Annotated in this window: 33 protein-coding genes; 19 read left to right on the forward strand and 14 right to left on the reverse strand. The window is 68.4% G+C overall.

The annotated features are described in order from the left end of the window. Window positions 1–285: 285 nt before the first annotated feature. Window positions 286–963 carry a hypothetical protein gene (locus CFP71_RS05940; RefSeq protein WP_093932824.1) on the reverse strand — a complete coding sequence of 226 codons (678 nt, stop codon included), beginning with the start codon at window positions 961–963 and terminating at the stop codon, window positions 286–288. 168 nt (window positions 964–1,131) lie between these two features. Between CFP71_RS05940 and CFP71_RS05945 the strand changes: the two genes are divergently transcribed. Then, window positions 1,132–2,739, forward strand: a complete 1,608-nt coding sequence (locus CFP71_RS05945; RefSeq protein ID WP_093932825.1) for a GMC oxidoreductase — start codon at window positions 1,132–1,134, stop codon at window positions 2,737–2,739. Between the two features lies 1 nt (window position 2,740). Here the strand turns inward: CFP71_RS05945 and CFP71_RS05950 are convergent, their stop codons facing one another. Next, entirely contained in the window at window positions 2,741–3,346 is a 606-nt protein-coding gene (locus CFP71_RS05950) for a dTDP-4-dehydrorhamnose 3,5-epimerase family protein (protein ID WP_093932826.1), read from the reverse strand. Window positions 3,347–3,732: 386 nt separating this feature from the next. Here CFP71_RS05950 and CFP71_RS05955 point away from each other — a divergent pair, with 386 nt between their 5' ends. Beyond that, a complete protein-coding gene (locus tag CFP71_RS05955) occupies window positions 3,733–4,908 on the forward strand; it encodes an NAD(P)-dependent malic enzyme (protein WP_093932827.1) in 1,176 nt (391 codons plus the stop codon). A 608-nt stretch (window positions 4,909–5,516) separates the two neighbouring features. Here CFP71_RS05955 and CFP71_RS05960 read toward each other — a convergent pair. Beyond that, the gene (locus CFP71_RS05960; RefSeq protein WP_093932828.1) at window positions 5,517–6,920 is read right to left on the reverse strand and encodes a bis-aminopropyl spermidine synthase family protein; all 1,404 of its coding nucleotides are present in this window, start codon (window positions 6,918–6,920) and stop codon (window positions 5,517–5,519) included. A 91-nt stretch (window positions 6,921–7,011) separates the two neighbouring features. Between CFP71_RS05960 and CFP71_RS05965 the strand changes: the two genes are divergently transcribed. The 4 genes from CFP71_RS05965 to CFP71_RS05980 are packed head-to-tail and all read left to right on the forward strand — an operon-like array spanning window position 7,012 to window position 10,365. Further along, window positions 7,012–8,100 (forward strand): ABC transporter ATP-binding protein, encoded by a 1,089-nt coding sequence (locus tag CFP71_RS05965; protein ID WP_093932829.1) that lies wholly within the window; start codon window positions 7,012–7,014, stop codon window positions 8,098–8,100. Then, the gene (locus CFP71_RS05970) at window positions 8,100–8,783 is read left to right on the forward strand and encodes an ABC transporter permease (protein WP_093932830.1); all 684 of its coding nucleotides are present in this window, start codon (window positions 8,100–8,102) and stop codon (window positions 8,781–8,783) included. The genes CFP71_RS05965 and CFP71_RS05970 overlap by 1 nt, the downstream gene beginning before the upstream one ends. Further along, window positions 8,780–9,469: an ABC transporter permease gene (locus CFP71_RS05975; RefSeq protein WP_093932831.1), complete on the forward strand. Its 690-nt coding sequence runs from the start codon at window positions 8,780–8,782 to the stop codon at window positions 9,467–9,469. Before CFP71_RS05970 ends, CFP71_RS05975 begins: the two co-directional genes overlap by 4 nt. Further along, on the forward strand, window positions 9,466–10,365 hold the full coding sequence (locus CFP71_RS05980; RefSeq protein WP_093932832.1) for an ABC transporter substrate-binding protein: 900 nt from the start codon (window positions 9,466–9,468) through the stop codon (window positions 10,363–10,365). Before CFP71_RS05975 ends, CFP71_RS05980 begins: the two co-directional genes overlap by 4 nt. Before the next feature lie 74 nt (window positions 10,366–10,439). On the opposite strand, the gene CFP71_RS05985 is transcribed toward CFP71_RS05980, so the two are convergent. Beyond that, window positions 10,440–10,955 (reverse strand): GNAT family N-acetyltransferase, encoded by a 516-nt coding sequence (locus CFP71_RS05985; protein WP_093932833.1) that lies wholly within the window; start codon window positions 10,953–10,955, stop codon window positions 10,440–10,442. Between the two features lie 392 nt (window positions 10,956–11,347). On the opposite strand from CFP71_RS05985, the gene CFP71_RS05990 reads away from it, so the two are divergent. Then, window positions 11,348–12,913: a S8 family peptidase gene (locus CFP71_RS05990; protein WP_093932834.1), complete on the forward strand. Its 1,566-nt coding sequence runs from the start codon at window positions 11,348–11,350 to the stop codon at window positions 12,911–12,913. 133 nt (window positions 12,914–13,046) lie between these two features. Beyond that, entirely contained in the window at window positions 13,047–13,775 is a 729-nt protein-coding gene (locus CFP71_RS05995; RefSeq protein WP_093932835.1) for a hypothetical protein, read from the forward strand. Here CFP71_RS05995 and CFP71_RS06000 read toward each other — a convergent pair. Together CFP71_RS06000 and CFP71_RS06005 are read right to left on the reverse strand one after the other, a co-directional pair. Further along, window positions 13,772–14,560: an SMP-30/gluconolactonase/LRE family protein gene (locus CFP71_RS06000; protein ID WP_093932836.1), complete on the reverse strand. Its 789-nt coding sequence runs from the start codon at window positions 14,558–14,560 to the stop codon at window positions 13,772–13,774. The genes CFP71_RS05995 and CFP71_RS06000 overlap by 4 nt on opposite strands. Before the next feature lie 127 nt (window positions 14,561–14,687). Then, window positions 14,688–18,404, reverse strand: a complete 3,717-nt coding sequence (locus tag CFP71_RS06005; protein ID WP_093932837.1) for a multifunctional oxoglutarate decarboxylase/oxoglutarate dehydrogenase thiamine pyrophosphate-binding subunit/dihydrolipoyllysine-residue succinyltransferase subunit — start codon at window positions 18,402–18,404, stop codon at window positions 14,688–14,690. A gap of 372 nt (window positions 18,405–18,776) precedes the next feature. Between CFP71_RS06005 and CFP71_RS06010 the strand changes: the two genes are divergently transcribed. Next, entirely contained in the window at window positions 18,777–19,043 is a 267-nt protein-coding gene (locus tag CFP71_RS06010; protein WP_093932838.1) for a hypothetical protein, read from the forward strand. Here the strand turns inward: CFP71_RS06010 and CFP71_RS06015 are convergent. After that, window positions 19,040–19,609 carry a DUF4291 domain-containing protein gene (locus CFP71_RS06015; RefSeq protein ID WP_093932839.1) on the reverse strand — a complete coding sequence of 190 codons (570 nt, stop codon included), beginning with the start codon at window positions 19,607–19,609 and terminating at the stop codon, window positions 19,040–19,042. The two genes, CFP71_RS06010 and CFP71_RS06015, sit on opposite strands and share 4 nt — an antisense overlap. Before the next feature lie 74 nt (window positions 19,610–19,683). Here CFP71_RS06015 and CFP71_RS06020 point away from each other — a divergent pair, with 74 nt between their 5' ends. After that, the gene (locus tag CFP71_RS06020) at window positions 19,684–20,001 is read left to right on the forward strand and encodes a hypothetical protein (protein ID WP_093932840.1); all 318 of its coding nucleotides are present in this window, start codon (window positions 19,684–19,686) and stop codon (window positions 19,999–20,001) included. 442 nt (window positions 20,002–20,443) lie between these two features. Here the strand turns inward: CFP71_RS06020 and CFP71_RS06025 are convergent, their stop codons facing one another. The 4 genes from CFP71_RS06025 to ald form a co-directional block, all read right to left on the reverse strand. Then, window positions 20,444–24,166: an ABC transporter ATP-binding protein gene (locus tag CFP71_RS06025; protein ID WP_425266601.1), complete on the reverse strand. Its 3,723-nt coding sequence runs from the start codon at window positions 24,164–24,166 to the stop codon at window positions 20,444–20,446. Between the two features lie 404 nt (window positions 24,167–24,570). Next, window positions 24,571–25,455: an ABC-2 transporter permease gene (locus CFP71_RS06030; RefSeq protein ID WP_093932841.1), complete on the reverse strand. Its 885-nt coding sequence runs from the start codon at window positions 25,453–25,455 to the stop codon at window positions 24,571–24,573. Further along, on the reverse strand, window positions 25,455–26,648 hold the full coding sequence (locus CFP71_RS06035; protein ID WP_093932842.1) for an ABC transporter ATP-binding protein: 1,194 nt from the start codon (window positions 26,646–26,648) through the stop codon (window positions 25,455–25,457). The genes CFP71_RS06030 and CFP71_RS06035 overlap by 1 nt, the downstream gene beginning before the upstream one ends. 703 nt (window positions 26,649–27,351) lie before the next feature. Then, entirely contained in the window at window positions 27,352–28,467 is a 1,116-nt protein-coding gene (ald, locus tag CFP71_RS06040; protein WP_093932843.1) for an alanine dehydrogenase, read from the reverse strand. A gap of 163 nt (window positions 28,468–28,630) precedes the next feature. Here ald and CFP71_RS06045 point away from each other — a divergent pair, with 163 nt between their 5' ends. The 3 genes from CFP71_RS06045 to CFP71_RS06055 all read left to right on the forward strand — a co-directional run bounded on the left by CFP71_RS06045 (window position 28,631) and on the right by CFP71_RS06055 (window position 30,336). Next, window positions 28,631–29,572 carry a zinc-binding dehydrogenase gene (locus CFP71_RS06045; protein WP_093932844.1) on the forward strand — a complete coding sequence of 314 codons (942 nt, stop codon included), beginning with the start codon at window positions 28,631–28,633 and terminating at the stop codon, window positions 29,570–29,572. Then, on the forward strand, window positions 29,572–29,991 hold the full coding sequence (locus CFP71_RS06050; RefSeq protein WP_093932845.1) for a pyridoxamine 5'-phosphate oxidase family protein: 420 nt from the start codon (window positions 29,572–29,574) through the stop codon (window positions 29,989–29,991). Before CFP71_RS06045 ends, CFP71_RS06050 begins: the two co-directional genes overlap by 1 nt. Before the next feature lie 117 nt (window positions 29,992–30,108). Beyond that, a complete protein-coding gene (locus CFP71_RS06055; protein ID WP_005150660.1) occupies window positions 30,109–30,336 on the forward strand; it encodes a hypothetical protein in 228 nt (75 codons plus the stop codon). 128 nt (window positions 30,337–30,464) lie between these two features. Here the strand turns inward: CFP71_RS06055 and CFP71_RS06060 are convergent, their stop codons facing one another. Beyond that, window positions 30,465–32,018, reverse strand: coding sequence for a PucR family transcriptional regulator (locus tag CFP71_RS06060; RefSeq protein ID WP_093932846.1), 1,554 nt, complete (start codon window positions 32,016–32,018; stop codon window positions 30,465–30,467). A gap of 313 nt (window positions 32,019–32,331) precedes the next feature. Between CFP71_RS06060 and CFP71_RS06065 the strand changes: the two genes are divergently transcribed. Continuing rightward, the gene (locus CFP71_RS06065) at window positions 32,332–33,633 is read left to right on the forward strand and encodes a bifunctional o-acetylhomoserine/o-acetylserine sulfhydrylase (protein ID WP_093932847.1); all 1,302 of its coding nucleotides are present in this window, start codon (window positions 32,332–32,334) and stop codon (window positions 33,631–33,633) included. Beyond that, window positions 33,630–34,751, forward strand: a complete 1,122-nt coding sequence (gene metX, locus CFP71_RS06070) for a homoserine O-acetyltransferase MetX (RefSeq protein WP_093932848.1) — start codon at window positions 33,630–33,632, stop codon at window positions 34,749–34,751. The genes CFP71_RS06065 and metX overlap by 4 nt, the downstream gene beginning before the upstream one ends. A gap of 98 nt (window positions 34,752–34,849) precedes the next feature. Here metX and CFP71_RS06075 read toward each other — a convergent pair whose 3' ends face one another. Together CFP71_RS06075 and CFP71_RS06080 are read right to left on the reverse strand one after the other, a co-directional pair. Beyond that, entirely contained in the window at window positions 34,850–35,347 is a 498-nt protein-coding gene (locus tag CFP71_RS06075) for a hypothetical protein (protein WP_005150645.1), read from the reverse strand. A gap of 57 nt (window positions 35,348–35,404) precedes the next feature. After that, window positions 35,405–35,995: an SACE_7040 family transcriptional regulator gene (locus tag CFP71_RS06080; RefSeq protein WP_167406015.1), complete on the reverse strand. Its 591-nt coding sequence runs from the start codon at window positions 35,993–35,995 to the stop codon at window positions 35,405–35,407. 151 nt (window positions 35,996–36,146) lie between these two features. On the opposite strand from CFP71_RS06080, the gene CFP71_RS06085 reads away from it, so the two are divergent. The 4 genes from CFP71_RS06085 to CFP71_RS06100 all read left to right on the forward strand — a co-directional run bounded on the left by CFP71_RS06085 (window position 36,147) and on the right by CFP71_RS06100 (window position 41,862). Next, complete coding sequence (locus CFP71_RS06085) at window positions 36,147–36,956, forward strand: SGNH/GDSL hydrolase family protein (RefSeq protein WP_093932854.1); 810 nt, start codon at window positions 36,147–36,149, stop codon at window positions 36,954–36,956. A gap of 153 nt (window positions 36,957–37,109) precedes the next feature. Then, entirely contained in the window at window positions 37,110–38,723 is a 1,614-nt protein-coding gene (locus CFP71_RS06090; protein WP_093932849.1) for a carboxyl transferase domain-containing protein, read from the forward strand. Window positions 38,724–38,725: 2 nt separating this feature from the next. Continuing rightward, on the forward strand, window positions 38,726–40,711 hold the full coding sequence (locus CFP71_RS06095) for an ATP-binding protein (protein WP_093932850.1): 1,986 nt from the start codon (window positions 38,726–38,728) through the stop codon (window positions 40,709–40,711). Continuing rightward, window positions 40,708–41,862, forward strand: coding sequence for an acyl-CoA dehydrogenase family protein (locus tag CFP71_RS06100; protein WP_093932851.1), 1,155 nt, complete (start codon window positions 40,708–40,710; stop codon window positions 41,860–41,862). The genes CFP71_RS06095 and CFP71_RS06100 overlap by 4 nt, the downstream gene beginning before the upstream one ends. Window positions 41,863–41,916: the final 54 nt, after the last annotated feature.

Here is a 41,916-nt window from a genome sequence, read left to right on the forward strand (position 1 = left end):
CCCGCAAGGCACGAGGTGAAGGGGACTTTCCTCTCATGTGATGAGGGGAAAGTCCCCTTCACCACACTCATGTCTCCCGAGCGCAAAGTCCGTGAAGGCCTCCTTGAGGGACCCAGGGTCCCTCAAGGAGGCCTTCACGGACATCACCTCCACCAAGGCACCTTTGCCTTACCCCTCAATAGAACGACACTGAGCACTCACGACCACCTCGAACGACCGCGTTTCGTCCTCTGAATGCGGTCCTTGCGCGTGCAACTACCGCATCCAGAGGACGAAATGCGAGGGTCAGAGGGGCTTGAACTGCACGTAGGTCAGCTGCTTGAACGTGTTCTTCCCGCTCGCCGACGGTAGTCCGAGCAGGTGGTCGGCCACTGGCGACAGCGGTCCGCAGCCGGTCGTGCGCGGCAGGGCGAGCTGTGTGTCGACGACGCCGAACTTCACCGTCTTCAGGTTCTGCGAGATCACCTCGAAGGGCACCGCGGGATCGTCCTTGACCACCGAATGAAGTGGCGCGTCCAGCGTGCCGACAGTGCATTCCTTGGGCAGCAGGGGGTGTCGCAGAACGGCGTAGAGGTCCAGTTCCCCGCGGCGTTCGTCGTTGGACAGGAAGTCCGAGTAGCCGCCGTACTTCAGCTGCATGGTCGCGCCGAAAGCGCCGCGGACCGGGGCGGGGGTGTGCCGCAGTTCGCCGAACACCTGCGCGAATTTCCCGTCGACCTCGCCCTCGGAGAACGTCAGCCGCATCTCGCCGAGCTGGATCTCGCGGTCGCCGATGGTCAGGACTCCTTGGGAGACAAAGGCTTCGCAACGCCAGGTGCCGGGGTCGGCGTTGGCGGGCGGGGCGGGGCAGGCGGAGAAGTCGAACTCGGGCACGGGGGACGACGCCGCGGAGGCGTGGCCGGGGAGGGCGACGAGGGCTGCGGCGGAGAGTGCGGCCGCGGCCGCTGCGAGAAGGCGTCTCATGACTCGAAAGAGTGGTCTGTGCCGGTTTGGGGCACATCGGGGAAGACCCCCAAGGGGGCCCGGAGATTGCCACGTTCGAGTGAAACTAAACGGTGTTTACCCAGCTGACGCGAATCCATTTCGGATTCGGTCTTGAAGGTGGCTCGAACGGCGGGCGATCATCGGCCCATGTCCCCACTGTCGCGCCGCAAGTTCCTCGGGTTCACCGCGCTCAACTCCGCCGCCGCTCTCGGGCTCACCACGATTTCCACCGCGCGGGCCGAAGAACCGGCCCCGGGCTTCTCGACGGCGGTGGTCGTCGGCACCGGTTACGGCGCCGCGGTCACCGCGCTCCGCCTCGGTGAGGCCGGGATTCCCACCGTCATGCTCGAAATGGGCAGGCTGTGGACCGACCCCGGCCCCGACGGCAAGGTCTTCTGCGACATGCTCCGTCCGGACCGGCGCGCCGCGTGGTTCAAGAACCGCACGCAGGCGCCGCTCGCGTCGTTCCTCTGGCTGGACGTGGCCAACCGGGACATCAAGCGGTACCCCGGAGTCCTCGACAGGGTGAACCACGGCGACATGTCCGTCTACGTCGGCCGGGGCGTCGGCGGCGGTTCCCTGGTCAACGGCGCGATGGCCGTGACGCCGAGGCGGTCGTACTTCGAGGAGATCCTGCCGGACGTCGACGCCGACGAGATGTACGGGAAGTATTTTCCCCGGGCCAACCAGGCGCTCGGTGTGAACGACATCGACCCGGAGTGGTTCGAAAGCTGCCGCTCCTACCGCTATGCGCGGGTTTCCCGGAAGGCGGCGGCGCGGGCGGGGCTCAAGACCGTTTTCGTGCCCAGTGTCTACGACTTCGACCACATGAAGCGGGAAGAGGCGGGCACGGCGCCGCGGTCGGCGCTCGCGTCCGAGGTCATCTACGGCAACAACCACGGCAAGCGTTCCCTCGACAAGAGCTACCTCGCGGCCGCGCTGGGCACCGGGAACGTGACCATCAAGACGCTGCACGAAGTCCGCGGGATCACCCGCCAGACCGACGGCACCTACGTCCTCACGGTGCACGAAACCGCCGAGGACGGCTCGGTCGTGGCGAGGAGACAGCTCGGCGCGAAGTACCTGTTCCTCGGCGCCGGCAGCCTCGGTTCGACGGAACTGCTCGTGCGGGCAAGGGAAACCGGGACGCTGCCCGAACTCGGCGACGAGGTCGGCCGCGGCTGGGGCACCAACGGCAACGTGATGCTGGGCCGCGCCAACCACGCGTGGGATCTCTGCGGATCACTGCAATCGGGGATGCCCGCGCTCGGCATCGACGCGTGGGACGACCCGGTGAACCCGGTCTTCGCCGAGGTCGCGCCGGTGCCCGCCGGGATCGAGACGTGGCTGAGCCTGTACCTGGCGATCACGAAGAACCCCGAACGCGGCCACTTCACCTACGACGCCGCGACCGACTCCGCGCGGCTCCAGTGGCGCGCTTCGCAGGGACAGCCGTCGATCGACGCGGCGAAGTCGTTGTTCGACAAGGTCAACCGGGCGAATCGCACGATCTACCGGAGTGACCTGTTCGGGGACACAAGGTCGTTCGAGAACCGGTTCACCTATCACCCGCTGGGCGGGCTGGTGCTGGGCAAGGCCACCGATCAATACGGCCGGGTGAAGGGCTACCGGAACCTCTACGTGACCGACGGTTCGCTGATCCCGGGCAGTACCGGGGTGAACCCGTTCGTGACGATCACCGCGCTGGCGGAGCGGAACGTGGAACGGGTGCTGGCCGAGGACGTGTCGCGCTGATTCAGCCCGCGGCCCGCAACTTCCCGTAGTACTCGACGCATTCGTCGTACCGCGGCAGCAATCCCTGCTCCAAGGCCTCTTTCAGGTAAGGCGCCTCAGTGTCCTTTTCGGACACCGCGGGTTCGATGTCCTGCGGCCACGGCAGCGCGAGATCGGCGTCAAGCGGGTTGACGCCGTGTTCGGCGGCCGGGTTGTACGGCTCGGAGCAGAGATACGCCATGACCGTGTTGTCTTCGAGTGCCATGAAAGCGTGGCCGAGGCCCTCGGCGATGTAGACCGCCTTGTATTCGGCGCTGTCGAGCAGCACGGACGTCCATTCGCCGAAAGTGGGCGAGCCGACCCGGATGTCGACGATCACGTCCAGCAGCGAACCGCTCGGGCAGTACACGTATTTCGCCTGCCCGGGCGGGGTGTCCGCGAAATGCACGCCGCGGATGGAGCCGCGCCGGGAAACGCTGGTGTTGGTCTGCGCCAGGCGAAGCCGGTGCCCGACTGCTTCGACGAAGGCCTCTTCCTGAAACGGCGCCACGAACAGGCCTCGGTGATCGGGGAAAACGCGCGGGGTGAACTCGAAACAGTCGGGGATGCTGAGGCGCCTGGCTTGCATACCTCTCATGCTAACCAGGGCCGAAGCGGTGTTCCCAAACCGGACGGACGTCTTGCGAAACCTCTCCTGAGCTGCGGATATCCGGGCGCGTTTGTGACATGAACCGCACCAGAGGGGCACACTGGTCCGCATGCCTGTCACAATGATCTGACCGCTGCGTCCGCGGCCGTCGCCACACCCACGGCATCGATGGCCGATTGGACGCTTCGCCGACAGGCCGGCGCTACCGCGCTGGGCTGCCGTGTCGGAGGACGAGTTACCCCAGGTGGCCGGGCCACGCCCAGTTTGGCCTGCTCACCGGCCAGTTCCCCCGCTCGCAGTCCCAGGAGAATCACATGACCTTCGCTCGAATCGAGACTTCGCCGTCCTTAGACACGGCGGAAGCAATGACGGGAACCACGATGACCACGCCAGTGACCGACACCGAGATCTTCGAAGGACACGAGGGCGGCAAGCTCTCCGTGGCCGCGACGCGCCCGATCTCCTCGCCCCGTGACCTCTCGGTCGCGTACACGCCTGGGGTGGCGAAGGTGAGCCGGGCGATCGCCGAGGACGCGGCCAAGGCGAAGCGGTACACGTGGGCGGACAGGCTGGTCGTGGTGGTCAGCGACGGTACGGCGGTGCTCGGCCTCGGTGACATCGGCGCGAGTGCCTCGCTGCCGGTCATGGAGGGCAAGTCGGTCCTGTTCAAGACCTTCGGCGGGCTCGACTCCATCCCGCTGGTGCTCGACACCACCGACGTCGACGAGATCATCGAGACCTTGGTCCGGCTGCGCCCGTCGTTCGGCGCGGTGAACCTGGAGGACATCTCGGCGCCGCGCTGCTTCGAGCTGGAGGACCGCCTCAAGGAGGCCCTCGACTGCCCGGTCATGCACGACGACCAGCACGGCACGGCGATCGTCACGCTGGCCGCGCTGCGCGGGGCGAACCAGGTCCTCGGCAAGGACATCTCCGGCCAGCGCGTGGTCGTCTCGGGAGCGGGCGCGGCGGGTGTGGCCTGCGCCAGGATCCTGCAGAACGCCGGCGTCGCGGACGTCACCGTGCTCGACTCGCGCGGCATCATCCACTCCGGGCGCGACGGGCTGAACCCGATCAAGCGGAAGCTCGCCGAGACCACCAACACGGCCGGTCTGCGCGGCGGCCTCGGTGAAGCGCTCAAGGGTGCCGACGTCTTCCTCGGCCTGTCGGGGGCGACCATCGACGAGTCCCTGCTGGCCGGGATGGCCGATGACGCGATCGTGTTCGCGCTGTCGAACCCGGACCCGGAGGTTCACCCGGGCGTGGCGGCTCAGTACGCCAAGATCGTCGCGACCGGGCGCAGCGACTTCCCGAACCAGATCAACAACGTGCTGGCGTTCCCCGGCGTCTTCCGCGGCGCGCTGGACTCCGGCGCGCGGGCGATCACGGAGAACATGAAGCTGGCCGCGGCCGAAGCGATCTTCGCGGTCGCGCAGGACGACCTGGGGCCGGACCGCATCGTCCCCAGCCCGCTGGACCCGCGGGTCGCGCCCGAGGTGGCCGCCGCGGTCGCGAAGGCCGCCGAGGCGGACGGCGTCGTCTGACGGTTCCTTTCACGCTCGCTCAAGCGCTATGAAAGGTCCTTTCCTTGCAAAATTTGCAAGGAAAGGACCTTTCATAGCGTGTGGGGGTTGCGACGGGCGAGTGCCTTCCGGGGTGTCATGAGGGGTCCCCATGGGACGAAAAACGTCCCATGGGGACCCCTCATGACACTCCAGGGGCAATCCAGCTGGGCAGGGTCGCCGCACACCTCAGCCGAGCTTCTTTTCCGAAGCAGGGGAGGGCCTCCGCCCGATGACGGGGCTTGACGGCTGAGGTTGGTGCGGTGGGCCGAAGCAGTCCTGGAAGACGCGTTGCGAAAGCCACTTTCGCAACCTTCAACGTTGCGAAAGTGGCTTTCGCAACGCCATCTTTCCGTCAGGCCGCACCAGGCCGAAGGCATCGAGTCAGGTGCCGAGTCCGTGAAGGCCTCCTTCACTACCTTCAGGGTAGGGAAGGAGGCCTCCACGGCCAGATGACGGCAGGCGCGGGTGGCCGTTGCCCACTGGACAACCGGCCTCGCCGGAAAGTGTCGCGAAAGCCACTTTCGGGACACTGAACGTCGCGAAAGTGGCTTTCGCGACACCTGCGAAGCAGCGCGCGAACACGCACCTCAGCCGAGCAGTTCCGCGAGGCGGTGCCGAGGCAGGTCGATCAACCGCGCGTCCGTCAGGTCCGAGGGGACGTCCAGCGAGACGTTCGCCAGCCGTGCGTGCGCCCGCGTCAGCAGTTCTTCCTGGTGCTCGACGGCGTCCGCGACGACGACGGCGTGCCGGTTGTCCGGGGTGCTCCGCAGCAGCCGCAGCTTGTACTTCGCCCCGACCAGCCGGTTGAGCGCGCCCTGCGCCTCGGCGTTCGTCAGGTCGGGGTGCGAATTCGGCACCAGCAGCGCCAGCCGCCGCGCGTTGGTGCCGAGCAGGGTCCGAAGCAGCCATGGGCCGGGGTCGGCCGAAAGGTCCATCGCGACCGCGTCGCCTTCCGGTCCGGAAACGGACCAGTCGACCGGCCGCGACTCCAGCGCCAGCCCGCCCTCGGTGGCGATCTCGTGCAGCTTGTCCAGCAGAGAGGGTTTGGCCCCGCCGGTGGACTCCACCGACTGCGGTCCGTGCGTGTAGATCGCGGCCTTCCCTTTGCCGCCGCGGTTCTTCTTCGACTTCGCGGTCGGCTGGCAGACGTAGAGGTCCGCCGCGCTCCCGATCGCCTGCGCGCCGAAGTACCGGTTGAAGTCCGGCAGGATCGCTTCGAAGGTCAGCCCGAGCGTCGCGAGCGCCCGCTGCACCTGTGCGCCCAAAGCGGGATGCCGGGGGCTGTAGCCGTAAGCGAGCAGCAGCCGCCCGTCCGAGGGTTCGGCGAGCGCCTGGACCCCGCGCGCGGCGAACAGGCCCATTCCTTCCGGGGTGTAAGGCGGATCACTGAACACGAGGTCCATCCGCCCGGCCACGGTGGGTGGCAGCCCGACCCGCAGGTCCGTGTGCAGGGTGCGGATGGACCGCTCGCTGAGTTCGTCGATGTAGGCCAGCACACGATCGTCGAGATCGACGACGGTGAGGTCCGCGTCGGGCCGCAACGCGCGCACGGCCAGCGATGTGAGGTCGTGGTCGCCGAGGAACAGCAGCTTCGCCGTGTCGAGGTCGTAGCGCTCGTCCAGCCACAGCGCCCGGTCGAGCACGGTCCGCGGCGTCGCCTGCACGTGGTCGAGCGCGGCCAGCGGCGCGGGCACGTTCTCGACGTAGCTGGTGATGGTCTTCAGCAGGTCGGGGTCGGTTTTCCGGTCCCGTGGCCCGAAGCGCGCGTACTTCTCCCGGGCGGCGGGGGCCAGCCGCAAGCGGGACTCGTTCCGCTCGAGGTCGCCGCCGAGGGCGTTCAGGACGTCTTCGACACTCCGGCGCGGCGCGGTGCTGATCCGGACCAGCTCGCCGAGGTCACGCCAATCCGTCCGGAGCAGGGAAATCACCTGATGGAGCGGTCGCACGTGGACACCGTGCGCCGCGAGGACGTCATCGACGGAGGAACTCACAGCCCGCAGCCTAGTGACTCGATCCCTGGGACACCGTGCCAACAGGGCCGATGTGGGCTACGGTTTTTCGACCAGACATGGGGAGAGACACGTGACTATCGAGTTCCGTGGCGTGACCAAGCGGTATCCGGACGGGACGGTCGCGGTCGACGACCTGAACCTCACCGTCGAGGACGGCACCATCACCGTCTTCGTCGGGCCGTCCGGCTGCGGCAAGACCACGTCGCTGCGGATGATCAACCGCATGGTCGAGCCGACGTCGGGCGCCGTGCTGCTCGACGGCAAGGACGTCAGCGACGGCGACCCGGCGCTGCTGCGCCGTGGCATCGGCTACGTCATCCAGCACGCCGGCCTCTTTCCACACAGGACAGTCCTGGACAACGTCGCCACCGTTCCGCTGCTGTCCGGCTGGGACAAGGGCAAGGCACGCAAGCGCGCGGCCGAACTGCTCGAAACCGTCGGCCTGCCCGCGGAACTCGGCAAGCGGTACCCCGCCCAGCTTTCCGGCGGACAGCAGCAGCGCGTCGGCGTCGCCAGGGCGCTCGCGGCGGATTCGCCGGTGCTGCTGATGGACGAGCCGTTCTCCGCCGTCGACCCGATCGTCCGCGAGGAATTGCAGGACGAACTGCTGCGTTTGCAGTCGCAGCTGGGGAAGACGATCGTGTTCGTCACCCACGACATCGACGAAGCCGTGCGGCTCGGCGACAAGATCGCCGTGCTCCGCGTGGGCGGTGTGCTCGCGCAGTACGGCACGCCGTCGGAGGTGCTGCGCCATCCCGTCGACGACTTCGTCGCGTCGTTCGTGGGCAAGGACCGCGGCTACCGCGGCCTCTCCTTCCTTTCCGCGGAAGGGATCGTCGTCGAAGAGGTCAAGCGGGTCGAGGTCGGAAAGCCCGTTGCCGGGCCGTCCGACGAATGGCTGGTCGCGGTCAACGCCGAAGGTCAGCCGCGCGGCTGGCTCCGGCCAGGGTCCACTGTGGACGGAGAGCTCGCCGAGACCGATCTCGTCGCGGGCGGCTCGCTGTACGTCCAGGGATCCCCGATCCGCGGCGCGCTCGACGCGGCGCTGTCTTCGCCCGCGAGCCTCGGCGTGGTGGTCGACGCCGACCAGAAGGTCCTCGGGGTGGTCAGAGCCCAGCAAGTCCTCGAGGTGATCGAAGCGCCGTCGTTGAGCTCCTGATGGGGGACTTCTTCGCGGAGCTCGGCCGCTACCTGAGCAGCGCCAACAACCGATCGCAGTTCTTCGGCGACCTGCTCGACCACATCTATCTGTCGCTGGTCCCACTGGTGCTGGGCCTGGTGATCGCGGTGCTGGCCGGCTGGCTCGGCCACCGGTTCGGCCCGGCGCGGTCCGTGCTGCTGGTGGTGTCGAACCTGCTGTACACGATCCCGTCGCTCGCCTTGTTCGTGGTGATCCCGGGCATCATCGGCTCGAAGATCCTCGACAGTGTCAACGTCATCGTCGCGCTCACCGTCTACACGGCCGCCCTGCTGGTGCGCCCGGTGCTGGACGCGCTCGACGCCGTCCCGCCGCACGTCGTCGCCGCGGCCACGGCGGTCGGCTACAAACCCGCCCGCCGCTTCCTCAGCGTGGAGCTGCCGCTTTCGGTGCCGGTGCTCGCGGCGGGCGTCCGGGTGGCCTCGGTCAGCAACATCAGCCTGGTCAGCGTCGGCGCGCTGATCGGCACCGGCGGGCTCGGCGTGCTGTTCACCGACGGCTTCCAGCGCGAGTACTTCTCGCCGATCGTCGTCGGGATCGTCGCGACCCTGCTGCTCGCGCTGATCGTCGACCTGGTGCTGGTCCAGCTCCGCAATCTCCTCACACCCTGGGACCGGGTGGCGACCACGGCGGGGGCGAAATGATCGGCGACGTCCTGAACTGGTTCGGCGACCCGGCGCACTGGCAGGGCACGGACGGCATCCCGGCCCGGCTGCTCCAGCATCTCGGCTACACCGCGCTGGCGCTGCTCTTCGCGCTGATCATCGCGATCCCGCTCGGGCTCTACGTCGGGCACACCGGCCGCGGCGCGGTGCTGCTGGTGAGCGGGGGCAACGCGATCCGCGCGCTGCCGACGCTCGGCCTGGTGACCTTCCTGTTCCTGCTCTTCACCGAAAGCGAGATCTCGACGATCATCGGTCTCGTGGTGCTCGCGATCCCGCCGATCCTCGCCGGGACGTACGCGGGTCTGCAGGCGACCGATCACGGCGTGGTCGACGCGGCGCAGGGCATCGGAATGACCGGCTGGCAACGATTGTGGAAGGTCGAGGTGCCCATTTCGCTGCCGCTGGTGCTCGGCGGGGTGCGGAACTCGGTGCTGCAACTGGTGGCGACGGCGGCCGTGGCCGCGTACGTCGGGCTCGGCGGACTCGGCCGGTTCCTGCTCGACGGACTGGCCATTTTGGACTATCCCCAGGTGGTCGCGGGCGCGCTCCTGACGACGTTGCTCGCCGTCGTGCTGGATCTGGCGCTGGCGGGCGTCCAGCGGCTGCTGGTGCCCAAGGGGGTTCGGCTGGCGCAGGTCGCGAGCGGGAAGAAGGCGAAGGTATGAAGCGGACGGTGACGGCGCTGCTCGCCGGGATCGCTTTGCTGGCGACGGCCTGTGGCAACCCGCTCGCCGGCGGTGCCGAAGGCGGCGCGACCGGCGACATCATCATCGGCGCGTCCGACGTCGGGGAAAGCCTGCTGCTGGCCCAGATCTACGCGGGCGCGCTGCGCAACGCGGGCGCGGAGAACGTGACCGTGCGCCCGCCGGTCGGCAGCCGCGAGGTCGTCGTCAAGGCGTTGCAGGACAAGTCGCTTTCGGTGGTGCCGGACTACAGCGGCAACCTGTTGCGCTACTTCGACAAGGACACCCAGGCCACCACACCGCAGGACGTCTACGCGCAGCTGAAGCAGAAGTTGCCCTCCGGATTCGAGGTGCTCGAACAGGCGCCCGCGGAGGACAAGGATCTTCTGGTGGTGCGCAAGGAACTCGCCGATTCCGGGATCCGGACCTTCTCCGATCTCGGCAAGCGGTGCAAGGAGTTCGTGTTCGGCGGTCCGGGTCAGTGGAGCAGCCGCTGGAAGGACAAGATCAAGACGCTGTACGGCTGCGAGTTCGCCGAGATCCGCACGACCGACACCGGCGGTCCGGTCACGGTCGCCGCGCTGAAGTCCGGCGACGTCCAGGTCGCCGACCTGTTCAGCACGTCGTCCTCGATCGCGGCGAACGGGTTCGTGCCGCTGGTGGACGACAAGAACATGTTCCCCGCGCAGAACATCGTCCCCCTCGTCGCGAAGGGGACGCTGTCGCCGAAGGAGGCCGACGCGCTGAACCGGGTCTCGGCGGCGCTCACGACCGATCAGCTGACCGAATTGAACGTCCAGTTCAGCGAGGAGAAGCGGAACCCGCTCGACGTCGCCGAGGAGTTCCTGCGGAAGAACAATCTCCTCGCGCCGGCTTGACCCCACGCGTTCAGTCCTCTGGATGCGGTGGTTGCACGCGCAAGTACCGCATCCAGAGGACGAAATGCGGAAGATCAGAGGCGGTCGAAGGCGGGGGAGTAGCGGAACTCGCCCCGGAGTTCGGGGCGATACGCGTTCAGGGTGCGGACCTGGAAATGCGGCGCCCATTCCGCGACCGGCGGCGTGATCCCGTGCCGTCCGGCGAGCACGAAGCCGAAGCGGGAGTAGTACTTCGGGTCGCCCAGCAGGATCACCGCGCCGTAGCCGAGCGCGTCGGCCGCGCCGAGCACGGCGTGCACGAGCGCGGAGCCGATGCCGGACGCGTGATACTCGGGCAAGACGCCAAGCGGGCCGAGGCCGACCGTCGACTTCTCGTCGGCGCCGAGCCGGGACGGGCTGCAGCAGACGTGGCCGACGACCTTCCCGTCGCGTTCGGCCACGATGGACAGTGTGCCGATCAGGTCGCCGTCCTCCCGGAGTGCGTCGACGAGTTTCGCCTCGACCACCGGGACACTGTGTTTCGCGAACGCGGCCAGATGTACGGCGTGAATCGCCTCGCGGTCGGCCGGGGTTTCCTGTCGGAGCAACATGCGCCCGAGTGTGCTCCATCCGAAGGTAGGATGGAAATCGTTTTCCGCGCCTGCCGGTCGCGACTTTAGTAGGCGGCCATCCGTGTGTAGTTCCACGCCACTGAAACGATCGGTGGTCCGGGAAACGACCACCAGATGTGCGGATTCCCAATTCTTCGTGGGCCGTACGGGCGCAAAACGCGACTAAAGGCGGGGGCTGAACGGTGCCCGAGCTGCGTCGATGTGACGCCCATTACTACCCGGATGTCCGTAATGCAAGGTCTTCCTTGGGGTGAAAACGGGACTTAGTCTCAGCCTGCGTTCAGCAAGTGAACGCGCTTCACCTCTGATTCACCCCAACGATCCGGCGGGCAATTCATGCCCGTGGGTCGACCCTGCCTGGGAGGAATATCTTGAACAATTCCCTGGGATCCTTGAAGAGACGACTGCCGGTGTTCGGTGTCACGGCGGCCGTCGCCGTGCTGACCGCGCTCGGCGGTGCCACCGTCGCGTCGGCGGCGGAGGGTTCGATCGTCAACGCGGGTAGCGCGAAGGCGATCAAGGACAGCTACATCGTCGTGCTGAAGGACGGCTCGTCGGTCGAGGCCACCGCGAAGAGCGTCACGAACCGCCACGGCGGGAAGGTCGAAAAGACCTTCGCCTCGTCGGTCCGCGGCTTTTCCGGCGTGCTGACCGAAAAGCAGGCGAAGCGCGTCGCCGCCGACCCGGCCGTCGCCTACGTGGAGCAGAACCAGACCGTCTCGGCCTCGACGGATCAGCTGAACCCGCCGTCGTGGGGCCAGGACCGGGTCGACCAGCAGAGCCTCCCGCTGGACCAGAAGTACAGCTACAGCACCACGGCGTCGAACGTCACCGCGTACGTCGTCGACACCGGCATCCTCACCACGCACCCCGACTTCGGCGGGCGCGCGACCCACGGCCGGGACACCGTCGACAACGACAACGACGCCACGGACTGCAACGGCCACGGCACCCACGTCGCCGGCACCATCGGCGGTACCGCCCACGGTCTGGCCAAGGGCGTCAAGCTCGTCGCCGTCCGCGTGCTGAACTGCTCCGGTTCCGGGACGACCGCCGGTGTCATCGCCGGTATCGACTGGGTGACCGCGAACGCCGTCAAGCCCGCCGTCGCGAACATGAGCCTCGGTGGCGGCGCTTCGGCGACCCTCGACCAGGCCGTCCAGCGGTCGATCGCGTCGGGCGTCACCTACGGTGTCGCGGCCGGTAACGACTACGGCGCCAACGCGTGCAACACCTCCCCGGCCCGCACACCCGAGGCGATCACCGTCGGCTCGACCACCAACACCGACGCCAAGTCCGACTTCTCCAACATCGGCACCTGCCTCGACATCTTCGCGCCGGGCAGCGGCATCACCTCGACGTGGCTGAACAACGGCACCAACACCATCAGCGGCACCTCGATGGCGACCCCGCACGTCGTCGGCGCGGCGGCTCTCTACGTCTCCGCCAACCCGTCGGCCACCCCGGCCCAGGTCCGTGACGCGCTGGTCAACGCCGGCGTCAAGGGCAAGGTGACCAGCCCGGGCACCGGTTCGCCGAACGTGCTGCTCAACACCGGTTCCGGCGGTGGCCCCGGCCCCGAGCCGACGCCCTGCGGCACGCAGACCAACAGCGGCGTCGTCGCCATCCCCGACGCCGGTGCCGCCGTGACGAGCACGATCACCGTCGCGAACTGCGCCCGCAACGCTTCGGGTACCACCAAGGTCGCCGTGAACATCACGCACACCTACGTCGGTGACCTGGTCATTGACCTGGTCGCGCCGGACGGCACCTCGTACCGCCTGAAGGGTTCGAGCAACGACTCGTCCGACAACATCAACACCACCTACACCGTCAACGCCGCGGCCGAGGCCGCGAACGGCGCCTGGAAGCTCAAGGTGCAGGACGTGTACCGGGTCGACACCGGCTCGCTCAACAGCTGGTCGCTGACCGTCTGATCCACCCCTGGAGTACGTGAAGGCCCCCTTCCTCCTGCTGGGAAGGGGGCCTTCCGGTGTCCGGAGAGTGATTCGCCCGGCAATTGCCGCGTTCGTCCTATCTGGACGGTCGGAAAGCCTTACCCTCTTCCGCATGCAGCCCGGACCGCCCTATCAGCAGGGACCTCAGCAGCCGTACCCACCGCAGGGATATCCGGGATATCCGGGGTATCCGCCGCCCGGCTACGGTCCGCCGCCCAAGAAATCGAACACCGGGCTCATCATCGGGCTCGTCCTCGGCGCGGTGGTGGTGCTCGGCGGTGGTGGCGTCGCGGCCTTCCTGCTGCTCTCCGACGGTTCCGGTTCGTCTTCGTCCGCGGCGCCGACCTCGTCCAAGAAGACCGGGCCGCCGGACAAGTACACGTCGATGCCGGGATGCGAGAAGATCGGCAGCGGGGTGCGGAACCTGCCGCCGCTCGAAACGCCGAAGGGCGAGGAACCGGCGAGCACCTCGAACAACGACATCGTCTACACGTCCTCGTCGTGTTCCTGGCGTGAGTACGGCGCTCCCTCGGCGTTGGTGACCATGTACCTGGCGAAGTCGAAGGAACCGGGCACGGGCTCCGGTGAGGACTGGGCGAAGGCGGGCTACGACAACGCCATGAGTGACGGCGGTGAAGTGATCCCTACGCTCGCGAAGGCGACAAAGGCCGGCTACAACAACATCCGATCCGAAGGGCAGTGCTCGATCAAGCTCTACCAGGGCAACGTCGAAGCGCAGATCATCGTGAGCGGTGCCGAGCCCACCAAACCCATCGACCAGAAGCTGTGCAAGGAGAACGCCCTGAAGGTCGCCAAGGCGACCTCCGAGGCGATCGGTTAGGCGAGCTTCTCGACCTGGACCTGCCCGGTCGGCCCGTCGCCGAACGGGTTCTCCCAGCTGTGCCATTCGGCGGCGAGGACGTAGAGCTCACGCCCGTCCTCGCCACCGATCGTGCAGGAGAAGCAGCCTCGGTCGGCCTCGACCTTCTTCAGCACTTCGCCTCCTTCGCGGACGCGGACGCAGTGCTTGGCCGCCACGTCCGCGTACCAGACGGCGCCCTCGGCATCGAGGGAGATGCCGTCGGGGTGATCGCCGCCGAGGTCCGCCCACACGCGCCTGCCGGACAGCGAACCGTCCTCGCCGATGTCGAACGCGGTGAGGCGGTTTCCGTACGACTCGGCGACGATCAGCGTCTTGTCGTCCGGGGTGACGGCCATGCCGTTGCCGAAGAGGATGCCGTCGGCGACTTCGCGCACTTCACCGTCCGGGGTGACGAGGGCGAGGACGCCGGGTGCCTGGAGGTCGTGCGAGCCGTTGACGAAGGCGTTCCCGCGGCCGTCTGTCACCACCTCGTTGCAGAAGGCGGCGACGGGGGCGATGTCCGCGTAGACGCTCAGGTCGGCGTTGAGCAGGTTGGCGTTCGGGCCGTCGACGATGATCAGGCGGCCGTCGGGAAGCCAGTCGAACGTGAGTGGCATCGCGTTCGGCACGGTCGCGATGACTTCACTCTCGCCACCGGGGGTGACGGCGAGGATCTCGCCGCCGCCCCAGTTCGCCAGCCAGAGCCTGCCGTCGTGCCAGCGGGCGGATTCGGGGAGCTTGAGGCCGTCGAGCAGGGTCTTCATGGTGTCTCCTTCGGTCGTTTGCCCCCTATACGAACGGGCCTCACCGTTTTCGACACCCCAAGTACGTGAAGGCCCCCTTCACCGCGTCTAGCGCAATGAAGGGGGCCTTCACGTACTTGTCAGGCGATCAGTCGAAGGCCCGCGCGATCAGCGCCTTCTGCTCGACCTCGTGCACCTTGGACGAACCGGCGGACGGCGCGGCCATCGGACGGCGCGAAACGACGTCCAGGCTGGAGAACACCTCCGGCAGCTTCCGCGGCAGGTTCAGGCCGAAGAACGGCCACGCACCCTGGTTCTCCGGCTCCTCCTGGACCCAGACCGCGGGCGCGCCGTTGTAGCGCTCGAGCGCCGCCAGCAGCTTCTTCTTCGGCAGCGGGTAGTACTGCTCGACCCGCACGATCGCGACGTCGTTCGCTTCGCGCTTGGTGCGCTCGGCCACCAGCTCCCAGTAGAGCTTGCCCGAGGTCAGCAGGACCTTGCGCACCTTCGACGGGTCGACGTCGGCGTCGTCGATGACCGACATGAACTTCGTCTGGCCGGTGAAGTCCTCGACCGCCGAGGTCGCGGCCTTGTTGCGCAGCATCGACTTGGGGGTGAAGACCACCAGCGGGCGGTTGACTCCGTCGAGCGCGTGGCGGCGGAGCAGGTGGAAGTAGTTCGCCGGGGTCGACGGGACCGAGACGGTCATGGAGCCTTCGGCGCACAGCGAGAGGAAGCGCTCGATGCGGCCGGAGGTGTGGTCCGGGCCCTGGCCTTCGTGGCCGTGCGGCAGCAGCAGCACGACGTCGGAGAGCTGGCCCCACTTGGCCTCGCCGGAGGAGATGTACTCGTCGATGACGGTCTGCGCGCCGTTGACGAAGTCACCGAACTGCGCTTCCCACATGACCAGCGCTTCGGAGTTGGCCACGGAGTAGCCGTATTCGAAGCCGACCGCCGCGTACTCGGACAGCGCCGAGTCGTAGATCATCACGCGGCCCTGGTTCTCGGCCAGGCTGGCCAGCGGCGAGTACTCCTGGCCGGTCTTGCGGTCGATCAGCACCGAGTGGCGCTGGGTGAAGGTGCCGCGGCGGGAGTCCTGACCGGACAGCCGCACCAGGCGGCCTTCCATGGCCAGCGAACCGAAGGCGAGCAGCTCGCCGTACGCCCAGTCGATGCCGCCTTCGCGGGACATCTTGTGGCGGCGTTCCATGACCGGCTTGACCCGCGGGTGCGGGGTGAAGCCCTCGGGGACGTTGAGGAACGCGTCGCCGATGTGCTCGATGACCTCGGCGGTGGTCGCGGTGGGCACCTTGGCGGGGACCTGCTGCTCCTCTTCGACCGAGGGGCTGGCCTTCGCCGGGTGCTTCTCCAGCTCGCGGACCTCGTTGAACACGTGCTCCAGCTGGCTGGAGAAGTCGCGCAACGCGGCCTCGGCCTCTTCGACGGAGATGTCGCCGCGGCCGATCAGCGATTCGGTGTAGGTCTTCCGGACCGAACGCTTCGTGTCGATGATGTCGTACATCGCCGGCTGCGTCATCGAGGGGTCGTCGCCCTCGTTGTGGCCGCGGCGGCGGTAGCAGATCAGGTCGATCACGACGTCCTTGTGGAACGCCTGGCGGTAGTCGACGGCCAGCTTGGCCACCCAGTGCGCGGCCTCGGGGTCGTCACCGTTCACGTGGAAGATCGGCGAGCCGATCATCTTCGCGACGTCGGTGGCGTACTGGCTCGAACGCGAGTGCTCGGGCGCGGTGGTGAAGCCGACCTGGTTGTTGACGATGACGTGCACGGTGCCGCCGGTGCGGTAGCCGCGCAGCAGCGCGAGGTTCAGGGTCTCGGCCACGACGCCCTGGCCCGCGAAGGCCGCGTCGCCGTGCATGAGGACCGGGAGGACGGTGAAGCCCTCGCCACCCTTGTCGAGGATGTCCTGCTTCGCGCGGACGATGCCCTCGAGGACGGGGTCGACGGTCTCCAGGTGCGACGGGTTCGCGGTCAGCGACACCTTGGTCTCGCCGTCGCCGAACATGCGGAAGTACTTGCCCTCGGCGCCGAGGTGGTACTTCACGTCACCGGAACCGTGCGCCTGGCCCGGGTCGAGGTTGCCCTCGAACTCCTGGAAGATCTGCGCGATCGGCTTGCCGACGATGTTCGCGAGCACGTTCAGGCGGCCGCGGTGCGGCATGCCGATGACGACCTCGTCGAGCTCGTGTTCGGCGGCCTTGTCCAGCAGCGTGTCCAGCAGCGGGATCGCGGTCTCGCCGCCTTCGAGGGAGAACCGCTTCTGGCCGACGTACTTGGTCTGCAGGAAGGTCTCGAACGCCTCGGCGGCGTTGAGCTTCGAGAGCACGTACTTCTGGACGGCGGGGTCCGGCTTCTCGTGCGGGATCTCGACGCGGTCCTGGATCCAGCGGCGCTCCTCGGGGTCGAGGATGTGCGTGTACTCGATGCCGACGGTGCGGCAGTAGGAGTTGCGCAGCACGCCGAGGATGTCACGCAGCTTCATCCGCTCCTGGCCGGCGAAGCCGCCGACCGGGAACTCGCGGTCCAGGTCCCACAGGGTCAGGCCGTGGGAGAGGACGTCGAGGTCGGCGTGGCTGCGCTGCCGGTAGTTCAGCGGGTCGGTGTCGGCCATCAGGTGACCGCGCATGCGGAAGGCGTCGATCAGCTCGATCACGCGCGCGGTCTTGTCGACCGGGCCGTCCGGGATGTCGGCGACCCAGCGGATCGGCTCGTAGGGCAGGCGCAGGCTGGTGAAGACGTCGTCGTAGAAGCCGTCCTCGCCCAGCAGCAGCTCGTGGATGCGCTTGAGGAACTCGCCCGACTCCGCGCCCTGGATGATGCGGTGGTCGTACGTCGAGGTCAGCGTCATGATCTTCGACACGCCGAGGTCGACCAGCGCCTTCTCGCTGGTGCCCTCGAAGTGCGCCGGGTACTGCATGGCGCCGACGCCGATGATCGCGCCCTGACCGGCCTGCAGGCGCGGCACCGAGTGGTTGGTGCCGATGCCGCCGGGGTTGGTCAGCGAGATCGTGGTGCCGGCGAAGTCGTCGGCGGTCAGCTTGCCGTTGCGGGCCTTCTTGACGATCTCCTCGTAGGCCTGCCAGAACTGCATGAAGGTCATGTTCTCGGTGGCCTTGATGGAGGCCACGACGAGCGTGCGGGAGCCTTCCTTGCCCTTCATGTCGATCGCGAGACCGAAGTTCACGTGCTCCGGCGTGATCGCGAACGGCTTCCCGTCGATCAGCTGGTAGTGCCGGTTCATGTTCGGGAAGTTCTTCAGCGCCCGGACCATCGCGTAGCCGATGAGGTGCGTGAAGGAGATCTTGCCGCCGCGCGTGCGCTTGAGGTGGTTGTTGATGACGATGCGGTTGTCGGCCATCAGCTTCGCCGGGACGGCGCGCACACTCGTCGCGGTCGGCACGGACAGCGAGGCGTCCATGTTCTTCGCGATCGCCGCCGCGGCGCCGCGGAGCTGCTTCGACTCCGGCTCGGCGTCCTTCTCGGCGGGCTTGGCGGGAGCCTTCTCCGCGGCCTTGGGCGCCGCCGCCTTCGGAGCGGGCTTCGCTTCGGTCTTCGGGGCGGGCTTCGCCGGGGCTGTCTGCTTCGCGGTGGACTCGGCCTTGCGGACGGTCTGCGGCGACGGCTTGGTGGCCTGGCCGTTGGCGCCCGCTGCCTCCTTGGTGGTCTCCGAGGAGGTCTGACGTGCGTCGTCAGCCTTGGTCTTCGCGTCCTGCGTTGGCTTGAAGTCCGCGAAGAAGTCGTGCCAGGCGGCATCGACTGAGCTGGGGTCGGCGAGGAACTGGTCGTACATTTCCTCGACCAGCCACTCGTTGGGGCCGAATTGTGACGCAGGGCTGCTGCTGGACACGGCTTGGACTCGCCTCTATCCGTCTCGAGATCTTGAACACCGCTGATGCGCCTACCAGGCTAACCCCCTCGGTGGCGGCCGTGTGATGGAACTGGCCTGTGTGAGGCGTGGCGCACTAGGCGATGGGTCACTGTCTCGATCAAGAGATCGAAACCGGACCGCTCCGCCGACCGGGCCGCGACCGTTCGGGGGAGCAGGGGACCTTTGCTGTCGTTTCACCGTCTGCGCAGGTCAGGTCACGGATTGGTCGGTAAAGGTTGGCTGGGTGGTCGTGCCCGGACAGCCTGGAGTTCACGTCGGCGGGTTTTGCTGGGTGGAGGATGCGGCCGGTGTCGTGCCGGCCGCCGATCGCCCGCGAGGTGGTGGCAGCCGATGTGGCTGGACGAGTGCCCGTCGTTCTGGGACGAGGGGCGCGTGCGCCCGCTGGTCACCGAATCCGGCAAGGTCGTCCTGATGTGCGACTCGTGCTCGGCGGTCTGGCCGACGCTCGCCGACTTCAAGGAGATGGAGCACGTCGAGCCCGACGAGCCGGACTGGGCGGTGACGGCCGGGGTGCACGTCCGGCCCGGGACCTTCCGGTGGGCTTCGGAGCGGGATGTCGAGGTCGCCGGGATGAGCGGCCTCAAGTGGCGGCCCTAGGCGCTGTACGGGCGCTCCGCCGGTAGCAGTGCTTCGGCGTCCTCGATGCGGTTCGCCGCGACCAAGGCACCGATCTCGCGCATGACCGGGGTGACGTCGGTGACCGCGGTGATCCATTTGTCGACATAGCGATCGACGGCCTCGCCGCTCAGTCCCATCTGGAGCGAACGATGCTTCAGGGGGCCGAGCCGGACACTGCGTTCCGGATCCCACTGGATGCGGACCGGGCTGGTCTTGACCTCGTTCCGCCACGCCTTCTGGTCGGGGTGGACGTCCCGGTCGTAGTGGCTGAGCGCCGCGTGGTCGAGTGCCCAGGCGAAGCCCTCGCGAGTGATGTCGAGGGCGAGCACGCGCTCTTGGCCGGGCTTCGCGGCCCAGCCGCAGCGGTACGCCATCCAGAGGAAGGACGGCTTGATCCAGGTCATGCGTTCGCGTTTGAACGGCGGCACGAACGTGCCCGCCTTCAGGGCGGCGTCGGCGATGGCCGGCGAGTACGCCTGATAGACGCGGATCGTGGTTTCGGTGTGGACGGCGCGGATCTGCCGCGCCGGGATCTCTTCTTTCATTTGCCGCTCAGCGTGACAGGCGCGATGTTCGTATGCGACCGAAATTCCCTTGCCCGCCGGGGCATGCTGACGTCATGGCATTGCTGCGCAAGGGTTCGCGACGGATCGTGGTCGACGACACCGCTTACCGGTGGATCGTCCGGCGTAAGCCGACCTACTCGCAGGAGGACGGATGTCCCCTGTCCTACGCGGTGGAACTCGAGGACGCGCGGGGTGCGGTGCTGGTGGTCCAGACGGACCACGCGCATCCGTTGAACTATCGGGGATTCCCGTCGAAAGCGGTGCTGCCTTCCGATGTGGAGGGGGCGATCCGGCTGGCGCTGGAGCGCGGGTGGGAGCCGACGGCTCCGGGGGCGCAGTTCCCGCTGGATCTCGCGGCCGCGGGCTCGTGAGTGAGACCGAGGCCCTGTCCGTGAAGGCCTCCTTGAGGGACCCAGGGTCCCTCAAGGAGGCCTTCACGGACTTCAGGTGGCCGAAGCGGCGGTGACGTGTCCGTGTCCGGGTGGATCAGTGGCCCTGGGACATCCGCACCAGGACGCGGCCGGGGGCGTGGGTCTCGGCGGCGATGTAGCCGCTCACGACCGTGCGACCCGGTGCTGTCCGGCGCCCAGTGTCGCGAAAGTGGCTTTCACAACGTTGAAGGTTGCGAAAGTGGCTTTCGCAACGCTCTCCTGCTGGAGGTCATGCCCGGCGGAAGGTGATGGCCTGCACCGGGCCGTGAAGGCCTCCTTTCCTACCCTGAAAGTAGGGAAGGAGGCCTTCACGGACTTCGCCATCCGACCTGACGCTCCTTGGCTTTCGGCCCGGTAACCCGAATGGCAACCGCGACCGACGTCAGCCCAAGGACCACAGGCGCGCGTAGTGGCCCCCGGCGGCCACCAGGTCTTCGTGGGTGCCCTGCTCGATGATCCGGCCGTGGTCCAGCACCACGATCCGGTCCGCCTTGGCGGCGGTGGCGAGCCGGTGCGCGACCACGAAAGTCGTGCGGCGCCGCGCGAGTTGTTCCGTCGCGCGCAGGACGGCGGCTTCGGTGGACGGGTCCAGTGCCGCTGTCGCCTCGTCGAGCAGGAGGACGTCCGGGTCCACGAGTTCGGCGCGGGCGAGGGCGACGAGTTGCCGCTGCCCGGCCGAAAGCGACCGTCCGCGTTCACCGACAGGCTGATGGAAACCGGCGGGGAGCGCGGCGACACCGTCGAGCGCGCCGACGGACCGGACCGCCTCTTCGACTTCCGCGTCCGTCGCGGAAGGCCTGCCATAGCGCACATTGTCCGCGACGGTCCCCGAGAACAGATGCGCTTCCTGTGGTACCACGCCCATCCGTGTGCGCAGGGCGGCCAGGTCGTATTCGCGGATGTCGGTTCCGTCGATCCGGACCACACCGCCCGTCGCGTCGTAGAAACGCGCGACGAGCTTCACCGCCGTCGATTTCCCGGCGCCCGTCGCGCCGACCAGCGCGACGGTCTCCCCGGGCGCGACGTCCAGGGAAAGCTGGGTCAGGGCGGGCTCGTCCGTTGCGGTGTAAGCGAAATCGACGTCCTTGAAGGAGACTTCGCCTCGCAGTCGCTCCGGGACCGCGACCGGTTTCTCCGCCTCCGGAACGGAAGTCGGCGTGCGCAGGAGGTCGCCGATCCGCGTCAGGCCGACCCGCGCCTGCTGATATCCGTCGAACACCGAGGACAGTTGCTGGATCGGCGAGAAGAACTGACCCAGGTACAACAGGAACGCCACCAGCACACCGGCGGACAGGGTGCCCGCCGCGACGCGGTTCGCGCCGACGATCAGCACGACGACCTCGGCGAGTCCGGAAAGCATCGCGGCGAAAGGGAAGTACGTCGCGACCAGACGCTGGGCGCGAAGCCGTGAACGCCGGTATTCATCGCTGCGGGACGCGAACTTCTCCGCCGTGCGCTCTTCGCGCGTATACGCCTGCGCGACCCGCAGCCCGTTCACGTTCTCCTGCATGTCCGCGTTGACGACGCTGACCCGTTCCCGGGCTTCGGTGTACGCCTTGGACGAAGCCCGGCGGAAGATCACCGTCGCCACGACGAGGATCGGCAGCACCGCGAGCGCGTACGCCGCCAGCCCGATATCGGTGATCATCAAGGCCGCCGCGATCCCAACCAAGGTCAGCGCGCTCACCACAGCCTGTGCGACACCGGTCTGCAGGAACGTCGAGAGCGCGTCGACGTCGGTCGTCATCCGGGTCATGATCTTCCCGGACAGTTCGCGTTCGTAGAAGTCGAGCCCGAGCCGTTGCAGATGCGCGTAACTGCGTACGCGCAGCGAATACAGCACCGTCTCGCCGACCCGCGCCGTCATCTTGGTCTGGAGGTACACCACCAGCCAGTCCGCGAGGATCACCAGCGCGCCGATCCCGGCGGCCAGCCAGATGACCGCCTCCGCGCCGGCGCGCACGCCGTTGTCGATGCCGTGCTGATACAGCGCGGGCATCGCGATGGTGGCCAGCGCGTCCGCCGCGACCAGGCCGATCACCACGGCGAGCGGGCCACGCACCGGCTTCAGCAGGCGGCCGAGGCGGAACTTCGGTTCGGGCGCGGTGACGTCGGTGCCCGGCAGGCGCGGGACGTCCGTGGCGGGCGGCAGTTTCCGGACGCCATCGATGAGTTCCTCGCTCGGCGGCAGGTTGACGTCCCACTCGCCGCCGGTGCCCTTTCGCTCGCCCGCCAGTTCGTCGGCCTTGTCCTGCTCCGGCCACAGGGCGGGCGTGATGCCCGCGGGACCACAATCGAGGCCCTCACAGCGATGCGGTTCCTCGACGTCGTCACCCGGTCCCGCGACGAGTTCGCGGAACAGCGCGCAGCGCGCCAGCAGTTCCTCTTCGGTGCCGACGTCGACGACGCGGCCCTTGTCCAACACGGCGATCCGGTCGGCGAGGGCGAGGGTGGAGCGCCGGTGCGCGATCAGCAGGGTCGTCCGGCTCGCGGTGACCGAGCGCAGCGTGTCGTGGATCGCGGCCTCGGTGACCGTGTCGATGGCGGACGTCGCGTCGTCCAGGACCAGCACGCGAGGATCCGTCATCAATGCCCTGGCCAGGCCGAGCCGCTGACGCTGCCCGCCCGACAACGTGAGGCCGCGCTCGCCGACGAGCGTGTCGTAGCCCTCGGGGAGCCGCTGGATGAACTCGTCCGCCTCCGCCGCCCGCGCGGCCGCGCGGATCTCCTCGTCGCTCGCGTCCGGCCTACCGTAGGCGATGTTGTCGCGCACCGACGAGGAGAAGAGGAACGCCTCCTCGAAGACCACGCCGATCGCGCCGCGCAGGTCGTGCTGCCGGACGTCGCGGACGTCGAGTTCGCCGACCTGGACCGAACCGTCGTGGACGTCGTAGAACCGGGGCAGCAGCAAGGAGATCGTCGACTTGCCCGAACCGGCCGTGCCGACCAGCGCGAGCGTTTCGCCTGGCCTGGCCTCCAGGGTGAGACCGTCGAGCACCGGATCCGACCGCGTGTAGCCGAAGGAGACGTCCTCCAGCCGGACGCCGAGCGGTCCTTCGGGCAGCGATCGCGCGTCCGGGCTGTCGACGACGTCCGGCTGCGCGTCGATCAGCTCGTTGACCCGTTCCGCGCCCGCCCTGGTCAGCTGCGCCTGGACGACGAGGCTCGAGATCATCCTCGCCGGGCCGATCAGGATGGAGAGATAGGTCGCGAAGGCCAGGAAGGTGCCGAGGCTGACTTCCCCCTTCAGCGCCAGGACACCGCCGACCGCCAGCACCGCGACCTGACCGGCCGCGGGCAGCGCCGCCGTCGTGGCCGTGGGCAAAGCGGACAGCCTCGCCGCGCGCATGCGTTCGGCGAAAAGCTTCTTCGCCGTCTTCTCCAGCTTCGCGACTTCGCGCGCCTCCTGGCCGAAGCCCTTCACGACGCGTACGCCGGTGACGGTCTCCTCGACCTGCTGCGCGACGTCGGCCGCGCGCTGCTGCGCGGCCCATGTCGCGGGGAAGAGCCGCTTCCGGCTCACCGCCATGATGATCGCGATCGCCGGGGCCACCACCATCGCGATCAGGGTCAGCGTCGGCGACATCCACAGCATCGCGCCGAGTGACAGCAGCGCGAAGATCACCGAACCGGCCGAGAGCGGCACCTGCATCAGGACCGAGGTGACCAGCTGGAGGTCCGAGATCGCGCGGGAGGCGACCTGCCCGGTGCGCAGCGCGTCCTGCTTTCCGCCGTCGAGCCGGGAGACCGCGTTGAACACCTGGCGGCGCAGATCGTGCTGGACGTCGAGGGCCAGCCGCCCGCCGACGTACCGGCGGGCGAAGGCGTTGCCGAAGGTCAGCACTTGCAGCACCGCCATCACGGCGGCGAGCAGGCCGAGGTTCGAGGTGTCGCCCGCGACCGCGCTGTCGAGCGCTTCCCGGATCAGCAGCGGACCGGCGGCCTGCAACCCGACGCCGATGATCGCCGCGCCCAGCGACAGCACGACCAGCCACGGGTGTTTCCAGCACGAAGCGGCCAGGCGGCGGATCCAGCCTCCGGCGGGTGCGGGGGTGGTCTCACGAGCCGGACTGGCTTGACGCGGACGAGGTGGAGCAGTAGTCACCCCGCCAGCCTAGGCCGCTCCACCGACATGATCGGCCGGTTCGCGCAGGGCCGAACGCCATGAAAGGTCCTTTCCCTGCAAATTTCGCAAGGAAAGGACCTTTCATGGCGTGTGTGAGAGGTGACCCACGTCGGATGGGAAGGTGACCCACGTCCGGCCGGGGCAAGGTTCGCCTTCGCCGAACTCGTCGTGCCACACGTCGCCGCCACCGAACGGTCTCCCCAAGGGCGCCCCGCGCCCGACGGAGACTTCACCCGTCGCGCGCCCTCTTTCGGGCCGAAGGCCCACGGAAACGTGATGAAGGGGCGCCTCCACGCCCAACCTGCAGGTTGAAGCGGGTCGACGCCCCTTCGGCACGTTTACGTCAGCGCGCGATCAAACAACCACAGTCAGCGCGCGATCAATTAAGTAATGTCCTTCTTCTGGTTCACGGCCCAGCCGGCGAGGAAGAAGATCATCGTCCAGCCGAAGAAGATGAGCGCCGAGGCCCACCACGAGAACGCGCCGGGCGCACCCGCCGCGTACTGCAGCGCCCACGCCGTCTCGTCCTGGAGAGCGGGCACCTTCACGCCGGCGGCGCCGAACGCCTCCGCGCCGATGGCGCCCACGATGCCGTTGACCGTGCCGTTCGGCAGGACCCCGCCCAGCCACGTGATGTCCGCGGCGCCGAACATGACGAACACCAGGACGTTCTCGACGACGAGCATCCAGATGGTCAGCGTGATGATGCTGCCGACCACGCTGCGCCAGACCGCGCCGACGCCGATGCCGAACAAGGTCGCCAGGATCGTCGCGAGAACACCCGCGCCCAGCACGCCCAGCCACTGGCCCGCCGACGGCAGCCGCTGGCTGTCGACCGTGATCACGGTGCCGAGGCTCGCCGCGGCCACGATGATCACACCGTAGATCGCGCCCCACGCGATGTAGGTGATCATCTTCGCGCTCAACGCCGAAACCCGGTTCGGGGCGGTGAGGAACGTCGTGGTGATCGTCTTCTTCGTGTACTCGCCGGCGAGGGCGAAGACGCCGAAGATGATCGGGATCATCGTGCCGATGTTGATGCCGTGCCCCAGCGCGAGCAGGCCGACGGGCAGTTCACCGGTCGAGATGCCCAGCGCCTCGGTCAGCTCACGCGTGTCCGAGCGGCCGAGGAAGTCACTGAAGTCGTTCGTGACCATGCCCCAGAACAGGGCGAACGCGAACGCGAAGACCACCGCGGGGATCATCAGCGCCCACCATGCTTTGAGGGTGAGCGTCTTGCGGAACTCCGCCTTGATCAGGTTGCCCATCAGCCCTGGCCTCCCCAGCCCTCGTTCTGGCCCTGCTGCGGCGCCTGCTGCTGAGGCGGCGCCTGCTGGTACTGCTGCTGTTGCTGCGGGGGCTGGCCCTGCTGCTGGTACTGCTGCGGCGGCGCGAAACCGGGCGGCGGGGTGTTCGGCGGCGCGAATCCGGGCGGCGTCTGCGGCGCGTAGCCGGGAGGCGGCGCCTGATATCCGGGCGGCGGGCCCTGATGACCCGGGGGCGGACCCTGGTAGCCCGGCGGCGGGCCCTGCTGCTGGAAACCGGGCTGCGGCGCGGAGTACTGACCCTGCGTCAGCTGGAAGAACATCCGCTCCAGATCCGCGGTCTCCTCCTGCATGCCGTAGACCGCGATGCTCGCCTTCGCCGAGATGTCACCGATCTGCTGCACCGTCGCACCGGCGACCGCGACCCGGCCGTCCGGCATCGGCGAGACCTGCGTGATGCCCGCTTCCTGCAACGCGGAGACGAGACCGCTCGCGTCCGCCGACTGCACCAGCACCCGCGACTGGTTGCTCTTGCGCAACTGATCCAGCGAGCCGTTGTACCGCGTCATGCCCTGGCTGATGATCACGACCTGGTCGATCGTCTGCTCCACCTCGTTCAGAAGGTGGCTCGAGACCAGCACCGTGCGCCCCTCACGCGCGTACGCGCGCAGGAAGTTCCGAAGCCACAGGATGCCTTCGGGGTCGAGCCCGTTCGTCGGCTCGTCCAGCACCAGCACCTGCGGATTCCCCAGCAACGCCGTCGCCAGCGCCAGCCGCTGCCGCATACCGAGCGAGAACCCGCCCGCCTTGCGGTCCGCCGCCGACGAAAGGCCCACCAGGCCCAGCACCTCGTCCACCCGCTGATCCGGCATCCCGATCGCCGCCGAGTACACGCGCAGGTGATTCCGCGCCGTCCGCCCCGGGTGGAAGCCCTCGTTCTCCAGCACCGAACCGACGACCCGGGCCGGATTCCCCAGCTGGTCGTGCGGGCGCCCGTTGATGGTCGCCGTGCCGTTCGTGGGCGTCACCAGCCCGAGCAGCATCCGGAGCGTCGTGGTCTTCCCGGCCCCGTTGGGCCCCAGGAAGCCGGTCACCGAACCAGGCTCCACCGTGAAGCTCAGATTCTGGACCGCGTTGACCGCACCGAACTGCTTGCTCAGATTCTGCACCGCGATGCGGCCACTGCCGTCGTGCATACCGTCCCCTTTTGTTGACGAAGGCCGATCACGCGACATCCTGCCTCACCGGGTGAGTCCGCACCCGCGGAAGGGGTCAATCCGCCGAAAGCGACCTTCGTCACGTTCGATGCTGTGACGATGCCATCCCTCAGCGCACCCGACACTGGACCGAATGGCCTCTGACTACCGGATATGCGTCGTAAAGCGCGGAAAATCACCGACTGTGGAGAGGGTCTGTGAAGAAGTAATTCGGAAGACATGGCAACCCCATGCAGCGCGGCGGCGACTTATTACCTACGATGTAGGAGGCGGCCCGCTCCCAATGACCCCCAGGTTGGTTGAGCGGGCCGCCCTCAGCCCCGTAGCCCCGCCTTGGTTGATGCTGACGCATCTGCCCCGAGGCGGGGCTTCGTCGTATCACCCGGGGGGCCGAGCCCCCCGGACCCCCACGGTGCGTGAAGCTGCGGTTCGCGAGTGGTTCCGGCCTCGGGCGCGGGGCGCCCTCGCCTGGAGAGGATCCGGCTCAGCGGGAGTAAAGGTCCCTGGCTTCGGTTGAGTACATGAAGGCCCCCTTCCTGTGGCTAGGCGCAAGGAAGGGGGCCTTCATGTACTTGGGAGCGAGGGACCTTTGCTCACTGGGGCGGCAAAGGTCCCTCGCGTAGGAAAGTGGCTTGCGGGGTGGAGCGGGCGAAGCGGGTGTGTAAGGAGAGTGGCGTGGGGGTCAGGCGAGGACGGAGGCCAGGTCGGTGGCGGGCAGGCCGTGCGCCGCGGCGACGGGGGCGTTGGTCAGGGCACCCGCGTGGGTGTTGAGGCCCTTCGCCAGCGAAGCGTCCGCCTGCAGCGCCTTCTGCCAGCCGTGGTCCGCCAGCTGGACGGCGTACGGCAGCGTCACGTTGGTCAGCCCGTAGGTCGACGTCCGCGGCACCGCGCCCGGCATGTTCGCGACGCAGTAGAACACCGACTCGTGAACCTGGTAGGTCGGCTCGTCGTGCGTGGTCGGCCGCGAGTCCGCGAAGCAACCGCCCTGGTCGATCGCGATGTCCACCAGCACGCTGCCCGGACGCATCCGCGAGACGAGGTCGTTCGAGACCAGCTTCGGCGCCTTCGCACCGGGCACGAGCACCGCGCCGATGACCATGTCGGCCTCCAGCACGGACTGCTCGACCGACAGCGCGTTCGAGGTCACCGTGCGGATGCGGCCGCCGAAGTCGTTGTCGATCTGACGGAGCCTGTCGACGTTGGTGTCGAGGATCTCGACATCCGAGCCGAGGCCCAGCGCGACCCGCGCCGCGTTGAGGCCGGCCACACCGCCGCCGATCACGACCACGCGCGCCGGGTGGACACCGGGGATTCCGCCGGGCAGCACGCCGCGGCCACCGCTCGGCTTCATCAGGGAGTACGCGCCCACCTGCGGCGCCAGCCGCCCGGCGACCTCGGACATCGGCGCCAGCAGCGGCAGCGCGCGGTTCGGGGTCTGCACCGTCTCGTACGCGATCGCGGTGGTGCCCGCGGCCAGCAGCGCGTCGGTCAGCGGGCGGTCCGCGGCGATGTGCAGGTAGGTGAACAGCACCTGGTCGGCGCGCAGCCGCGGGTACTCCTCGGCGATCGGCTCCTTGACCTTCAGCACGAGCTCGCCCTCGGACCAGGTCTCCTCGGCGGTCGCCAGGATCTTCGCGCCCGCGGCGACGTACTCGTCGTCGGTGATGGACGAGCCGAGGCCGGCGCCGGTCTCGACGAAGACGTCGTGGCCGCGCCCGGTCAGTTCGTGCACGCCCGCCGGGGTGAGCGCCACGCGGTACTCGTGCCTCTTGATTTCACGGGGGACGGCGATACGCACGGAATGCCTCCTGGCGGCGGGTCTACGACAAGTGCTGCCACTCACGGTGATGTACCCGGACGGCGGTGTCATCGTGTGCCGGGGACAAGATTGAGAGCCGATCATGGTTTTCTCGGCACAATCGCTTGACCTCCAGTCGACTGGAGCTTGCACCTTGGGTGACATGAGAGCGGTGTGGTTGAAAGAGTTCGGCGGACCCGAAGTGCTCGTCGCGGGCGAGGCGCCCGATCCGGTGCCCGGGCCGGGGCAGGTCCTGGTCGAGGTGGCGTTCGCCAACATCACGTTCGTCGAGACGCAGTTCCGCGCCGGCGGGGGCGGGCCGTTCCGTGCCGAACCGCCGCTGATCCCCGGCAACGGCGTCGGTGGCGTGATCAGCGCGGTCGGCGAGGGGACCGACCTCGGCCTGGTCGGGAAGCGAGTCGTGACCTCGACCGGCGGCTCCGGGGCATACGCGGAACGGGTCGCTGTCGCCGCGGAGGCCGTCTTCGAGGTGCCGGACGGCCTGGCGCTCGACGCGGCGGTGGCGATCCTCGCCGACGGCCGCACGGCGACGGCGCTGGTGACGGCGGCGGGTATCCGGCCGGGGGAACGCGTGCTGGTCGAGGCCGCGGCCGGCGGGGTCGGCGGGCTGATCGTCCAGCTCGCCAAGGCCGCGGGCGCCGAGGTCGTCGGCGCGGCGGGTGGTCCGGCGAAGGTCGAGCACGTCCGGGAGCGCGGCGCCGATCTGGCGGTCGACTACCGCGAGCCGGACTGGGCGGCGAAGGCAGGCGAGGTCGACGTCGTGTTCGACGGGGTCGGCGGCGAAATCGGCACGACGTCCTTCGGGCTACTCAGGCTCGGCGGCCGGATGCTGATCTACGGCCTGTCGAGTGGTTCGTGGACGGAGGTGTCCGAAGAGGACGCCGCCGCGCGCGGGGTCACGGTGATCCGGGACCTCGGCGGTCCGGCCGAGATGCGCGCGTTCACCGAGTCCGCGCTCGCCGAAGCCGCCGCCGGACGGCTGGAACCCGTGATCGGCCAACGGTTCCCGCTCGCCAGGGCGGCGGACGCGCACGCGGTCATGCAGTCGCGCGGCGCGATCGGCAAGACGGTGCTCGAGATCTGATGTTCGACGTCGACGAATTCCTCGCCGGTCCGCTCACGGCCAGGGTCGCCACGACCGGGCCGACCGTGCGCCCGACCTGGTACCTCTGGGAGGACCGGGCCTTCTGGATCCTCACCGGACCGTGGGCGAAGCTGGCCGGTCTCGTCCGTGAGTCACCGGCGATCGCGGTGACGGTCGACGTCTGCGACGTCGGCACCGGGACGGTGCGGCAGGTGCTCGCGCGCGGCGAGGCGGAGGTGCTGCCGTTCGACGTCCCACGTGGACGGCGGCTGCTGAGCCGCTATCTCGGGTCCGACGAGGACAAATGGGATGCGCGTTTTCTTTCTTACCTGCACGATGATCCCGAGGTCGCGGGAACGGTCTGGCTCCGGATGGTGCCGAAGCGATTCGTCGCCGAAGACCTCGGTTATCGGGTATGACGCACGGCCGCGTTCGCGGGGGGTGGGCGCGGCCGTGCAACCTGCGGATCGGTAAATGCAGCACGATCGAGTCAAGATGTTGATCTTACTGGCCGGTAAGCTGCCATTCTGTTCCGCATGACAAATCAGGACTGGCGGCGGGAGCGGCGTGTCCGCACCGTCGACACCGAAGGCAATCCGGCCGATGTCGTCGTTGGCCTGGTCGAAACCCCCGGGCACGGCTACGAAGCCGCGTTGCGGGTCGACGGTGGCCCCGGTGTGCTTTTGCCGCTTTACCCCGGTGCCGATCTGCTCGCCGCGGTACGGCAGACCATTGAGGACGGATATCGCGCCAGCGCGCACTAATCTGTCGGATGTCAGGAAAGGGTCTTTCAAGACGTTTTTCGTCCTGAAAGACCCTTTCCTGACGTCTGCGCGCAGTTTCATCGCACTACAAAGTGTTCGTCTTTGAACAGTTTCTCGTGGAATGCCGGTCAGCTCCAGCGCAGGGAAACGAGTTGCGTGATCAAAGCCAGCCGGACGTCGGGATCGTCGAGATCGAGCGGGACGAGGTCGAGCAGCCGCCGCATGCGATATCTCAAGGTGTTGGGATGGATGCGAAGTTCTTTCGCGGCCGCGCGCGGGTCGCCGGGATGCCTCAGCCACTGGTAGAGCGTGTCGACGTAGCCGCTCTCGTGGGCTTCGTCGTGCGCGCGCAGCAAGCCGAGCGGACCCAGCTCGGCCACCTTCGCCGTGCTGGCCGCCGCCGCTCCGCGGTGCAGCGAAAGCGCCGTCCACGCCTCGTCGAAGACCACGACGCGGCCCGGCACGAGCTTCGCGCGTAGCAGGCTCAGTGCCTCGTCGGCTTGGGCGCGCGACGTCGCGAGCTCGCCGATCTCGCAGGCGGAACCCGCGGCCGCCCGCGGTGTCCCGCCCTTCCTCGACGACGGCAGGGCTTCGAGCGCGGCGCGGAGTTCGCCCCAGCCGTCGCCGTCCGGGACGACGGCGTAGAGCACGCCGCCGAGTTCGGTGGCCACCGGTCGCCTGCCGACGCCCTGCGAGATCCTTTCGAGGAGAGCGAGCCGCAGCCCCTCGTCGTCGCGGCCGTCACCGCCGGAGACCTCGATGACGACGACGCGGTGCGGCTCCTCGGACAGGTCCAGTTCCGCGATCGCCTTGCGCGGGCTGGCTTTCCCTTCGAGCACGGCGCGCAGGAGCTCGGCCGAGACCCGGCGCTGGGAATCGGTGTGCGCGCGGCGGCGCAGCAGATGCAGCGCGACGACGGGCGCCGCGTCGGCGAACGCGGCCGCGCGTTCGTCGGAGACCGGGCCCGCGACGACCGCCCACATCGACCCCAGCAGCTCACCGCCCATCCGGATCGGCACGATGAGCCGGGGCAGCGTGCCGTCGCGTTGCGCGGGCACGAAGATCGTTTGCCGCCCACGGGAAAGCTCGCGGAACACCCCTCGCGACCGGAACCGCGCGAGGACGTCGTCGGGAATCCGGCGGCCCATGATCGTGGACACGCGGGCCGAGTCGGTCAGGTCCTGCCGGGCCGAGTAGGCGAGCACCCGCGAGTTGGTGTCCTCGATGGTGACCGGCGCGTCGACCACCGAAGCGACCGCGTCCGCGAGCCGGAACAGGTCGCCGGAACCGGGGCCGCCGCCGTCCTCCAGCGCGTCCGACTCGTCGGCCAGCGCGTCGAGGACCGTCCTGAGCAGCCAGACCAGCTGGGCCCACGACGTCGCCGAGCGCACCTCGATCAACGCGATGTCCGCCGATTTCGCCGCCCGTTTCACCGACGGTTTCGCCGCGAGCGGCGGCTTCAGCAGGACGGCGGCGGCGCCTTTGGCCGCACTGTGCTTCACGAGCTCCGCGGCTTCGGGCGTTTCGGTGATCGCGACGCCGAGGACGAGGTCGCCCGCGGCGAGCGTGTTGCCGGGTTCGGCGATGACGACGTCACCGACGGCGGGGGACTCCTCGGGGACCTGGAGGGCGTGCAGCAGCGTCGGGCCGACCCTGTCGACGACGCTGCGTACGGAGACCATGGTGCGATTGTCCAGCAGGTGGGAGCCGGGCACACGTCAGACCTGGTTCACGCCGACCCTGCCCGTGAGCCGCGGGTTGCCGTCGGCCATCCGGGGAGCGGACACTCCGATCCCACCCTGTCCATGACAGATACAAAGGGAGCCGGTGGGTCGAGGTCGCTTCCCCCGATCGTGTGACGGGCACGCCCGGAGAGGCAGCCGTTCGCCCTTTCGGAACGGAATCCCACGTCCTGAGAGCGGTTGGGTGCTCCGTTCGGCGGAGCTAGCTTCGGTGGCAACAGCCGAAACCCCTTGAACCGCTAGGAGAATCGCGATGAGCGCGGACGGATGGTCGTTCGAGACCAAGCAGATCCACGCGGGTGCGGCGCCCGACACCGCCACCGGCGCGCGGGCGACCCCGATCTACCAGACCACCTCGTACGTGTTCCGCGACAGCCAGCACGGCGCCGACCTCTTCAGCCTCGCCGAGCCGGGCAACATCTACACGCGGATCAACAACCCCACGCAGGACGTGCTGGAGCAGCGGCTCGCCGCGCTCGAGGGCGGTGTCGCGGCGCTGGCGTTCGCCTCCGGGACCGCGGCGACGACGGCCGCCATCCTCAACATCGCGAACTCGGGTGACCACTTCGTCTCCAGCCCGTCGCTCTACGGCGGCACCTACAACCTTTTCCACTACACGCTGCCGAAACTCGGCATCGAGGTCTCGTTCGTCGACGACCAGGACGACATCGAGCAGTGGAAGGCCGCGGTCCGGCCCAACACCAAGCTGTTCTTCGCCGAGACGCTGGCCAACCCGGGCAGCAACGTCCTCGACATCCGCAAGGTCGCCGACGCCGCGCACGAGGCCGGTGTCCCGCTGATCGTGGACAACACCGTGCCGACCCCGTACCTCGTCCGGCCGATCGAGCACGGCGCCGACGTCGTGGTCCATTCGGCGACCAAGTACCTCGGCGGGCACGGCACCACGGTCGCCGGGGTGCTGGTCGACGGCGGCACGTTCGACTTCGGCAAGGACCCCGCGCGGTTCCCGGGCTTCAACGAGGCCGACCCGAGCTATCACGGTCTCAAGTACTGGGAGGCGCTCGGGCCGGGCGCGTACGCGGCCAAGGCCCGCGTCCAGATCCTGCGCGACACCGGCGCCGCGATCGCGCCACTGAACAGTTTCCTGATCTTGCAAGGGATCGAGACGCTGTCGCTGCGCCTGGAGCGGCACGTGTCCAACGCGCAGGCACTGGCCGAATGGCTGGAGCAGCGTGACGAGGTCGAGAAGGTGTACTACGCCGGTCTGCCGTCGAGCCCGTACCACGAGGCCGCGAAGAAGTACCTGCCGAAGGGCGCCGGCGCGGTGCTGTCGTTCGACCTGCGGGGCGGTGTCGAAGCCGGACGGGCCTTTGTGGACGGTACGGAACTGCACAGTCAGCTGGTCAACATCGGCGACGTGCGCAGCCTGATCGTGCACCCCGCCTCCACGACGCACAGCCAGCTGACCCCGGAGGAGCAGGCCTCCAGCGGCGTCACGCCGGGTCTCGTACGGCTCGCCGTCGGGCTGGAAGGGATCGAGGACCTCAAGGCCGACCTCGAGGCCGGATTCCGGGCGGCCAAGGCGGCTTTGTGACCCAGGCTCCCGATCTCCCTCCCGCCACCGGTGCGTGGCGGGAGGGAGATCCGCCCGGCAGGCGCCGGTTCGTCACCGGCGTCCAGCCGCTCGAAACCGGGCGCGAGATCCCGTTCACGCTCGCCTACGAGACCTGGGGGACGCTGAATCCCGGCGCCTCCAACGCGATTCTGGTCGAGCACGCCCTCACCGGGGACAGCCATGCCGTCGGGCAGGCGGAGGAGGGACACGTCAGCCCCGGCTGGTGGGACGGTCTGATCGGGCCGGGCAAGGCGATCGACACGGACGCCTTCTTCGTCGTGGTCCCGAATGTGCTCGGCGGCTGCCAGGGTTCGACCGGGCCGTCTTCTCCGCATCCGGACGGAAGTCCTTGGGGCAGCAGGTTTCCCGCCGTGACCGTGCGGGACCAGGTGGCCACCGAGGCCGCCCTCGCGGACGCGCTGGGCATCGGCCGGTGGGCCGCGGTGCTCGGCGGTTCCATGGGCGGGATGCGCGCGCTGGAATGGGCGGTGAGCGAGCCCGACCGGGTCGGCGCACTGCTCGTGCTGGCGTCGACGGCGCAGGCGTCGGCCGACCAGATCGCCTGGGCCGCGCCGCAACTGCACGCCATCCGCTCCGATCCCGGCTGGCACGGCGGCGACTACCACGACGTCCCCGGCGGTGGTCCTCACGCCGGTCTCGGCGTCGCCCGCCGGATCGCGCACGCGACCTATCGCAGCGAAGCCGAGCTGGCACAACGCTTCGGCCGCCGCTACCAGGACGGCGAAGATCCGTTGCACGGTGGCCGGTTCGCCGTCGAGTCCTATTTGGACCATCACGCCGGGAAGCTGTCCCGCCGATTCGACGCCGGCAGCTACGTGGTGCTCACCGAATCGATGAACACCCACGACGTCGGCCGCGGCCGGGGCGGCGTCGCGAACGCGCTCGGCCGGATCACCGCGCGCACGGTCGCCGCCGGGGTGGACAGTGACCGGCTTTACCCGCTGTACCAGTCGCAGGCGATCGCGGACGGGGTCGCGGGGGCCGAGTTCGCCGTCATCGGCTCGCCGTACGGGCACGACTCGTTCCTGATCGAGACCGAGCAGATCGCGCGGCTGGTGAAGCCACTGCTCGCCTAGCTGACTGGAGATCTGACGCGTTTCGTCCTCTGGATGCGGTACTTGCACACGCAACTACCGCATCCAGAGGACGAAACGCGTGGGCCTGCTCGCGACCGTCAGTCCGCCACGGCGTCCGAGATCCAGGGCGCCACGGGCAGGTCCCGGTCCAGGCATTCCGCCGACAGCCGGATCGTCCAGCGCAGCGCCTGCAGCACCAGGCTGTCGACCTCGTCCGGCGCGGCGTTGGCGAGCGCGATCTCGACCTGTTCCTGCGCGGCCTCGCTGTTGCCGTGCACCTCGGCCAGCAGCGTGCGCACGGCCGTCCGCACCGGCGGATCCGCCTGGTCGATCGAGACCTCTTCACCGTCCTCGTCGAACACCTGCACCTTGACCGGCGCACTACCGCCGTCGCCGAGGGTCGACACCATGGCGCTGCATTCGCCGAAGAGCATCATCACGAGCTCTTTGGTCTCTTCGGAGCGGGCCCGGGGCTCGACAGCGGTCGGCGTGAGCTCGTCGAGCGCCTCGGCGTCCTCCCCGAGGCTGATCGCCACGAGCGCACGCTGCGCCTTTTCGACGAGCCTCCGCTCGTACTCGCTCCTGTCCGGCTCCACGTGCCTATCAAACACCAGAGGACCGAAAAGTGGGGATAGGCCGAAACCCGGACGTGGTCACTTCGCGGCGTGCAGTGCACCCAGCGCGAGACGACAGAGCATTTCGGCTAGTTCGCTGTCACCGAGATGGCGGTTGTACGGAGTCGAGTTGATCAACCCGAAGACCGCGTGCGCCGCCGAGCGCGCCTGCCGCTCGCCGATCCCGGGGACGGCGTCGCTGATCGCGCGCACCCAGACCTCGACGTACTGACGCTGCATGGCGCGGACCTGTTTGCGGTCACTGTCGGTGAGGTTGGCGAGGTTGCGCTCTTGGACGGTGATCAACGCGGGATGCGCGAGCGCGAAGTCCACGTGAAAATTCACCAGTGCTTCGAGAACCTCGCCCGGCTCGTCCCGCTGACTCGCCCTGGCCGTCCCGCCGTCGAGCAGATAGCGGCTGATCGAGTTCAGCATCTCGCCGAGAATGGCGTCCTTGCTGCGGAAATGCCGGTACAGCGCCGGGCCGGAGATGCCGACCGCCGCGCCGATGTCGTCGATGCCGACGCCGTGGAAACCATGGTGGGCGAAGAGCTCCGCGGCGGCGGCCATGATCTGTTCGCGCCTGTTCGCCTTCTCGCCGTTCACGAGTGGGGTGGGGTTCGCCGGCATCTGGCCATATTAAGGCCGTGTGTTAGCGAGCGCTAACACACGGCCGTACTTCCAGCCTGAGCCAAGCGGGTTACCTGGGAAAATGACCCTTTTGCGTTGGGCTACCACCTGGTAATGCTGTGACTCGTTAACTTGTCACAAAGGAGTGACCATGTCCGTCCCTGCTCGGATCAAAGCACTTTCCTTCACTCGTTTAGGTGCGGCGCTGGGGGTCGCCGTCCTCGCCACCCTCGGTCTCGCGGGCACCGCCCAGGCGGCGACCAACTACGTGGCGCTCGGTGACTCGTACTCGTCCGGCGTCGGTGCCGGCAGCTACGGGAACTCGGGCGATTGCATGCGCAGTGCCAACTCCTATCCCCAGCTGTGGGCCAACGCCCATGCCGGGACCACCTTCAAGTTCGTCGCGTGCTCGGGGGCGCGCACCGGCGACGTCCTCAACCAGATCGCGAACGTCACCTCCAGCGCCACGCTGGTGACGGTCTCGGTCGGCGGCAACGACGCCGGGTTCGCCGACGTCATGACCACCTGCACCACCGGCAGCGACCAGACCTGCGTCAACCGGGTCAACACCGCGAAGACCTACGTGAACAACACGCTTCCCGGGCTGCTGAACAACGTCTACGCCAAGATCAAGGCGAAGGCGCCCGGCGCGAAGCTGGTTGTCCTCGGGTACCCGCGCTTCTACACGGTGCCGGGTTCGTGCTCGGTCGGGCTGAGCGACACCAAGCGCTCGGCGATCAACTCGGGTTCCGACGCGCTGGCGTCGGTGCTCTCGGCCCGCGCGTCCGCGAACGGCGCGAAGTTCGTCGACGTGCGGAGTGCCTTCACCGGGCACAACATCTGCTCGTCGGCCGACGACTACCTGCACAGTCTCACCTGGCCGATCGTGAACTCGTACCACCCGACGGCCGCAGGCCAGCGCGGTGGCTACTACAACCCGCTGGTCTCCGCGATCGGCTGAGTCCCGCTCCCAAGTACATGAAGGCCCCCTTCCTTGCGCCTAGGTACAGGAAGGGGGCCTTCATGTACTTCCGGGGCGCGGTGGACAAGCGAGGTTAGTGGGCGTTAACCTGACGGCACGAGTTAACGACGGCTAACTTGGCGACGAGGAGCCATGGACACACCCGTACTGAGTACTTCCGCCGACCCCGGCAGCGACGAGTACACCCGCAGCGTCACCTCCCACGCGGAGCTGGTCGAGGACCTGCGCAAGCGCCTCGCCGCCGCCCGGCTCGGGGGCCCGGAGAAGTCCCGGACCCGGCACGTCGAGCGGGGAAAGCTCCTGCCGCGCGACCGGGTCGACACCCTCCTCGACCCGGGTTCGCCCTTTTTGGAGCTGTCCCCGCTGGCCGCCACCGGACTGTACGACGACGAAGCGCCGTCGGCCGGGATCATCACCGGAATCGGGCGGGTCTCGGGCCGCGAATGCGTGATCGTCGCCAACGACGCGACGGTCAAGGGCGGCACGTACTACCCGATGACGGTCAAGAAGCACCTGCGCGCGCAAGAGGTCGCGCTGCACAACAACCTGCCGTGCGTCTACCTGGTGGACTCCGGCGGCGCGTTCCTGCCGAGGCAGGACGAGGTCTTCCCGGATCGTGAACACTTCGGCCGGATCTTCTACAACCAGGCCACGATGTCCGCGCGCGGCATCCCGCAGATCGCCGCGGTGCTCGGCTCCTGCACGGCGGGCGGCGCGTACGTCCCCGCGATGAGCGACGAAGCGGTCATCGTGCGCAATCAGGGCACGATCTTCCTCGGCGGCCCACCACTGGTGAAGGCCGCGACGGGCGAGGTCGTCACGGCCGAGGAGCTGGGCGGCGGCGACGTCCACTCGCGCCAGTCCGGCGTCACCGACCATCTGGCCGAAGACGACGCGGACGCGCTGCGCATCGTTCGCTCGATCGTGTCTACTTTGGGTCCGCGCACGCCGCGCCCGTGGGACGTCCTCCCGACGGAGGCGCCCGTCGCCGATCCGAACGAGCTGTACGGCGTCGTCCCGACCGATCCGCGCGTGCCCTACGACGTCCGCGAGGTCATCGCGCGGATCGTCGACGGCAGCCGGTTCGGCGAGTTCAAGAAGGAGTACGGCTCGACGCTGGTCACCGGGTTCGCCCGGATCCACGGCCACCCCGTCGGCATCGTCGCGAACAACGGCGTGCTGTTCGCCGAGTCCGCGATGAAGGGCGCGCACTTCATCGAGCTGTGCGACAAACGCTCGATCCCGCTGCTGTTCCTGCAGAACATCACCGGCTTCATGGTCGGCCGCGCCTACGAGGCCGGCGGCATCGCCAAGCACGGCGCGAAGATGGTCACCGCGGTGGCCTGCGCCCGCGTGCCGAAGCTGACCGTCGTCATCGGCGGCTCGTTCGGCGCGGGCAACTATTCGATGTGCGGCCGCGCGTACTCGCCGCGCTTCCTGTGGATGTGGCCGAACGCGCGGATTTCGGTGATGGGCGGCGAGCAGGCGGCTTCGGTGCTCTCCACCGTCCGGCGCGACGCCATCGAGGCTCGCGGCGGCGAATGGTCCGCGGAGGACGAAGAGGCCTTCAAGGATCCGATCCGCGATCAGTACGAGGCGCAGGGCAGCCCGTACTACTCGACGGCGCGGCTCTGGGACGACGGCGTGATCGACCCGGCGGACACCCGCACGGTGCTCGGCCTCGCGCTGTCCGCGGCGGCCAACGCGCCTTTGTCCGATGTCAACTACGGCGTCTTCAGGATGTGAGCATGTTCGACACGGTTCTGGTCGCCAACCGCGGTGAGATCGCCGTCCGCGTGATCCGTTCGCTGCGAGGGCTCGGCGTCCGCTCGGTCGCGGTGTACAGCGACGCGGACGCCGACGCGCGGCACGTCCGCGAGGCGCATACGGCTGTCCGCATCGGCCCCGCCGAGGCGGCGAAAAGCTATCTGTCCATCCCGGCGATCGTCCAGGCGGCGCTCGACACGGGCGCGCAAGCGGTCCACCCCGGCTACGGCTTCCTCGCGGAGAACGCGGAATTCGCCCGAGCCTGCGCCGAGGCCGGACTGGTCTTCATCGGCCCGCCGGTCGAGGCGATCGACGCCATGGGCGACAAGATCCGCGCCAAGGCGACGGTGTCCGAGGCGGGCGTCCCGGTGGTACCCGGGGCGTCCGATGTGGACATTCCCGAAGGCGGGTTCGCCGACGCGGCGGAGAAGGTCGGGTTCCCGTTGCTGCTCAAGCCGTCCGCCGGTGGTGGCGGGAAGGGCATGCGGCTGGTCACCGAACTGTCCGAATTGGACGCCGCCGTCGAGTCCGCCCGGCGTGAGGCCAAGGGTTCCTTCGGTGACGACACGCTGCTCATGGAGCGCTTCGTCACGACGCCGCGCCACATCGAGATCCAGGTGCTCGCCGACACCCACGGCAACGTGATCCACCTCGGTGAACGCGAATGCAGCCTGCAACGGCGCCACCAGAAGATCATCGAAGAGGCGCCTTCGGTTCTGCTGGACGAGGTCACGCGCGCCAGGATGGGCGCGTCCGCCGTCGAGGCCGCGCGCTCGGTGGGCTATGTCGGCGCGGGAACGGTCGAGTTCATCGTGTCGGCCAAGGCGCCGGACGAGTTCTTCTTCATGGAGATGAACACCCGCTTGCAGGTCGAGCATCCGGTGACCGAACTGGTGACCGGTCTCGACCTCGTCGAGTGGCAGGTCAAGATCGCCGCGGGCGACGTGCTCACCGTGTCCCAGGACGACGTCCGGCTGGACGGCCACGCCGTCGAGGCCCGCGTCTACGCCGAGGATCCCGCTCGCGGATTCATCCCGACGGGCGGGACCGTGCTCGCGGTCCACGAGCCGTCCGGCGAGGGCGTGCGCGTCGACTCGTGGATGAGCGAGGGCGCGGTCGTCGGCTCGAACTACGACCCGATGCTCGCCAAGGTCATCGCCTGGGGACCGGACCGCGCGGCCGCGCTGCACCGGCTGGATCTGGCCCTCGCCGACACCGCGTTGCTCGGTCTGGGCACGAACGTCGCCTTCCTGCGCGGGCTTCTCGCCGACGACGACGTCCGCGAAGGCAAACTCGACACCGAACTCGTCGACCGCCGACTGTCCACTTTGGTCTCCGAAGAGGTGCCGCCGGAGTTCTTCGTGGCGGCCGCGCTCGACAGGCTGCTTTCCCTGCAGCCGCAGGGATCGGTCATCGATCCGTGGGACGTTCCCGACGGCTGGCGGCTCGGCGCGTCCGGCGGCATCGACTTCGCTTTGAAATCCGGGAGTTCCGAAGCCGTGGTGCGAGTGCAGGGCACCCCGGCGAACGCTCTCGTCAGTGTCGACGGTGCCGAAGCCGTGCGGGTTTCCGCGCGGCGCGAGGGCGATCTGCTGGAAGTCCGGCATCCCACCGGGTTCCACCGCTACCGGCACGCGGCCGGGAGCGGGAAGACCGTGTGGCTCGCGCGTGACGGTCACAGCTTCGCGATCGGCGAGCGCGAAAGACTGCGTTCGGCCGCCGGTGCCGCGGGCGGTGCCGGACCGGTGAGCAGTCCGATGCCCGGGACCGTGCTCGTGGTCAAGGTCGCGGCCGGCGACGTCGTGACCGCCGGGACGCCGCTCGTGGTCGTCGAGGCGATGAAGATGGAGCACACGATCACCGCGCCGATCGACGGCGTGGTCAGTGAACTCCCCGTCCGGGCGGGCCAACAGGTCGCGCTGGACGAAACGGTAGCCGTGGTGACACCCCAAAAGGATGGCCAATGATCGACTTCAGGCTGGATGACGAGTACGACGCGCTGCGCAAGACGGTCGAGGAATTCGCGCGCTCCGAAGTCGCCCCGGTCATCGGCGACCTGTACGAACGGGAGGAGTTCCCGTACGAGATCGTCGCGAAGATGGCCGACATGGGCCTGTTCGGCCTGCCGTTCCCCGAGGAGTACGGCGGCATGGGCGGCGACTACTTCGCGCTGTGCCTGACGCTGGAGGAACTCGCGCGCGTCGACTCCTCGGTCGCGATCACCGTCGAGGCCGGGGTTTCCCTGGGCGCCATGCCGATCTACCGGTTCGGCACCGAGGAACAGAAGGAGAAGTGGCTTCCCGAGCTGTGCGCCGGCACCGCGCTCGGCGCCTTCGGCCTCACCGAACCCGGCGGCGGCTCGGACGCCGGCGCCACCCGCACGCGCGCGAAACTGGACGGCGACACCTGGGTGATCAACGGCAGCAAGTCGTTCATCACCAACTCCGGCACCGATATCACGAAACTGGTCACGGTCACCGCCGTCACCGACGTGAAGGAGAACGGGCGCAAGGAGATCTCGGCGATCATCGTCCCGTCCGGCACCCCGGGCTTCGCCGTCGCGCCGAAGTACTCCAAGGTCGGCTGGAACTGCTCGGACACGCATGAGCTCTCGTTCGACGACGTCCGCGTCCCGGCCGAGAACCTGGTCGGCGAACGCGGCCGCGGTTACGCCCAGTTCCTGTCCATTTTGGACGAGGGCCGGGTCGCGATCGCGGCGCTGAGTGTCGGGCTCGCGCAGGGCTGTGTCGACGAATGCCTGAAGTACGTCAAGGAACGCGAGGCTTTCGGGCACAAGATCGGTGAGTACCAGGCGATCCAGTTCAAGATCGCCGACATGGAGGTGCGCACGCACACCGCACGGCTGGCGTACTACGCGGCGGCGTCGAAGATGCTGCGCGGCGAGCCGTTCAAGAAGGAGGCGTCGATCGCGAAGCTCGTCGCGTCGAACGCCGCCATGGACAACTCGCGCGACGCGACGCAGATCTTCGGCGGGTACGGCTTCATGAACGAGTTCCCGGTGAGCCGTTTCTACCGGGACGCGAAGATCCTGGAGATCGGCGAAGGGACTTCGGAGGTGCAGCGGATGCTGATCTCGCGGCACCTCGGCGTCGCCTGACACCCGCGGACGTGACAAGGGCGCCGGTGCCGCGTCGGTCCAGGTGGTCGTGAG

The sequence above is a fragment of the Amycolatopsis thailandensis genome (assembly GCF_002234405.1).
Taxonomy (GTDB): Bacteria; Actinomycetota; Actinomycetes; order Mycobacteriales; family Pseudonocardiaceae; genus Amycolatopsis; species Amycolatopsis thailandensis.

Bases quoted from the DNA above. Each gene is read 5' to 3' on its own strand.
- CFP71_RS05940 (WP_093932824.1), bottom strand. From the start codon at position 963: ATGAGACGCCTTCTCGCAGCGGCCGCGGCCGCACTCTCCGCCGCAGCC.
- CFP71_RS05945 (WP_093932825.1), top strand. From the start codon at position 1,132: ATGTCCCCACTGTCGCGCCGCAAGTTCCTCGGGTTCACCGCGCTCAAC.
- CFP71_RS05950 (WP_093932826.1), bottom strand. From the start codon at position 3,346: ATGCAAGCCAGGCGCCTCAGCATCCCCGACTGTTTCGAGTTCACCCCG.
- CFP71_RS05955 (WP_093932827.1), top strand. From the start codon at position 3,733: ATGACGGGAACCACGATGACCACGCCAGTGACCGACACCGAGATCTTC.
- CFP71_RS05970 (WP_093932830.1), top strand. From the start codon at position 8,100: ATGGGGGACTTCTTCGCGGAGCTCGGCCGCTACCTGAGCAGCGCCAAC.
- CFP71_RS05975 (WP_093932831.1), top strand. From the start codon at position 8,780: ATGATCGGCGACGTCCTGAACTGGTTCGGCGACCCGGCGCACTGGCAG.
- CFP71_RS05980 (WP_093932832.1), top strand. From the start codon at position 9,466: ATGAAGCGGACGGTGACGGCGCTGCTCGCCGGGATCGCTTTGCTGGCG.
- CFP71_RS05985 (WP_093932833.1), bottom strand. From the start codon at position 10,955: ATGTTGCTCCGACAGGAAACCCCGGCCGACCGCGAGGCGATTCACGCC.
- CFP71_RS05995 (WP_093932835.1), top strand. From the start codon at position 13,047: ATGCAGCCCGGACCGCCCTATCAGCAGGGACCTCAGCAGCCGTACCCA.
- CFP71_RS06000 (WP_093932836.1), bottom strand. From the start codon at position 14,560: ATGAAGACCCTGCTCGACGGCCTCAAGCTCCCCGAATCCGCCCGCTGG.
- CFP71_RS06010 (WP_093932838.1), top strand. From the start codon at position 18,777: ATGTGGCTGGACGAGTGCCCGTCGTTCTGGGACGAGGGGCGCGTGCGC.
- CFP71_RS06015 (WP_093932839.1), bottom strand. From the start codon at position 19,609: ATGAAAGAAGAGATCCCGGCGCGGCAGATCCGCGCCGTCCACACCGAA.
- CFP71_RS06020 (WP_093932840.1), top strand. From the start codon at position 19,684: ATGGCATTGCTGCGCAAGGGTTCGCGACGGATCGTGGTCGACGACACC.
- CFP71_RS06030 (WP_093932841.1), bottom strand. From the start codon at position 25,455: ATGGGCAACCTGATCAAGGCGGAGTTCCGCAAGACGCTCACCCTCAAA.
- CFP71_RS06035 (WP_093932842.1), bottom strand. From the start codon at position 26,648: ATGCACGACGGCAGTGGCCGCATCGCGGTGCAGAATCTGAGCAAGCAG.
- CFP71_RS06045 (WP_093932844.1), top strand. From the start codon at position 28,631: ATGAGAGCGGTGTGGTTGAAAGAGTTCGGCGGACCCGAAGTGCTCGTC.
- CFP71_RS06050 (WP_093932845.1), top strand. From the start codon at position 29,572: ATGTTCGACGTCGACGAATTCCTCGCCGGTCCGCTCACGGCCAGGGTC.
- CFP71_RS06055 (WP_005150660.1), top strand. From the start codon at position 30,109: ATGACAAATCAGGACTGGCGGCGGGAGCGGCGTGTCCGCACCGTCGAC.
- CFP71_RS06060 (WP_093932846.1), bottom strand. From the start codon at position 32,018: ATGGTCTCCGTACGCAGCGTCGTCGACAGGGTCGGCCCGACGCTGCTG.
- CFP71_RS06065 (WP_093932847.1), top strand. From the start codon at position 32,332: ATGAGCGCGGACGGATGGTCGTTCGAGACCAAGCAGATCCACGCGGGT.
- CFP71_RS06080 (WP_167406015.1), bottom strand. From the start codon at position 35,995: ATGCCGGCGAACCCCACCCCACTCGTGAACGGCGAGAAGGCGAACAGG.
- CFP71_RS06085 (WP_093932854.1), top strand. From the start codon at position 36,147: ATGTCCGTCCCTGCTCGGATCAAAGCACTTTCCTTCACTCGTTTAGGT.
- CFP71_RS06090 (WP_093932849.1), top strand. From the start codon at position 37,110: ATGGACACACCCGTACTGAGTACTTCCGCCGACCCCGGCAGCGACGAG.
- CFP71_RS06095 (WP_093932850.1), top strand. From the start codon at position 38,726: ATGTTCGACACGGTTCTGGTCGCCAACCGCGGTGAGATCGCCGTCCGC.
- CFP71_RS06100 (WP_093932851.1), top strand. From the start codon at position 40,708: ATGATCGACTTCAGGCTGGATGACGAGTACGACGCGCTGCGCAAGACG.